This window comes from Parashewanella sp. 2304DJ23-3 (genome assembly GCF_056591695.1).
This window is the reverse complement of sequence record NZ_JBWQOH010000006.1, coordinates 115343-173013: the sequence shown is the minus strand read 5'-3', so window position 1 is coordinate 173013 and position 57671 is coordinate 115343. Positions and strand designations below refer to the sequence as shown.

The window sequence follows — 57671 nt, the reverse complement described above, 5'->3', positions numbered from 1 at the left end:
GGTGCTAAGTTGTCACTGCAAATGCACCATCACCGTGCCGAACATTGGGTTGTTGTGAAGGGGACAGCAAAGGTTACTAAAGATAATGAAGAAATTCTTCTTACCGAAAACCAGTCGACATATATCCCAGTTGGAAGTATTCATGCATTGGAAAATCCAGGCCTAGTAAACCTTGAATTGATTGAAGTTCAATCAGGCTCTTACCTTGGTGAAGATGATATTGTGCGTTATGAAGATAAATACGGCAGAGCCTAACATGACACCATTAACCTGTTTTAAAGCTTATGATATTCGCGGGCAATTAGGCTCAGAGCTTAATGAGAGAGTCGCTTATGACATAGGACGTGCTTATGCCAGAGAAATTAAGCCTAAAACGGTTGTTTTAGGTGGTGATGCACGAGCAACCAGTGAATCATTGAAAATGGCATTAAGTGAAGGGTTAAGAGTTGAGGGTGTTGATACCTTAGATATTGGTTTAGTTGGAACAGAAGAAATTTATTTTGCTACGTCGAACCTCAATGCTGATGGTGGCATTATGGTTACTGCTTCTCACAATCCAATTAATTATAACGGTATGAAAATGGTGAGAGGGAATAGTGTTCCTGTTTCTGGTGACTCAGGTTTATTTTCAATTAAAGCACTCGCAGAGGCTAAACCTTGGATCCATGAATCTTCACAGAATAAAGTAGGTACCCATAAAGCAACGTCAATTCTTACACCTTACGTTGAAAAGTTACTCACTTACATTGAGGTCGAGCATATAAAACCGCTTAAGATAGTGGTTAACTCTGGCAATGGAACTGCAGGACATGTGATTGATGCTTTAGAGTCAGAGTTTGAACAGCTCAGTGTTCCGATTGAGTTCGTTAAGGTTTTCCATCAGCCTAATGCAAGCTTTCCTAACGGTATTCCAAACCCTCTTTTAGCTGAAAACCGAAAAGCCACAAGTGACGCCGTAATTGAGTATGAAGCAGATTTAGGCATTGCTTGGGATGGAGATTTTGATCGTTGTTTTTTGTTTGATGAGAGTGGTCAATTCATTGAAGGTTATTACATCGTAGGTTTATTGGCTGAGATGTTTTTACGTAAAAATAAAGACGAAAAAATTATTCATGATCCAAGGCTTACATGGAATACCGAAGATATTGTTAAAAGAGCCGGTGGTGCGGCAATAAAAACAAAAACAGGCCATGCCTTTATTAAAGAGCGAATGCGATCTGAGAATGCTATTTATGGTGGTGAGATGTCTGCTCACCATTATTTTAGGAGCTTTTACTATTGTGATTCGGGCATGATACCTTGGCTATTGATTGTCGAATTGATATCAATTTCAAATAAACCTTTATCAAAGCTAGTTAACGAGCGCATCTCACTTTATCCGTCTTCAGGTGAAATTAATTTAAACATTCGCTTTCCCCAACAAGCTTTAGAGGCCGTGAAAAAGAAATATCAGGCTAAAGCTTATGAATCTGATTTAATTGATGGTGTTTCATTTTCTTTTATTGAAAATTCTGGTGTGTGGCGTTTTAACCTGCGTTGTTCTAATACAGAACCGGTAGTGAGGCTAAACGTAGAATCGAAAGAAAGCGATGTTTTGATGAGAGAGAAGACGCAAGAAATAATTACATTTTTGCAGGCATTTAGCGCCTAAAGTGAGGCCATCATCCCTGATGGTTGTTGTTCTATAGGCTGTGAAACATATCACTGATTGCATGGCCTAGCTTATGGAAAAAAGTCTTAACATCACCATCCAATTTATGAAGGGCTCGATTTAAAGGGCCATATTTTTGCAATTGGTCTTTAGCTTTATCTTTATCTTTAGGAATAACATCATGGTTAGGTAATTGCGCCACTAATGATTGCATTTTAGTGATCATTGAACTTAGCGACTTATCCATATCTTGAAATTGCTTTATTTGGTCAGGTGTTAATTGAGTATCAGTTTTACTTGTCGCGGCTGGAGCATGTTTTGGAGCAACCGCTGGAGATGCTATTGATGACATGTCTTGTTCCTCTAATTATTTACTCTGTACATGTCTTATTTTAATTAGAGATGAAATCTTAAATATTAAAATTCTTACATTAAAACCTGAATATGGTCGTACCAGTTGCTGGTTAAGCTTTTTCCAGTACGACGAGATAGGGGGCGGCCTCTGAAAAGTATGAAAAGTGTGATTTTAAGGGTTTATCGAAAATCGTAACGGTTTCATCATCATACTTAATCCAAGTATTTCCTTGGCCTCTCTCAAGGGTATAATAGTGGCCAGAATCTATTGATTCACCATCATGAACAATAATGGATTTTATTTTAAATTTACAAACTTCATACTCTCGTTTAGTGGAATTATAAATTGTTACGTCGAAGGTTTCATCAGTTGGTATTAAGCCCTTTGCTTTAGAAGTGAGCTTAGAAAGTGTTAAATATCCCCCAACACTAGAGGATGAAAACAAACCAACTTGAAGGCGAATCTTTTGAATTTCTTGGGGGTTGGGAGAAGCAATAAAATCAACTTTTCTCCTTTTTGGCCCTCCTGCATACTCAGGAACAACAATCGCGGACCTTTTTGCTGATAATTGTTTACCTATTGTTCTCTTCTTATCAAGATGAAGTACGTAACATGAGTCTGGAGGACCTTTATGTGTTGTCATTTCACCTTCGCTTGGATTTAAAGGAGTAAATTCAGAATTTTCACTAATTTCATGGTCTGAATTTCTAACCTGAGCTAAGTCTACTAAAAATTGAGTAAATTCATGCGAGTCCTCTTGTGTGCTATAACGGTTGCAGAATAGCCTTCTTGCTTTTTTTATACCATCCACTTCATTCTTTGTTAGAGTAAAAGTCTCATTGTTGGGTACTTCAAGTGGTTCTGATTCACTCTCTTGATTTTTATTTTTATGGCACTTTTTTGTTTCTACAGCTTGGCTGATTTTTTCAGGAACATCAGGCTTTTTTTCTACTTCTGTTTGTTGGGGATTAATTATAGTGTTTTTTACTTTTTGAGTAGGAGGCTGGATTGAGGTGTTGGCATATTTTTTTAATAATTTATAAAATTGTTTATGAAGCATGTCTATTTGTATAGCACTGCCTCCGTTTTTTACTTTATGGCATTCATCAGAGAGTGCAGCAAAAGCTGAAGCAAGCTTTTGATAATTTTTTGATTTATTTGGAAAAGAAGAGGCTATTCTTTCGCTCAATCCAGGCTCGCATTCAGAGATAACTTGCTTGAGAGCAGCATTCATGAAGCAAGTTTGTCCATAACGAATAAAGCCTGGAAAAGTACCTTGTATATCAGCTTGACTATCTCTTTGATTTACAAAAAGGCTTAGTGCAGTTGACTCACTAGTTCTCCATTTGAATACATTAATTTTATCGATTACGGTTCTGAGCCCACCGACTCTATTAAAGTCTAAAGTTTTATCTGATGTGCGTTTAACCTTGTAGATTCGGTTTTCAGACGCACCTGTATTGGGGTCTAGGAATGTTAAGTGAAAAGTTTGAGAGTCACCAACCTCTAAGTCACTCAGAGGTTCAATAATGTCTTCCACTCCTAGTACAGAAGCTCTATGTGGGTTCCAAGAAATTTGATATTCAGTTGCCATAATATGTACTCACAAGTAGAGCTATATTTTAGCACTTTGGCTTTATTAGCTTAGTTAATTTCCATTAATAATTAAGTATTAATGTAGATTAATAAAAAGAACTAGTCGGACTAAATTTAATTTCTTGTTGATATGAAAAAGGGAAATTGAATATTCCCTTAAAAGAAGCGCCTTATTATTTCGCAGACAACACTTCAAATAAATGCTTATTTTCTTCCGATAAAGTATCAACTGGTGTTAATACTGCACTTTCTAAAGAATGGTTACAACGGCTTGAACAAACAGCAGCAGTACCTTGAATATAGATCTCTAGCACTTGCTTAGCTTTGGCTAGGCTGGCACCGTAACGGCTGATAACTTGCTCAACGGTTACGTGATGTTTTGGATCGTCCTGCCAGCAATCGTAGTCGGTCGCAATGCCGATTGTGCAATAACAGATCTGTGCTTCACGGGCTAGAAATACTTCAGGCACATTGGTCATGCCAACTAAATCAGCATTAACGGCATTTTTTAGGAATAAACTTTCTGCTTTCGTGCCAAGTCTTGGGCCATCAACACAGGCATAGGTTTTGTTTCTGTGTAATGTGATGTCACACGCTGCGGCGGCTTCTGCTATGCCGTCGGCGAGCGATGAGCAGGTTGGTTCTGCGGTAGACACATGAGCCACTATGCCATTGCCAAAGAATGATTTTTCACGATGATTTTTTACAAAATCAAAATATTGATCTGCGATGGCTAAATCACCCGGTTTTACTTCTTGCTGTAAGCTACCAACCGCAGATAAGCCAATAATTTGTTTAACACCCAAACTTTTTAATGCCCAGATGTTGGCTTTATAGTTTACTTCAGAAGGTAAAAGCTGGTGATTGTTACCATGACGGGGTAAAAATAAAATCTCTTTACCATGGTAAACACCGCGTACAATTTCAGCCGACGGTTTACCAAATGGTGTTGTTATATCGTGTTTTTCTACGGTGATTAGGCCATCAATATTATAAATACCTGTGCCACCAATAATTGCTAACATTTCGTCGTCCTTTTAATTCAATCTTGATAAGTCTGAAACCCAGTCTTTGATTTCATCACGCACTCGGCGGTAGTGGCTTAATGCTTCTTCAGGTGTATTAGCATCTCTTGCCAACTTTGGTGGATCATCAAATTGGCGTTTGATTAGCTGCGTTGTTTGAGCAAAAGTAGGGCAATTACTTGCAGCGTGTTCACAAACCGCAACAACATAATCGAATCTTTTGTTTTCAAATTCATTAAGGGTGTTTGATTGGTGGCGGCTAATATCAATCCCCACTTCTTGCATTACCTTTACTGCAGAAGGGTTAAGGCCATGCGATTCAATACCCGCAGAATAGCTTTCGAATTGCTCGCCTAATATTGCATTAGCAAAACCGTGTGCCATTTGGCTGCGACAGGAATTTCCCGTACATAAAAATAAAATCGATTTCATCGGACTCTCCTTGGTATTACTCTAAATTTCACTACAGCTGGCGCCGTGAGCGAAGCAGCTATAACATCTGTGATGTTTCAAATTGATCTTTTGCGGCATGCTTTCAGTTAATGTGTTTCCCATAAAATAGTCGGGGTCATCATCAACCAACGTGCAAGCGTAAACTTGCATTTCAGTACCTTTTTTGATGATCATTTTTGAGTTGGCACACATGTACTTATCACGCTGTTGCTCGGTCTGATAAGCGGTCATACAGTGAGTCGTAATGTGCGGTACAGATGGTAACGAACCTGGCGGTAAAAAATCTGGAAATGCCACAATATGGGTCTCAGAAGGAATGCCGTTTAATGAAAAAAGGTTTCGATATTGTTGATCAACTTCATCCTGATTTTCATTATTCGCAATATGACGCGCCAGTGATACCGAGAATCCATGCTGATGCAGTTTACGCATACCGATAAAGGCTTTGGCAAAGTTTCCAATGCCTCGACCTTGGTCGTGTTCTTTTTCATCCGGAGAATCAATGCTGATCCGAAATGAAACAGGATGTTGATTTTTACTTTGCAGAGCAATAAGCGCATCAAGACGTTTAAGTAATGGCTCAGTACCGTTAGTCAGCACTAAGCACGGCTTAAACTTTGAGGCGTAATCCAAAATGTCGACAATGTCCTTCGCTAAGAAGGGCTCGCCGCCAGTAAATGAAAACTGTTCGACGCCCATTCCCAAGGCTTCATCAATAAATGGAATGACTTCTTCAAGCTTTGGCGTTAACAAACGTTTGTCTGAAGGGCTAGAACCTTCTAAACAAAAACTGCATTCTAAATTACATTTGGTACCAGTATGGAACCAAAGTTCTTTTAACGTATGCGGCTGAATGTAACCACGTTCATCACCTAATGGTGTGTGAGTCCAGCTGTCCAATTGCTCTGCAATACTCATTAGCAGCAACTCGTCTTTTTTTCGGGAGTAGGGCTACAACAACTTGACGCTGTTTGTGTTTTTTCGATTTTAAAATCAAAGTCTTCAGCTGTGTTTTGATTTTGTTGTGTAAAAAAGCCAAGATGTGTAGTGCCTTGTTCTACAAAATCAAAACTCTGACTGAAGCGAGATTGCTTCAACGTTTGCCAAAGGTTACTACTAACAGCTTTTATTTCGTTATTGATGAAAGTAGTCGCTTGATCGAATGACCATTCGTCTTCATGCTCAGCAATCGTGCCTAAATATTTAATGGTATGACCATAGTCTTGAGCATCAGCTTCCAAACCATCAGCTTTGAATAATCGATAAGTGGCAGAAGTAAAGCGAATATCACCTAGCTTTGCAGCCAATTCATCATTGTCTACGGTGATCACTCGGCTGCTGACGAGCCTTGGCTCAGCAAAACCTACGTTCTTAGCGAGATTTTCAAAGTCATTCCAATAAAGCGCTCCACTCAAACACTCACCGTATAAAAGCGGGTCTTCAACTAACTGGCTCGGCACTCGTCTGTCGGCGTAGACATCAGAAAAGTAAATTTCACCGCCGGGCTTTAAGATGCGAAATACTTCTTTAAGCACGGCATTTTTATCAGGACTGAGATTGATCACGCAGTTAGAAATCACTACGTCAATACTATTATCAGGAATATCAAGCTCATCCAACTTTTCTATGTAGCCTTTTAAAAATGAAGTGTTGGGCTTGGCGAAACCAAATTTATGTTGATGATACTCAATATGCTTGTTGGCAACGGCGAGTTGTTCGTCAGTCATATCCACACCGATAACCGAACCATTTTCACCAACCAATTGTGCTAATGCATAACAGTCACGCCCAGCACCGCAACCCAAGTCAAGAATGTGACAACCTTCTAATGACTCTGGCGTTACTAACCCGCAGCCGTAGTAACGAGTGAGCACTTCGTCATGAATATTCGAAAGTACGGTTTTCATCTGAGTTGAAAGACCATCGTCGGTGCAACAGGCGTTGGTTTGTAGATCGTCAGAGCCTTCTAGTACCTTGCCATAATAATCTTTAACGACATCATGGGTTGAATCATTGTTTGTGTCTTTATCGTTTGGAGTACTGCAACATTGAGAGGTGCTAGTCATCTTGAGTCTCTCCTGAAAAATGGAATAAGTCATTAATGAGCTTAATTAAAGCTTGTCTTGCAGGGCGACTATCGCCGTCAAGATCATCTATTGATTTTTTAAGATCCGTTACATAATCAACATCATAACCAGCGACAGCAGTAGCTACGGTTAATTGTTGCTGTTTGCAGGTTTGCTTGAGTTCAGAGCCTAAAGAATAAGTACTCCAAGCAAGATTTTTGATGTTAGGCCAAGGTACGTTATTCGCCATAATGACCACTCCGCCATCATCGGCATGGCTAAGCGCAATATCGTGTTCTTGTAACTCAGTAAGCACTGATTGATAGTGCGCTTGATTCAATATTGGTGCATCGGTGCCAATAAAAATGAGTTGATTATGGCCTAATTTTCTCAGCTCACTGTCAATAAAGTTGAGTCTTTGACCAAGATTACCGCTCATGCCGTTAGGCAATTGAGACATTACTATGGCACTTGGCATTTGTGATTGCATCCATTGCTTGTCTTCATGATGGGCACAAGCAAGAACAACATTGCCTGTCCAAGCTCGCGCATCTTCAATTGCACAAGCTAATAGCGCATGAGCAACTTTTAATGCGTTTTCAGGTGTCGTTGCTTCTGTGAGCCTTTGCTTACCTTGGTGCAGCTTTGGTCTTTTACAAAAAATAACAAGTGTGGGTAATGGTGCTTTCATCAATCTGTATTTTATTTTTTATGATTGTTTTAAATGACCTGCTTAAGGCGCATTTAATTTCCAATCATAGTCAAAATTGATGTCTGAATTTTTATCCGATGCAACCGCTTCTAATTGTGTTTTTAAAGCGGGTTTTGCAAATGTTTGAATGTGCAGCATAAGCTTTGCTTGATTATCACCAAAGTCTTGAGAAAACCAACTGTAGATGCTTGAAAGTTTCAGCTGATTATTTTGAATATCGACAGCTTTAGTTTGATTTATAAAGCGAGTTGCGGCTTTATTAAGCTGAGCGTCGACATTTTTACTGCTGAATGTTTTATTGGGCAGGTCAGGGCAGCCGACACTGGCGCAGTTGATCACATAATGAATACGTGGATCTTGCCAAATTGGCCTTAAGATTTTGTGCTCAATTTGATTTAAGGTAATGGATTGATCAGCGATTCTGAGTAATTCCATATTCCACGGCCCAGTAATACCATCACCTATATCTTTTATTGAAGTAACCGGATAATGATCAAGCACAACATCAATAGTTAACGCATTATAGAGATTTACCCAAAAGCTAAGCTGTTCGTTTTTATTCAGTGTTCGTGGATCAATAGATTCAAGTTGGTGTAGGTAATCTTTGAGGCTTTTTTTATCCGTTTGAGTGACTTGAGCGTAATTAAACGCACGAACACCTTTCGTTTTTATCTCAACTAAATAGCCATCAAGAACAGTTTGCCAAAGAGAATGATCAATTTGTTGTGTATTGTTTTCGTCACTGATTGCCCAATAGCTTAATGCATTAGGCGTAATTGCAGAATAAAGGGAGTAGCCTTTTATCAGCAACGCTGAAAAGGCAATCCCAATAATGATTAACACGAGTTTTAGCTTGCTCATGCTCGACTGGCCATACGTTTGAGTTGACCTTGTGTTAAATACAGCTTTCCAATCATTGATAAAATACCAATACCTGCTTTTACTGAACCTTTGAGTGTGCCGCTGATCTTGGACTCGCCAATACGAACTTTTGAGTCAACCGAATACTCACTGACTTGCATACCATGGATGATGGCTTTGACTTGCATTTCTACTGTCCAGCCAAAGGTTTTATCTTGCATGTCGATAAATTTGAGTGACGGATAACGTATGGCTCGAAAAGGGCCTAAATCAGTGATCTTCTGTCCCCAAAACAGAGTGATCAAATGACTCGATAACCAATTTCCAAACATTTGAGTTTGGGTAAGGGCACCTTTTTCTATTTTGCCCATGGTGCGAGAGCCAATGGCTAAGTCATCACCAGTCACAATACCTTCAAGCATTGGAATGGCTTGCTGCGCAAAACAAGAATCGTCGCCATCAACAAACAGAACAATGTCACATTCTGGTAAGTTATTGATAGCAGTCAAACAAGCGATGCCGTAGCCCGGTGTGTTTTGGCGAACGGTAATAGCACCAGCGGCCTCTGCCGCTGAGCTAGTGTTGTCGGTCGAACCATTGTCACAAACTACGATATCGTCGATGACTTTTTGATTATCAAACTGCAATGCATTCAGCGCCGAAACAACAACACCAATGGCGTTTTCTTCATTTAGCGCAGGGATCACCACTGCGACTTTATGTCCCTTATACATTACGCACCTCAATGACTCCGTGCTTTTTGGCTTTCTCCGCCATTTGCACAGGGCTAGCAGCTAGCGAATCGACTTTAATCACCTTTGATGTTGCACGATTAATTTCAGCAAATGACAGTGTGCCAGTCGGGCAGGTACTTACACACGCTGAACAACGTACACACTGTGGGTCGGTCATCGGCTTGCCTTTGCTGGCAAATGCCATAACATCGATGCCTTGGTGGCAAATGCTCGTACACTGATTACAGCTGATGCATTTTGATTTTTCGCTGACAATGGCGAATTTACTAAAGCGACTGTAAATGTTCATCAAAGCGGCCAGCGGGCAAGCAAAGCGACACCAAGTTCTACCTGAATACTTGAAGTAAAGGCCGAAACCTAAAACACCCGCAAACAGAATGTCGACAATCCACTTATAATTGAAACCGTTGACCAGTTGGTAATCTTTGTTTTCACCCTTGAAGAACAGATTAAACATCTCGTTCATCCAAGAGTCTGGATAAACCCATCCCAGTACACGAATCACTAATAATACAATTGCAACCAGTAAGATGAATTGCCCAAGCATATTCAGCTTATTCCATTTGGCACCGTGAGGCATTTTGTGGCGTTGAGTATCGCCCATAGTTTCAGCCATTGCACCACAAGAACAAATCCAACTGCAATAGGCGCCTTTACCCCATTTGTAAACGATTAATGGAATAATCACTAACGTTTGAACAGCAGCAATAATCAACCATGCGACTTGTGGTGTATCAGTAAATACCGTGTAGACACCTAACGGCCATGCGAAGATAAAGCTGTATGCATGCCAAAACGCACGTGGGTGTCCCCAATCTGGCCAGTTGTGTGCAGCAAGATCTTGGGCTGAGATGTAGCTTGGGAATAGGGTGTCTGCAAAAGCCTTGCCCGTCCCAGCATCAAATACACCGTTGTAACCTAAATAAGGCAAGATGATCTCAGGTAGCAAAAACAGTGGTAATAGTTGAATAACAAACAAAACAATGGTTTGTCTGGTTACATACGGTGTTTTTCGCCTTTGAATTCGTTGCCAACCAAACACAGCAATTAAGATGGTATAAAGCAAAGTGTAGTAAAAAGAACGACTTTTCAACGATACAGCAATGGTACCAATCAACGTACTGCGATCGTTGACTTGAGCTTGCCACCATTCACCCCAACCAGCAATGAGCGTTGGCATTTGATCTGGATAAGAGAAGGTTCCCCAAAATGAATTGAAGAAACCATAACCTTTCCAATCGTACAAGGCTACCATTGCACCTAAGAATAGGATAAATGCAATCCAACCTTGCCATGTACTTTCACCTTGAATCTTAATCTTTGAACGACGGAAAAAATCTAACGGCGCTTCACGACCCGTTGCCAATAGAACGTTGTCGTTTGCTAAGGTTTCAGTCTGACCTTGCTGACTTTTTAGGGTGACGCTTTTTTCGGTAATTTCGCTTAAGTTGGTGTTCAATTTTAGCGAGACTTTATGTTCATCAACCAGTTGATTTAGCTGCTCAACGTTTTCTGTTTTAGCTCGGCTAAATTCGCCCTTACGGTAAGATAGTGTTACATCAGCATTTTCATTTGCTGTTGCGATGGCAGCTTCGAGTGCACTGTCTCCACCACCCACTATTAGCAGCTTTTTATCCGTGTATACAGCAGGATCGATTAAACGATTACTGACTTTATCGAGTCCTTCACCTTTAACGTTAAGTTTGCGATAACCACCAGAGCGACCAATGGCAAGAATCACTCGATGCGCTTTTAACTTTTCCCCATTTTCTAACGAAACCTCAAGGTGCTGAGCCGTTTTTTCTACATGACTGACTTTCGCAATGGTTGTTGCAATATCATGTTGAGTCAGTTGCTCTTTTAATTCTGAAAGCAGATTCTCTTTATGAGTGATCTTGTCTGAAAACTGCAAATCACCTTCAGGCGTTAAATCCGTTGGGTAAGTATAAATTGGTTTATTTTTTGGGAAGTTTTCAATTGTAGAAAGAGGTTGATTGCCTTCCACTAAAGTAAAATTAAGGTTGTGTTTTTTCGCTTCGATAGCAGCAGCATAACCACTGACACCACCTCCTACGATAATCACATCGGCAGTATCCTCCGCTTGTTTACGTTGAATAAACGCACTGTCATTCACAATACTTATTACTGCTTTTGCGCCAGTATCAGCAGAGAACTTGAGTAACGGTACACCTGTTAAATCACCAACAACATAAACACCTTTAATGTTAGTTGTACCGTTATGTTCGACGACAGGGAGCTTCTCAACTTCCCCATCAGGCCAGCGGCCGTGCAGCCAATGAGTATAATTTTTGATTGTTGTTATCATATTGAGTCACACACTTTCTTGTCAGCATTAAATAAGTCAAATAGCTCAGTTCTACTGGTTATGAGCCAGTGAATTAATTTTATGATTGTAAGTAGATATAAAGCGCCTATAAGATTTACAGGCCATTGTGCTGGCATCCATTGCTGGCAACATAAGAAATTACTGATCACTTCATATGTCAGTGGCATCAGTAATGTCCATGCGATGAGATATATATTAGGTCTTAACGCTAGGAGCGGAATTAACGGCATTAAGTACCAAGGAAATACCACTGGAATTAAAAGTAGCGGTAATGAAACGGCAAGCTGTAGGCAGAGGCCAAAACTGGCATTGTTTTTTTCAGATGGTGTAAGCTTTATGCACACTAAGCCAACTAAAAGTGAACAAATAGCTGCGATACTGAGCAAAACTGCGATTAACGTATAACCTGAAAAGAAAGCGCCTAATGTATTGAACATAGGCGATGCAAATCGCCACTTTTCAAAAAATACACTGATACTTCCTACAGGGTGAAAACCTAATAAAACGGTAAGTGCGTAAATGGCAATAACAGTAGCAACTGTATTTATTGCGAGTACGGCACTGATTTTGAATGCTTTCCTTCCAAGCAACCAAAACATGAATGGAAGCAATAGCATCATAGGTAAAATCTTGAGCGACATACCAATGCCAATGACGATTCCACATGCAGCAACATGGTGTTTCAACCATAAATACACAGCGACAATAATGCAGAGCGTCGTGAGCGCATCCAAATGAAGACCAACACCTGTTTCTAAAATCAATAATGGTGATAGCGCAACAAGTGGAAGGTGCTTCAACATATCAATATGCTGTAGCACTTTGGTAGAAAAATAGAGGGTGAGCAAACCACTCAAAAGCAAGATAACACTCCATGCAAGTTGAGCATGTTCAACGCCAGCCGATGATGCTAAAGCAAACAAACTTAATGCGACTGGAGGATACAAGGTAACGTACTTGGCATGTTCCTGTGGTGGTTGCCACTGCATTCGCAATTCGGTTAACTCAGGATCATCATGGCTCACTCTATATGGATCAATACCTTCATATGCAATTCGGCCATCAAATAAATAGCGGTCAACATCATTTGAAGTGTATGGCATAACACCAATCAGAGCGACTCGTGCAATGATTGCTGCCAAGATAAGTAACTTATAATCTTTCAGTTTTGCTGATGATGGTGCTGAAGCCCATGCCGATAGCATAAAAACGCCCATCAAACTAAATTGCAAAATGATTAGCGACCCCATTTCACTTAAATAAGGTGAAGTAGGCGTATTTTTGATAGCAGACAACCAATGGCTACTAAAACTTGCTAATAGCACACCGATTAAGCTCAACAGGTGTATCCATTTTAGAGTGGTTTGTGAAACTTCATTTGCAAAAAAGTTTGTGAGTTTATTCATACTTTTTACCACTATTTAGACAACTGAAAGTGGCTATAAAAGCTATGAAGTGCAGAAAGTACAAAACCTACGGCAAGCAATAATAAAAACGGCAGCATAAACCAATGTCCTTGAGCCATTGCCCAGAGGAATACAATGGAATAAATCACAGCGATCGCAACTTCAAAAAACGCACCTTTTGGCGGAATAGCACGATATTGTTTTTTCTCAGGTTTAGTTTGTACGACTGCTTGAGCAGGTCTATTTTCTAATTCGCCGGTCTTTGGCGTTCGCACAAATTCGCTGCGTTTACCTAATAATCCTTCAATCCCTGCTTTTGAGTTATTAATCGCCAGTTGAATACCCAAAATCATTAAACTTGGTAACTTTACGAAGGCGCGACTTTTTGAACGATTGAGAACGACTTGACCAAAATAGAGATAAGCTAAATGACCACCAGACGACATGGCGAGTAATGGAATATCCAACCACCATACGTTGACGAAATCGTATTGGTCACGCAGATATAAACTCGGGACTAAGAAAATGAGGGTATCAATCAGCATGACAAAGTAAGCGAGATTATTACCGAGGTGGAAAGTAGACTCGACTTTCTTTTTAAAGGGGATGTTTGATCTCCAAACCGTTGGCAACATTTTCATCATCACTTCAACGCCACCTTTGGCCCAGCGGAACTGCTGACTCTTAAAGGCATTCATGTCTGCTGGTAGTTCACCAGGACAGGTCACATCGTTGAGATAAAGCATTTTCCAACCTGCAAGTTGCGCTCGATAACTCAAATCTAAATCTTCAGTTAGGGTGTCAGCGCTCCAATGCCCAGCATCAATTATCGCTTCTGTACGCCAGATACCAGCGGTGCCATTAAAGTTAAATAACTTGTTACTGGCACACCGCACATGTTGTTCTAGCCCGAAGTGAGCGTCTAGCATGATGGCTTGGACTTTTGTCAGTAGGCTGCTTTTGCGATTCAAATGCTCCCAACGGAATTGCACCATGGCAATGTCTTGTTGGGAGAAATGATGAATCGTTTTAAGTAAAGTATCGTTGTGAGGAATGAAGTCAGCATCGAAAATGGCAATAAATTCACCCGTAGCAGTTTCCATTGCATCTTTTAAAGCGCCTGCTTTAAATCCATGGCGATGCACACGCTGAATGTGCTGAATATTGATACCTTGTTGTTGGTGATACGAGACTCTTTCAGCGATTAAATCACTGGTTTCGTCCGTTGAGTCATCAACAATTTGAATTTGTAATTTGTCTTGAGGATATTCAAGTTGCACGATTGAATCAACAATACGCTTAGCAACTAAACGCTCATTATAAAGTGGTATTTGTACCGTTACTTGAGGTAGCTCAGCAAACTTTTTTGGTTCGGCAGGCTTGTAATTACGGTATTTGTACCAGCGAAGAACCATCGACAAGCGATGAAGGCCAAAAAGACATAAGATGCCCAATAAAACAAAATGACTGGCGATAAAAAACCAACTAATTGACGACATTGTTGAACAACCTTTTGTGAAGCTTTAAATCCGAAACGTTCAATTTTTAAGAAATGCAGAGTATTAAATGCTCTGCATTTCTTTGAAATGCGATTTTAGAAAACTTTTGTTAAACCAAGCTCTATACGATCGCCTTCTAGTACGTTTTCACCATATATTTCACGGGTGTAAGTCACTTCTAAACCGTAACCTTTCAAGGCTTTGTTATCGAAGTTCCAACCGGTTGTTAGCTCAAGTTTGCCTACATCGAACTCAAGTGGATTAGATAGGTTGCCGTTTAATGTATTAGGCGCATCAGAGTTTTCTGCGCTTAAAATTCCGTCTAGCTTGGTACGGAAGTATAAGTTTTTAGTGATATTAAAGCCGTATTCGATGAGGTAGCGATATTCATCAGATGGCGCATCAGCTCTTAAACGGTAACCCGCTTCAGCACCGAAGTAGCCATATTTCCCTAATCCTTTACCGATAAGTACTCTGGCTTCATAATCAACTTGGTGATTGCCTAAGCCATCTTCAGCTTTGTAAAAAAGCGGGGCTTTAACCAAGAAAGACGTTGATAAAACGAATGGTTCAGCTTGCCATTGATACTTCAAACCTAACTCAGTATCGCCGAAGCCTGTAGCACTGCTTTCACCTAAAGCACTGTCTAATTGATCATATGATTGATAGATTTGTGAACCATAAAGAGAAAAGCTATTGCCTAAACCGTACTCTCCGTAGAAAGAAACGCTGTCGCTGTCGAAGTTTTGGAAATTAGGATTGTTTCCTCTATAGCTATCCGCTTCATAGGTCGCATAGCCGAGTTTTGCATAACCAGAGCCTTTTTCGCCAACCCACGCACCAGCTGATGCGTTAGTTGCTGCAAGCATAAAAGGGGCAGAGATTAACAGCGCTTTAAGAGATGTGTTTTTTAACTTGAGATTGTTGATCATAACGTTCACTCTTTGATTAATTATCATTGTTAGCTTTTTGTTAAGACCAAACAAGGCAATGATATATTTCAAATAAAATGAAGAGTTATGCAGTTAAAATGACAATATGAAGCAGAAACAGGTACTTAATGTGCTTGTTTTTTGTGCGGGCAATTGATTTTAATATTTTTTACATCGTTTTGTTGCGTGTAGATGTATAAAATTCACTTATATATTGACCGCCTTTAATTTGAGCAATTAAACGAACTTTTTGTTTAGCTTTTTCATCAGATAAAATCTGTCTTAACGGCGTATCTCTTCCCCAATAATAAGCTGACTTTTCCATTGCTAGTGGGTAACTGGTTGCTTGTTCATGTCGATCTACAAGGAATAAAGTTGCTTTATCGAGCGGGAAAGTTGAATTGATAAAAGTGGTACCGTCCTCATCATAAACGTTAATTTTGAATTTGCCTGAAACTAAAATACATTCTTTAGCAAGCACATCACACTGATTTTCAGGTGTGAGTGTAAACACTCGTTTTTCCTCAGCCTGATTTTCTAGATACGAGTCAGAAATAATATAGCCAGCAATGGTCAGAATGGGCGCCACGAATATCGCTAGTTTTGTGTGCTTATTCATCTTATATCCTTATTATTTTTATAAAGAAGGCTCTGAAAAGTCAGAGCCTTCATAGACTAGATATTAATGTGCGTGTGCGGCCCCTGCACCTTTCGGTACACGGAAGTTTTCAACCATTTGCTGAATTTCTTTTGGAGCTTCACCAGTAAACTTACAAACAATAAATGCTACTGCAAAGTTAACTAATGCACCTACTGCACCGAATGCGTTTGGTGATATCCCGAAGAACCAGTTTTCAGGTAAACCGCCAAGGAATGAAGTGCCTGGAATAAACATGATGCCTTTATGCTGGAATACATACAGCATAGTGATACCAATACCTGAACACATCCCTGCTACGGCCGCTTTACCGCTCATTTTCTTAGAGAAGATCCCCATCATCAGCGCAGGGAAGATGCTGGATGCAGCGAGGCCAAAGGCCAAGGCCACGGTTCCGGCGGCAAATCCGGGCGGATTGAGCCCGAGATAACCTGCGACCAGAATCGATAGCGTCATGGTTACCCGTCCTGCAAGTAGTTCGTTTTTCTCTGACATATTCGGGGTGAATACACCTTTCATTAAGTCATGGGAAATCGAGGAGGATATGGCTAAGAGCAACCCTGCTGCAGTTGAAAGAGCGGCAGCTAGACCACCGGCTGCAACAAGCGCAATAACCCAGTTCGGAAGATTGGCGATCGCAGGGTTTGCTAGTACCATGATGTCGCGGTCAACTTTAACCATTTCATTGGTTTTCTTGTCTGCAACATATTGGATTTTTCCATCACCGTTTTTATCTTCGTACTTTAATAACCCAGTGTTTTCCCAATCTTTAAACCATTGTGGACGTTGGTCATACTGTAAGTTTTGACCCGCAGTTGGTTCAATGGTGCTCATTAAGTTTAAACGAGCCATTGCGCCTACCGCTGGAGCGACAGTATAAAGTAGTGCAATAAACACAAGCGCATAACCAGCTGATGAACGAGCTGCTTTTACTGATGGAACAGTAAAGAAGCGCATAATCACATGTGGAAGACCTGCTGTACCAATCATTAATGACATGGTGTAAGCAAACATGTTCAGTGAGCCACCCATGTTGTCCGTGGTGTACTCTTTAAAGCCTAAATCTGTGACGACTTGATCTAACTTATCGAGTAAGTAAACACCACTGCCATCCGCTAGCGTACTACCAAGACCAAGTTGTGGAATTGGGTTACCTGTCAGTTGTAGCGAGATGAAAATGGCAGGGATGGTATAAGCAAAGATTAACACACAATATTGCGCAATCTGAGTATAGGTAATGCCTTTCATGCCACCGAGTACGGCATACACCCATACTACTAACATGCCTATACCAAGCCCTAAATCGTAATCCACTTCTAGGAAGCGGGAGAATGCGACACCAACACCTTTCATTTGACCGATGATGTAAGTGAGTGAAGCGATAATTAGACAGATAACTGCTACGATGCGTGCGCTTTTCGAATAATATCGGTCGCTGATAAATTCAGGTACAGTAAATTTACCGTGTTTACGCATGTACGGTGCAAGTAACATCGCAAGCAGTACATAACCACCAGTCCACCCCATTAAGAATACGGAACCGCCGTAACCTAAAAAGGCAATTAAACCTGCCATAGAGATAAATGACGCAGCACTCATCCAGTCGGCACCAATTGCCATGCCGTTTTGTAATGGGCTAATACCACCACCCGCTACATAAAAGTCACTGGTTGAACTCGCTCGCGCCCACCATGCAATTGCAAAATAAAGCCCGAATGAGCCAAATACGGCAATGTAGGTATAAAGTTTTAATTCATCCATTTACTTTTCCTCTACCTTGTATTTTTTATCGAGCTTATTCATTTTTGAGGTATACCAAAAAATCAATGCGACGAAGACATAAATAGAACCTTGCTGAGCAAACCAGAAACCTAGCTTATAGCCGCCCATACGAATTTCATTTAATGGTTCAACTAACAAGATCCCAAACACAAATGACACGACAAACCATATGGCAAGGCATATCAGGATAAGGCGTAAATTTTCAGTCCAATAACTGTTTTCGCTTTCCACAATACTCTCCTTTTTGTTTTATCAATTCTTTTTGGAGAGAGTATGGCTGAGAGATTTTTTCCCCTAAATTTTAAATATTGCCCGTACTTAATATTTAAAACTTAGAGATCTACACGCCTTAATATTCCCTGCTCAATCGGAATTGCTGTTCTTTTTTCCAAACTGAAAGCTAACAAGACCGCAAAAAGAAAAATATTCAACTTTAGTCTAAGGTCGTATGTTTTCACTTGTACTTCATGAGGTTATTGATTAAAAATAACCCTATAAAGGATGCGAGGTTAAAGAAATGAGTACAGAATTAACGGATATTAAGGACTTTTTGAAAGCCATTGTGCCATTTGAAGGTTTATCGGAAGAGGTAGTCACCTCGCTCGTTAAAAATATTAATATTTGTTATTTGCGTCATGATGAATACTTGCCGCCTGAAGGGATAAATAGTCCGAGTCTGTATATTGTTCGTAAAGGAGCTTTGAATTCTTTTAAAACAAGACAGGGTGGTAAGGAGTTGGTTGATAAATACGGTGAAGGCGATTGGTGTTCACTTTTTGTAGAAAACATCGATAGCAGCTACGTGGTGACGGCTTCCGAAGACAGTTTGATTTACGTCATTGATTTCGAAAAGCTAAAGCGAGTAACTGAAAGCCACTCGTATGTTTACGACTTCATTGCAAGTTCGGCGACTCAGCGTTTAACTCAAAAGGCATCTCAACTTAATGAGCAGGCTATTGTGTCATCATCGTTGATGAATACTGCCATCAGTGATTTTTATAGCAGTCCTGCAGTAACGATTGATGAAAGCGAAACAATTCAATCAGCAGCACAGAAAATGACAGAACAAAATTTCTCTTGTTTGCTGGTGGTAAAAAACAGCAAGCTTGCTGGAATTGTCACTGACAAAGATTTTCGCCGTAGATGTATTGCAGAAGGGTTGCCATTATCGTCACCCGTTTCTGAAATTATGACAGAAGACGTGAAAATGATTGATGTTAATACTTATGCTTATGATGCGTTAATTAGCATGTCGACGGCCGGAGTGCATCATTTACCTGTGAGTCGGAACGGTGTGCTCGATGGAATGGTGACCATTACTGATTTGATGAAACAAGAAGACCTAAATACCGTGAATATGTCTTCAAGGATTCGTAAAGCGCAAACAATTGACGAGCTGGTTGAAATTTCAAAATTATTACCTAAATTGCAGATCAGTATGGTTAAGCTTGGGACTACTGCAGCGAATATTGGTAAAAGTATCAGTGCTATTACTAATTCATTCACCCATAGGCTCATTTTGATGGCAAGAGATGAGCTTGGTGTCGAACCCGTTCCATTTGCTTGGGTAAGTGCTGGCTCACAAGCACGGCAAGAGCAAACAGTTCACTCAGATCAAGATAATGGCATTATTATTGATGATGCAGTGAAGCCAGAGCATGAAGCTTGGTTCAGCGCACTCGCCACTTTTGTTTGTGATGGATTAAACCTGTGTGGTTATGTCTATTGCCCTGGTAACGTTATGGCGACAACGGACAAATGGCGACAAAAACAATCAGTTTGGAACAGCTATTTTGACAACTGGATTGATCAACCTGAGCCTCTTGCACTGATGCATAGCAGTATTTTCTTTGACCTTAATACCGTTTATGGTCCGTCAGATTTACTCGCGCAAGTTCGAGAAACTTTACTCGCTAAAACAAAGGCAAATACTCTGTTTTTAGCACACCTTTCTGCCAATGCCGTCAAGCTTAAACCGCCGCTTGGTTTCTTTAGGAACTTTGTTCTAACAGCTAATGATAAACATAAAAACACATTAGATTTAAAACACAACGGCATTGCACCAATTACTGATCTGGCTCGAATTTATGCTTTGTCTGAAGGGATAAAAGAAGTGAATACTTTAGAGCGACTAAAATTAGCTGCTGGTACAGCGTCTTTAAGTAAGGATGCTGCCGTCAGTTTGATATCAGCTTTTGAGTTTTTAACCATGCTTAAGGTTGAACATCAGGCTAAGCAACTCATTGAAGGAAATGAGGCAAATAATTTTTTAGCTCCAAAAGCGCTATCAAGCTTAGATCGTGAACATTTAAAAGACAGCTTCGCTGTAATCAAGGAAATGCAAAGTGTGAGGCAAACAACTTATGGCTAAAAGGTGGCTGAGTGTCGGAGGTTACTATGCTCTTTGATAAATGGTTTGGTCTAAATGCTAAGCGAGAAAGACAGTTAAAAAAAATGCCTCTTGAGCCGTTACGAGCTTTTTTGAGTATACCTTTTCCTAAATTTAGTACACCAATTGACGAGTTAGAGTTTCTGGCGCTCGATTTTGAAACTACAGGTTTGAATCCAAAGACTGACAAAATTTTATCAATAGGGTATTCGAAAGTAACTCAAGGCATGATTCCATTGGCGAGCAGTCGTCACTGTTTAGTGAATACTCAAATGAAGCTCGAAAGGGGCAATGTTCAGATTCATAGTATTATGGATTCAGAGCAAGCTTCTGGTCACTCTTTAGAGTATGTAGTTGAGCAGCTATTGAACGAACTTGCTGGTAAAGTAATGCTGGTACATTTTGCGCAGATAGAAGTTAATTTCTTGAAAGAGGCATGTTTGAAACTATATGGCATGGCACCAGTTTTTCCAGTTGTTGATACGTTAATGATGGCAAAACGTCGGTTTGATTTAAGTGATACGGCATATGATCCATCTCGTTTGCGTTTGTTTAATCTTAGAGATGAATTCGAACTTCCACCGCACCATGAACATAATGCACTAAACGATGCTGTAGCCACAGCAGAGTTATTTTTAGCCATGCTTAATAAAAATCATCAAGGGTTAAAAACAACGCTGAAAGCTGTCCAGCTCTAGTTTTCACGCTTCACTTAGACTTATGTCTAATGGCGTAGACCTTTAAACCTCTTTATTTTCTTCAACAAGACTTTGGAAGTTAGATTACATATCTATGGAGAAGGAAATGACCCAGTTTGAGCAAAGCGACATCTTTTATCCGAGTTCAGAAGTAACTGAGCAAGCCAACGTACCTGAATACGACAAACTCTATCAATATTCAATTGAAAATCGTGAAGCATTTTGGGCTGAGCAGGCTGAAAGCTTATCTTGGTTCAAGAAGTGGGATTCAGTATTAGATGAGTCTAATGCGCCAATGTATAAGTGGTTTGATGGTGGTGAGATCAATATCGTACATAATGCAGTTGATCGTCATCTTGAAAATGCTAATCGTAATAAAATGGCGATCATCTGGGAAGGTGAAAACGGAGAAAAACGTAACTTCTCTTACAATGGTTTAAACCGTGAAGTGTGCCAATTTGCTAATGTGTTAAAAAGCATGGGTGTTGAAAAGGGCGATGTAGTCACTATCTACATGCCACAAATTCCAGAGCTGGTATTTGCTATGTTAGCTTGTGCCAAAATCGGTGCAGTTCACTCAGTTGTCTATGGTGGTTTCAGTACTGATGCACTCGCATCTCGAATTGATGATGCTCACAGCCGAGTATTGATTACTGCTGACGGCGGCTCACGTCGTGGCAAGAAGATTAATCTAAAAGCGATTGCTAATGATGCGATGAAACGCTCCCCAAGCATTGAAGTTTGTATTTGCGTTAAGAATAATGAGCTTGATGTTGAAATGGAGCCTTCACGAGATTTTTGGCTTCATGATTTAAAAGCACTGCCTATTGCGGGCTCAAAATGTGAAACTGAGCAGACAAATGCTGAAGACCCATTATTCATTCTGTATACATCAGGTACAACAGGCTCGCCAAAAGGTATGGTTCATACTCATGGCGGTTATGCAGTTTATACCTCAACAACCCATAGAATGGCATTCGACATTAAGCCGCAAGATCGCTGGTGGTGTGCGGCGGATCCGGGTTGGATCACAGGTCATAGCTATATTGTATACGGGCCATTGATTAATGGCGCAACCATTATGCTTTACGATGGTGCACCTAACTATCCATATCCAAATCGCTGGTGGCAGATCATTGAAAATTACGGCATCAACATTCTTTATACCTCACCAACTGCAATACGTGGCTTAATGCGATTCGGTGAACGTTGGCCGAAGAAGCACGATTTATCGAGCTTACGTCTACTTGGCAGTGTAGGGGAGCCAATCAATCCGAAAGCATGGAAATGGTATCACCACGTTATTGGTAATGATAAATGCCCAATCATTGATACATGGTGGCAAACAGAAACTGGCGGCTTTATGATTTGCCCGCTACCCATTACACCTTTGAAGCCTGGTTCGGCAACAAAGCCATTTTTTGGTAATGAGATTGCGATTGTGAATGATGAAGGCACAGAGGTTGGTGCTAACGAAGAAGGTAAACTCATTATTAAGAACCCTTGGCCGGGAATGGCTAGAACGGTATTTAAAGATGAGCAGCGCTATAAAGATCTATATTGGTCACAAGTTGATGGAGAATGGCGTTACTTAGCAGGTGACAGCGCTAAGAAAGATGAAGACGGCGACATTTGGGTTATTGGCCGTATTGACGAAGTGCTTAAAGTCAGTGGTTATCGTCTAGGTACAGCTGAAATCGAACATGCATTAGTCAGCCATCCTGCTGTGACGGAAGCAGCAGCAGTTGGTTTACCACATGAGTTGAAAGGTAATGCCATTCATACTTATGTTGTACTCAAAGATGGTGTTGTCGCAGATAAGAACCTTGTTCAAGAGCTAAAAGAACATGTCGGTGCTGAAATGGGTAAAATTGCTACGCCAGAAGATGTGCAATTTGTTGAGGGACTCCCAAAAACTCGTTCTGGAAAAATCATGCGACGTGTTTTAAAAGCCAGAGCTTTGGGACAAGATGAAGGTGATTTAAGTACATTGGAAGAATAAGCTCTAAATTAAGCTCCCAACACTACTCCTGCGATATTTACTCATTGTATCGCAGGGGTAATTCCCACCAATCCCTATCTTTTGATACAATCCAGCGTTCATTTTTCTATCTGGTTTGTTTATGTCTTATATTTGTCCTCTTTGCTCAAATTCACTTCAATTAGAGGGGCGCACTTGGCGTTGTGAAAACAATCATTGCTTTGATAAGGCCAAAGAAGGCTATGTGAATTTATTGCCAGTTCAGAAGAAAAGCTCTAAAGACCCTGGTGATAACAAGTTAATGATGCAAGCAAGAAGGGAGTTTCTTGAAGCTGGGCATTATCAACATTTGAGTGACCGGGTAAATGAACTGCTTATTCAATACTTGAAATTAGAGTCCCCAACATTGCTCGACTTAGGTTGTGGAGAAGGCTACTACACCGGTCGATTATCGAAAGCATGTCCTGACTTGCGTATTAACGGCTTAGATATTTCTAAAACGGCAATTCGATTAGCGTCCAAACGAAATAAATCATTAGAATTTTGTGTTGCTAGTGCTTTTGATTTGCCATTTGCAACCTCAATTTTTGATGCAGTGCTTAGAATTTATGCTCCATCTATGCCTGAAGAGTTGAGTCGGGTAGTCAAAGACAATGGTCTGCTCTTAACTGTATCACCTGGACCAAGACATCATTGGTTTTTAAAAACATTGATCTATCAAAGTCCAGAAGAGCATGATGAATCAGATAGTACCATTGAGGGTTTTGAACGTATTCATACAGAAAGGCTTGAAACGGTAATGTCACTGCCAGTAACCAGAGATATTGAGAACTTTCTAAATATGACGCCTTACGCTTGGAAATTAACCAAAACCCAAAAAAGTGAACTGTCAGATTCTGGGTTAGAGTGTGAGCTCGATTTTAAGATCCAAATTTTTAAGAAAATATAAGTATAGGGTCTCAAGATTAAATCACAGTGGTCAGCAAATGTTCAGGTTTAGTGCTCGGATAAACATCAGAATTTCACTTTGTTGTTCTCTTGGTTACTGATTTTATGAATTATTTATGGTAATTACGAACGCAAGTTGACTTATAGCTAAAATGCTTTATAGTCTACTCAGCTTGAAAGTTGGGCTTCTATTTATGTATTCACTTCGACAAAGTTCGTCCTGTAAACATAATAAGTAATACCGGCATTTTCAGCTCCACCGCCGTTAAGGCTTTAAAATTTAAATTTACAGGATATACAACATGTCTAAGCAAACTGGTACCGTTAAATGGTTCAACTCTGATAAAGGTTTCGGATTTATTGAGCAAGAATCAGGTCCAGATGTATTTGTACACTTCCGTGCTATCCAGTCTGAAGGTTTCAAAACTTTAGATGAAGGCCAAAAAGTGTCTTTCACTGTTACTCAAGGCCAAAAAGGTCCTCAAGCTGAAGAAGTACAAGTAATCGGTTAATCGCCAGTTACCTTCTAGCTAAAAGAATTAAAAAAAAGCTGCTCTTTGAGCGGCTTTTTTGTTTTTTGAATTTTGTGATTAAAGAAGCTTTTTAAATGGTAAAAGTATCTTTAATACTTTTACCATTAGATAGGTTATATTTTTAAAACTTACTTGTTACAAAAATAGTCTGCAGCTCTCTTAACTAACTCAATGCCTGTTTTATCTGTTGGCGGCAATTCAGCATCTGACTCATTAATAGGTGTAACTCTGTCACCCCATTTCATAAGTAAAGCCGCTGAAGTTAATCCTGCACCAAATGCACAAGATAAGATGTTTTGTCCAGGTTGAATTAACCCTTTCTCTAATGCATCACAGTAAGCAATTGGAATTGTAGCCGCTGAAGTATTGCCGTAATTCTCGATATTAACAAAAGCTTTTTCCTTTGGAATGCGCATTTTAGCTACTAAGGTATCGATGATACGTTCATTAGCTTGATGAGGAATAACGAGGCTAACATCGTCTTTTTCCAATTCACATTTTTCAAGCACTTTTGCACTTAAGTTTTTCATTCCATTAATAGCGCGCTTGAAAATCTCTTGACCATCAAATTGCAAATAAAAATCTAAAGATGCAGCGTCAAAACGATCCATTGACGTACCGAAGCCAGTTTTTAGAATTTCACGCGCATCTGGGTCATTATTAAGCTCATACCCTAAAATCCCTTCAGCTTTATCTGTGGCTTCAACAACCATAGCACCGGCACCATCACCGAAAAGCACTGCAGTATCACGACGTGACCAGTCTAGATAGAAGGTCAAACGCTCTGCACCGATTACTAGGACACGTTTACATTGGCCACTTTGTATTTGAGCATTAGCTAAACCAAGACCATAGAGAAAGCCACTACATGCAGCATTGATATCGAAAGCGGCACAAGTTGCACCAATATTAGCTTGAACTGTCGCTGCAATATTTGGAATTAGAGTATCTGGACTTGCAGTTGCAAGGATAATCATATCCACATCTGAACCTTCTATGCCTGCAGCGGCTAAGGCTTTTTTAGCTGCAACCGATGCAAGCTCAGAAGTATTTACATGGCTTACATGTCGTTGTTTAATTCCCGTTCGGCTGTAAATCCACTCATCAGATGTTTCAATGAATGTTGCTAAATCATGATTTGATAATGTCGCAGGAGGTACGCATTTTCCCCAACCTGTGATCACTGCATTTTGCATAATATTTTCTCTACTTTATAACTCTTAATCAAAGAGATATTACTTAACTTGCTGCGCAACCAGTTGTTTGATCGTTTCGGCAGCATTCAAAATATGATGTTTTAATAGTTCGGCAGCTTTATCTGTATTACCTGTTTTGCAATAGTTGAGCAACTCTCTGTGCTCGTGTTCTGCCTTGGGTATACCGCCGCCGAGGAGAAGTTGTAAACGTATATAACGGTCACAATTTGTATTTAAGCCTTGTACAACTTCTAGAGTATGTGGTCTATTAGCGGCCTGATAGAGGCAAGTATGAAATTGAGTGTTCAATTCACTCCAGCTCGCAACTGCGTTTTCTTTTTTGAACGCAGATTCTAACAGCTCTAATACTTGCTCTGCTTCAAGAAAGTCATCGGTTGTTAAATTTGGAATTGCTTTTATGAGTAGATCCGTTTCAATCATTGATCTTAACTCAAAAAGTTCTGCCACTTGCTCTACTGACAATTTTGTTGCCGTTGCACCTTTATGCGCTTCAAACTTAACTAAACCCTCTGCTTCGAGTTGAAGTAAAGCTTCTCTAACAGGGATACGGCTTACATTGAGTGATTCAGCTAATGCACTTTGCCTTAATGGGTCACCAGCGGCGATTTCGCCTGAAAGGATTTTTTCTCTTAAGACTTCTACTACAACTTGCGTTCGAGTTTTATGGACGATAGGTGTTGTTTGACTCATGTTTACCGTCTGAAAATAAATTATTTGAATTATTGTGACTCAAGATACCGCTAACGGCGGCATAAATAAAGGGAAATACGATATTTCCCTTTATTTATGTGAAGGATTTATTTCACGATAAGATGTTGATATGAATCTTTTACATCAGCAGGTATAACGTTTAAAGGAGTATTCTGAAAACAGATTGGTCGTTGAAATCTATCCATAGCTCTAATACCGACAGAGGTTGTTTTCACATCTGTGCTCGCAGGATACGGACCACCGTGATTCATCGAATAGCAAACTTCAACACCGGTAGGCATTTGGTTGAAGATGATTCTCCCCACTTTGTAGCTAATCGACTCAACAAGTTCCGGATTTAAAGTGATTTCAGATTCAGTCCCATGAATACTTGCTGTGAGCTGACCTTCAAGAATATCTGCAATTTCTATCGCTTGTTCGTCGGTTTGATATTCTACAATCACAACGCAAGGACCAAAGACTTCTTGTCTTAGGTTCTCACTCTGGACAAAACTCTTAGCATCAACAGAAAAAGCCAGTGGCTGCGTGTGATGGAGCTTTGTTGGTTTTTGTCCTTTACCTATTAACGTTACTGAGTTGTTCTCAATCAATGCTTGAGTCTGGCGTTGATAAGCTTTAGCAATACCAAAAGTCAGCATTGAGCTAGAATCTTGTTGCTTTAACTCTTCTGTTAAAGTCGCTTTGTACCTCTCTAGGCTAGGGCCAGACTTCGCAATCACTACTCCAGGGCTGGTACAGAATTGTCCGTGCCCCATCATCATCGATTGAACTTGTGTAATAGAAAGCGTTTCTGCAGACGAGCCGAGTAACTCTGGCAAGATAAATTGTGGATTAACAGAACCTAACTCGCCAAAAAAAGGAATGGGTTGAGGTCTTGCTGCACAGGTATCCGCAAGTATGCGACCGACATTGAGTGAACCAGTAAATCCTACGGCTTTGATTTTCCGGTTCCGGACCAACGCTGTAGCAACCTCTGGTTTGCTACTTTGTAATAATGAAAACACACCTGCTGGCATGTTAGTTTTTGAGATAGCATTTTGGACTGCACGTGCAACAAGTTCACTGGTTGCCGGGTGAGCAGGGTGTCCTTTTACAATCACTGTGCAACCAGCTGCAAGAGCAGAAGCCGTATCACCGCCAGCCGTAGAAAAAGCGAGAGGGAAATTAGATGCTCCAAAGACTGCAACTGGGCCAATTGGCAGGGAACTTAGTCTACTTTCTGGCTTTGGAACAGGGCTTCTTTCTGGCTGAGCTTTATCTACATACCTTAAATCGATAGGATTACGTAAGTGCGATGCGAACAAACGTAATTGAGTGCAGGTCCTTCCAGTTTCACCTTGTAAACGGGCTTCTGGTAAGCCTGTCTCTATATTGGCGGCAAAAATTATTTTCTCACTGAGACTCTGGATTTCGTCCGCAATAGCTTCTAAAAATAGAGCTCTCTCAGAGGCTGACTTCTTTCGATAAACTTTAAATGCGTCAGTAGCAAGTTTCGTTGCACTCTCGACGTCATCAATCGTTGCTTCAGCGAATTGCCAGTCTGTCTTTTCGTTTTTGACAGGGTTCATACTGAAGAAGCCGTCAGCGGAACCTTGCCAAGACTGGTTTATAAAATGTAGGCCTGAAATTTCTAAATTGTTTGAACTTGTCATAATCATTCCTTGTTCTTTTATAGGACTTGAAAGCCATATGCATATGGGTCTTCATCGTCTACTTGAATTGCGTTTTGGCCTGTTACTCTTGCCCAGCCTTGAATGCTTGGTTTAATGGCTGGAAATGGTCCAACAGAGGTTTTTGACTCGATTTTACCTACAAATTGGCTGCCAATAATACTTTCATGAGTATAGGTATCACCTACAGATAAAATGCCTCTTGCATGAAGTTGTGCCAATCTAGCACTTGTGCCAGTACCGCACGGGGAGCGGTCGATGGCTTTGTCTCCATAGAATACTGCGTTAGCGCCATCTGAACCTTCTGAGATGGTATTTCCTGTCCACAATACATGTGATACACCGCAAACCGTAGGATCTTCAGGGTGTATGCACTCAATGGCCTGAGCCACCTCCCTCACCAGTGGGCTCCAACGAAGTATGTCAGCGGCAGTCCACTCTCTCAGTCCAGGAAAATGCTCTTGTGGTTCGACAATGCAGTAGAAATTCCCGCCATAGGAAATATCGACTTTTAGTGTTCCTAGTCCTGGAATATCTAATTCAATATCTTTGTGAGCTAGATAAGCTGAGACATTATAAATTTTTACCCAGTCTACTTTTGCTCCGGTTTGTTGATAGTCAACTTGAATTTGACCTGCTGGGACGTCAATGATGAGTTTGCCTGGGGTCTTTGGTATGAGTAAGCCTGACTCTATTCCCGCAGTAATGGTACCAATTGTGCCGTGGCCACACATTGGTAAGCAACCACTGGTTTCTATAAATAAGATTGAAGCATCGGCATTTTCGGAGCAAGGAGGATAGAGAAAAGAGCCTGACATCATGTCGTGGCCACGTGGTTCAAACATTAACGCCGTTCGAATCCAATCATGGTTTTTTAAGAAGTCTTGCCGCTTTTGGCTCATATTATGGCCAACCAAATGTGGGTGTCCACTTGTCACTAATCGAACAGGGTTCCCACAAGTGTGAGCGTCAATGCAAAAAAAAGTACCTTTAAGCATAGTTACTCCAAAAAAATACTCCTCCTCTAGAGGAAAAAATGAGGAGGAGTTAAAACAGAATTTTTTTCTTTTAGAAATATTTGGATAAGTCAATACGAGTGTTTATGGCGTGATTGATTACCGCCTCAACATAAGCTCTGTCTTCCCCAACTAGCTCCATCCTAGGTAGACGAACTTTTTCATTACCACGACCAACAATTTGTTCAGCAAATTTAATGCACTGAACAAGAGTTGGAATAGTATCTAAACGGAGAAGTGGCATGAACCAACGATAAATTTCACGTGCTTCCTCAATGCGTCCCTCGCGTGCGAGTCTCATAAGAGCGACAGACTCTCTTGGAAAAACATTAGTTAAACCTGAAATCCAGCCAGTAGCACCAAGTAAAATACTTTCTAAAGCAATGTCATCAACACCACAGAAAAGAACAAACCTATCACCAAAGCGACTTTGTAATTCTGTTAAGCGACGAGTATCGGTTGTTGATTCTTTAATCGCTACAATGTTTGGCTCTTCAGCAAGAATAGCGGTCATTTCTAAGTTTACGTCAACGCTATAGCCAACAGGGTTGTTATAAATCATGATTGGAAGACTAGGGTTAGCACGGGCAACAGTTTGATAATGTGTGACAACTTCTCTATCTGTACCATGATAAACCATAGCAGGGAGAAGCATTAATCCATCAACACCTAAAGCATTGACATCTTTTGCAAATGTTGTAGCAAGTTCGGCTGTATATTCAGTACATCCAGAGATGACAATAATTCGACCATTAACGGTTTCTACAGTGTGCTTGATGAATTCACGTTTTTCTTCGGCTGAAAGAGAAGCATTTTCTCCTATCGTACCAAGAGCAATTATCCCATCAACTCCGTCATTAATTAAATCTTCTAGCATACGAGCATTAGATTCAAAGTTTATGCTGCCGTCTTCGTTAAATTGTGTAGAAATCGCTGGGAATACACCTTGCCAATTTACATTCATCTTTCAAACCTCATTTCCGGCAAATAGGTTTAGTCACTCAAGCCGGTGATTATTATTTGTATTGTGTAGTTTGGGTATATTGTATACAATCTTTAGTAAAAGAAAAGTTAAAATTTAAAATAGACTGCTTTATAGGAAGACAACTTGACCTAAAGGTAGGTTTTTAAAGCACTAAAACTATAGAAGTTGGTCGGAGTATAAGATGAGACCGTTAAAATTTAAACAAGAATATTTACAAAAACACAACAAAATTTCGACTATTGATGCTCACACTGAAGGAGAACCCCTAAGAATTGTTACTGAAGGCTATCCAGAACTGAAAGGGAAAACTATCCTGGAGAAGCGTCAATTTGCCAAGGAACATTTAGACCATCTGAGAAAGCTGATTATTTTTGAACCTCGTGGTCATGCCGATATGTACGCTGCATTGGTCACTGAACCCGTAAGTGTTGATGCTGATTTCGGAGTGCTATTTCTTCATAATGAAGGTTATAGCAGTATGTGCGGGCATGCCATTCTTGCTTTAGTTAAAGTTGCATGTGAGTTAGGTGCCATCGAACTCGATACTCAACCAAGAGTAGTGAAAATAGATGCCCCAGCAGGCTTAGTTGTTGCGACAGCTCTAAGAGATTCAGATGGAAAAATTCAAGTTAGCTTTGAGAATGTTGCATCATGGGCCGAAACTACTGATAAAAAAGTCCATATCGAAGGTATTGGCGAAATAACCTACGACATAGGCTTTGGCGGTGCATATTATGCTTTCGTTGATGCAGATAAGTACAACATTTCTTGCCAACCAGATAACGTTCCCCAATTAATTGAACTCGGTCGAAAAATCAAATATGCCGTCGCAAAACACTATCAGATACAACATCCTATAGAAGAGGATTTATCATTTTTGTACGGCACAATTTTTACGTCTACTCAAGTCAGTAATACCAATTATCACTCTAAGCATGTCTGTATTTTCGCTGATGGCGAAGTAGACCGTTCACCTACAGGTACGGGTGTATCGGCACGAATTGCGCTTCTTCAGGCTAAAAATGAAGTAGATATAGGGCAATCAATAACCATTGAAAGTATTGTTGGTGGTCGTATGCATGTTGAAGCGAACAAACCTCTAGATTTTTACGGTAAATCTTCAGTTATTCCGACTGTATCTGGGCGTTCTTACATCACTGGACAACACGATTTCTTAATCGATGAAGAGGACGTATTTCAAGAAGGTTTCATCCTAAGATAAAATAATTAAAATAAGGATATTCGCATGACTCCAGAGCTAAAAAGTCAACAACGAGTCTGTGTTATTGGTGCTGGTATCATTGGTGTTACAGCAGCTTACCAATTGCAAAAACACGGCTTTGAAGTAACACTGGTCGATAAAGAGGGCGTTGCTACAGGAGCTTCATATGGAAATGCAGGTCACTTTGCTACTGAACAAGTATTTCCTTTAGCTGACTTTAAGTTGTTGCTTCAATTGCCGAAAATGCTATTGGATCCTTTGGGGCCAATCAGAATTAAACCTAATTATATTATTTCAGCCCTTCCTTGGTTTTATCGCTTTATTCTTAATATGTTCCCTAATAAAAAGCACCATAATACCCAAGCTATTAAGGCGCTTAACGCACTTGCTATTTCTGAGTTAAAACATATCGCATCAGAAGTAGGCTGCTCGCAACTTCTCAAGTTAGATGGAAATTTGGTTGTTTTTGAAAATACACCTTTATCAATTGTGGTTAGAGAATGGAGAGCTTATTCAGAAGCCGGTGTAGCGGTCAGATTAATCTCAGGGGAAGAAGCGAGAAAACTTGAACCAGAACTGTCGAAAAAAATAGAGCACGCTTTATTTTTTACAGAAACAGGACATACATCTGATCCAGAAGCATTATGTTTAGCCATCTTTGAAAAGTTTAAAATGTTAGGCGGGCGATTTCTTAAAACCCAAATTGAAGATGTTACTGAATCTAAAATTCAGATCTCAGGGTTAGATAACCCAGCAGCTTCTATAAAGCTTGAATTTGAGAAAACACTGATTACAGCAGGCGCTTGGTCAAAACCTATTTGCCAACAAATAGGACACAACACACCGCTGGATACTGAACGTGGCTATCACTTAATGTTACAAACACACGTAGGCTTGACGAGACCTGTGACCTCATACGAGCGTAAATTTATTATAACGCCAATGGTCAATGGAACTCGACTTGCAGGTATGGTTGAATTTGGTGGATTAAATAACCCCGCTACAGCGGGTGGAGCAAACCGTTTTAAAATACACGGGCAAGCGATTATTCCAAGATTAAAACATGAGGGGCACTTTGAAGGTGCTGAAGAGTGGATGGGATTTCGCCCTTCATTTCCAGACAGTTTGCCTGTCATTAGCGATACAAAAAATGAAAGTGTCTTTGCGTCTTTCGGGCATCAACATCTAGGACTAACTTGGTCAGCAATTTCAGCAAAACTGATTACACAAAAAATGATGGGGAAAGAACCAGATATTGAACTTTCCCCTTATAGCATTGATCGGTTCTAATAACCTATGACAGCACCATCAGATTTACGTAAATCTGATGCGCCAAATAATCCTTTGTCTGTTATTTCAATAGATTGAGTGCTACCCATGGCACTTTTTATTTTTACTTTGTAGCCCATTTTTTTAAGTGATTTGATGGTGTCGAAGTTCAAGCTTTTCTCTACTCTAAGTTCATCAGGGAACCATTGATGGTGCACTCGAGGCGCATTTGTTGCCTCAGCAATATTAAGCTTAAAATCGATGACATTTAGAATGACTTGTAATGTAGTGGTAATGATCCTTGAGCCGCCAGGTGTTCCTGTTACTAAAACAGGCTGACCATCTTTAAATACAATGGTCGGGCTCATCGAACTTAATGGTCGCTTGCCAGGTTGCACTGAGTTCGCTTCCCCACCGATGAGTCCATAACCATTAGGTACTCCAGGTTTGGCAGAAAAGTCATCCATTTCGTTGTTAAGAATTACACCTGTACCTTTAGCAACAAGGCCAGAGCCATAACTGAAGTTCAGTGTATAAGTATTTGAAACTGCATTTCCCCATTTATCGACTACTGAAAAGTGTGTTGTTTGATCGCTTTCATAAGGCGCAAACGAAGCAGGTAAAATTTCGGACGATGGTGTCGCAATATTGAAAGGTATTTTTTTTGCGATGGCTTTTGCGTATTTCTTATCTGTTAAATGCTTAACTGGAATGTCGTAAAAATCAGGGTCGCCAAGGTGTTTGCTTCTATCGGCATAGGCATATTTCATCGCTTCAGCCATAAAATGAATGGTTTGTGCCGTATTATGACCATAAACATCAAGTGGGAAATTCTCCAGAATATTTAAGATTTCTATAATGTGGACACCACCAGATGAAGGTGGTGGCATAGATACAACTTTGTAACCACGATAAGTACCAGATACTGGCTTTCTTTCAATGGCTTTGTAATTGGCAAAATCAGCTTGTGTCATCACCCCGCCAGCTTGTTGTATGGCTTTAGTAATTTTTCTTGCAGTTTCACCTTTGTAGAAACCATCTGTACCTTTCTCCGCTATAAGGGAGAGGGTATGAGCAAGTTCTGGTTGTTTAATCACTTCACCAATTTTGTAACTCGAACCATCAGGTTTGAAGAATATTTCAGCTGTGCTTGGCCATTTCATTAAACGATGTTTTAAACCGTTCAACGATACTGCAAGATCTGGAGTGACTTTAATTCCGTCTTTGGCCAGCTTAATTGCAGGACTTATCACTTGCTTTAGACTCATTGTGCCGTATTTATTTAAAGCTTGGTTTAATCCCATAACAGTACCAGGAACACCAACAGCTAAGCCGTGAAAACGACTTAGGTTTGAAACTGCATCACCTTTTTCATTTAAGAACATATCCTTATGAGCTTTGCTTGGGGCCATTTCTCTGTAGTCTAAGGCAATGGTTTTATCTTTATCGGCGAGATAAACCATCATAAAACCACCACCACCAACATTGCCGGCACGAGGAAGAGTAACGGCTAAGGCATAGCCTACAGCGACAGCAGCATCGACAGCATTGCCGCCTTGCTTAAGGATATCGACGCCAATTTGGCTGGCTAATGCTTCTTGGCTTGCCACCATTCCATGCTTGGCCCAAATCGGCTGTGCGGTTGCCATACGGCTGTGAATTGCAGAAGAGTTTGCGTATGTGGTAGCTGGTATGGTTACCAAAGTAGCAGAAGCTGCAAGTAACATTGCTTTTGCCAAATGGATGATGCGCATCGTTATTCCTTGAAATTATTAAACCGATGCAATGTGCCATAATTAGTGATAAATATAAATAGATAATTAACTACAAACAGAAACGGAGACCTTAGGTCTCCGTTGTATATAACGCTAACTTCAAACTATCAATCTAAAACCATCCAAATACTCAGTAAGAAAATGATTGAACCCGACGAACGGTAAAGCCAACGTACATTTCCTGACTTTGATAATACTTTTTTCAAACCACTTCCGCCCGATGCATAAATCATTAACATGGTGAATTCACTGGTCAAAATGATCGCTAAGATTAATGACATTTGTGGTGCAAGTGATTCACCCGAACTTATAAATGGCGGAATAAGCGATACCATAAAAATCCATAATTTAGGGTTTGAAAGTGCAGTAAATAACCCTTGTAATAATAAACTTAAACCTTTTACGTCTGAAGCTTCAACTTCTTGAAGTTCAAATTTTGAATTTGCTTTTTGCCACATTTTGACCGCGACATAGCAAAGATACATAGCGCCAAATATTCTGATGGAGTTGAATAACTCTTGGTGGCTGTGAATATACTCAGCTGCGCCTAAAATGATGGTCGAAACAACGATGGTAACACCTGTCAGTTCTCCGACCATCATCCACATCGTCTTTCGGACTCCGACAGTCATACCAAGGCTCATCGCTAATGTCATGCAAAGACCTGGAATTGTTGAGGTAACAAATAGAGCTGGTGCTAACTTTGTAAAAATATCGAATGTCATCATTATTACATACTCCATAAGAACGGCGTATTTTGAAGTCTAGGTAACTAGGAATTAAATGCAATGGGTATAAATAATGCGCTAATGGTATGAGGTGTTAATCACACTTTGAAAAGTATATTCTTGATTGATTTTATTAGTTTTATTAAGAAGGTTTACAGTTAATTAAATATAATTTATTGAGGATGAAATTGGTCTGTTTATAATGCTGAGTTCTATAGTGTGTCATTGACTTGTATTTGTAGGGCAACATGAAAATTGTCCATATTCAAACGAGAACATCGACATACACTGCCAATGACTTGGTTAGCTACATCGGTGTCATAATTGAAAGTAACACTTATTGCACTACCAAGTTCAAATGGGAAGGGGCATTCGAACGATACGCCGTGTCTTGAAATATCGACACACGATGCTGTTTGACTTCTGGGGAGACCATGAGGATCAGACCACTCTAATCTCACTTTGAAATAATCTAATTCAATTCGGGAAGAGCGTCGTTTTTCTAATGAATTATGCACAATAACCATCCGTGGTTTTCAGTATCCTTTGATTCTAATACATATTCTACAAATTGGTAAGCGACAATCTCTTAACCAGGTCTTCCATCTGCACGGATTTGACAAAGCATTGGTCCATAACAAATTACAAATGCAGTAAAAGCAAGCAACCAAAGAAGAACAGTGAACCCTAATAGCTGCGGATAAAAGTTAGGGAATATATTTGCACAGACTCGACAAATAGTTGCAAGAATCATTAGTGCAAAAGCTAAAATAACAAGTTTAGGTGGTTCCAGTTTTCGTCCAGTATGTCCTAAGGAAACACGGGCCATCATCGCTAAAATCATACCGCCCATCCCCCCCACCGTTATGGCATGAAGCCCTGCTGACCGTGGTAAGTCGGTGGCAAGAAGTAAGAGTCCAACTGGGATGAATATATAACTAAAGTGTAAAGACCAAAGTAGGGGGGTTTTAAAAGTATGTTGCCACCCCCAACGATTCCATCGAATCAATAAGACGATACCAGAAATGAAAGCAAATACTTTTGTTATTACCAGTAATTGAAAAATAAAACTGATAACAAGCAAACCTAAAGAAATAAATGTCAACTTCTCTAAGGTATCAATACTTGGTAGGCGTTCCCATCCACTTGCTCTATCGGTAAAAAAAGGTATAACACGGCCGCCGATTAGAGCCACAACTGCTGTGATGATTATCACGGCGGCATAGAGTGATGAAGAAACAAAGTCCGGTTGATGCGTGATCAAGCCATAGTAAGAGCAGACGTTTGCAATTGTTAATGTGAGTAAAATCGGCACAAAGCCAAAGTTTCTCCATTGTTTTAGTGGTACTACTGCTTTTGCCATTACAAATGCAGATAGAGGCAAAAAAAGTAGATCGATAATTGCAGCAAACTCTAATGAACTCCAATCTTGATTTAACAGTAAAACCCGAGCTAATAACCATAGGCTAAACAGCCCTATCAACGGTAATCCTTTTAACCCAGGCCTTCCTGTCCAGTTCTGAACTGCAGTTAATAAAAAACCAACAACTATGGCGGAAACAAAGCCGAAAATCATTTCATGACCATGCCACCACAATGTATTCCCTTGGGGGGTAAAAACTACCTCTCCTTTCAACGATAAAATCCAAAATGCGAGTGATATTATGCTGAAAAAACTACCAAATAAAAAAAACGGTCGAAATCCTAGTCTGAATAATGGGATTTTAGGCTGCATGTTTTCGGGTTCATCAATATTAAGCATACGTATATAATACCTGACTAAATTTATCAGGTATTATATATTTGTATTTCTTAAAAAAATCTAATCTAGATCATGTTTTTGTCGATTTGTTTATTTTTAAAAAATAAAGTTCTTTATAAACAGCTTCCATATGCATATCTCTGATGTTCAGGGATTTAATCTCTTGGAAGGTTTTTTCGAAGTATTCTAAGTTACTGCCAAGTTCTCCTTTAGCTTGAAAAATTCGCTTCGCTATTTCGCTTTGTTCTAAATGAGGGCAGTAACGACTTGATTGATGATTAATCACAAATGTAATGCAAGCGAACGTTCGGTGACTCTTTTTGCATTCCAAGCTTGAGATAACAGGAATGTATCCGCCTAAGGCAAATTCTCTGGCCCATAGCTTTTTTGTCTCGTTCTCAATATCTTGTTTATCTATTTGTAGTGCTATTCCATCACAAACTCCACCTCTATCAAGAGCCATCATTACACCGGGATTAGATTTCGAGCCTCTAAAAAGCAACATTTCTAAACAAAAACGTCTTTCATAACCGTTCAAACGTGCACTAAATTGTTTCTTTATTTTTAATAGCGGATTCCACATTAATGAGCCGTATGCAAAGATCAAAATATCTGAGGATGTTGGTAATTGTTTAAGAGTTTTGTGCCTGCTTTCTTCTATATTATCCCAAGATTTAATTTTTAGCCCAGCTTGCTCTGCTGTAGACCTCATATCATCGAGGTATTTCTTGATTGTTTCATAGCTTTCGAATTTTTTCGTCAAAATAGATATTCCATCGGTACTTTAAGCGTAAGCTAGCAGTTCACTGTTGAAATATAGCTGAATATAGAAGGAATAGACTTAATAACTAAGCCTTTAGGAAAATAACTGAATAATCTAATTATAAATATTGTAATAATTTGATAACATTTGCATCTGTAGGATACGATATACCATAAAGACGATGGACGTCCTTATTCATGGAGGATAAGGGAAAACAAAATGGAATGTGAAAATGGACTCTTTTGAATATTATAAACAAGCTAAAGAAAGGAATCGCCTTTGGTTTGTACTCTTGTTTTTTTTCTGCACGATATCTGGAACTTTAGGATACGGTTTAGGTAGCCATTTATCTAAAGATGAACACTATGCTCAACTTAGTGAAGTTCGACAAGATCGAAGAGATATTATTACTTCATCAGTCTATGGCGATATCATTACTGCAAAACTTCATCATGATGATAAACATAAAACTGCGCTTGAATTTGTTGAATTTAACTTGGCTTCGAATGTCGAGTCATTTACACAGCATGGCTCTAAACTGAACAGACTAAACCATGAAGAAACAGAAGCGCTGGAAGCTGTGCATCGTTATTGGAAAAACGTCTGCTATAAACGTTGTTTAGACAGAATAGAATATATTCTAGAAAAAGTAGATAAACAGAAAGTAGAACAGCAGGTTGCTTCAAAGTCTGAAGTTAAAAGCGAAAAAGAGATATAGCAGTTATTGTTCAGCTGCTATATCACGTAAAAATGATTAGCCTAGACCGTTAGCAGCTGATTTCATTTGAATGAGTTCGATTTTATAGCCATCAGGATCTTCAACAAAAGCAATCTCAGTATTTCCACCTAAAACGGGTCCTGGTTGGCGTGTTACTTTTCCACCTGCAGCTTCAATATCTTTACATTGTTGATAAATATCTTCAGCGCCGATGGCTAAGTGACCAAAACCTGTACCTAAATCGTAACTCTCTGTACCCCAGTTATAGGTCAACTCAATGACAGCTTGCCCAGTTGATTCGTCACCATAACCAACAAAAGCTAGGGTATATTTATATTCTTCATTTTCAGACTTTCTGAGTAATTTCATTCCAAGTACATTGGTATAAAATTCAATGCTTCTATCGAGATTACCGACACGAATCATCGTGTGTAAAAGCTGTGACATAGTTTGCGTTCCTATATTAAGCAAGTGATTGAAAGGCTTTACTATTCTTCTGGATAAACTTTATCTTTAAACTCACACAAATCTTCGATAGTACAACTGCCACATCGAGGTTTGCGAGCAATACAGGTATAACGCCCATGTAGAATAAACCAATGATGAACGTCGACTTTGAATTCTGCTGGTACCACTTTAAGCATTTTTTGCTCTACTTGATCAACATTCTTTCCAGGCGCAAAGCGGGAGCGATTAGCTAATCTAAAAATGTGCGTGTCAACAGCAATGGTTGGCCAGCCAAAAGCTGTGTTGAGTACGACGTTTGCTGTTTTACGACCAACACCTGGTAATGCCTCTAGTGCATCCCTATCTTCTGGGACTTCACCGTCGTGCTTATCAAGGAGTATTTTGCAAGCTTTGATTACATTGATTGCTTTATTGTTATAAAGGCCAATAGTCTTGATGTATTCTTTCAGTCCATCTACGCCGAGGTCATAAATCGTTTGCGCTGTATTTGCGATAGGAAATAATTTATCGGTTGCTTTATTCACTGAAACATCAGTAGCTTGAGCTGACAGAGTGACGGCAACCAATAATTCAAAAGGACTTGAAAAATTAAGCTCTGTTTCTGGCTTAGGGTTATTTTCTCTCAGACGCTCGAGGATTTGACGTCGTTTTTGGTTATTCATTATCGTCGTTAGCCTACTTTAGTTATTCGGGCACGCGCAACTTCCTCAATTTGAGGTGCAGGCTTTCGTTCTTCGAGCTTCTTATCAATTATATTTTTTGCTGCTATGAGTAGCCCCATACCAATGAAGGCGCCAGGGGGTAACATTGCTAACAAAAACGAAGTATCGAAATGAAATATTTGGATCGTTAAGCTTTTCGCCCAATCGCCAAGTAGTTGGTCTGCACCAGCAAACAGTGTGCCTTGGCTAAGAATTTCACGGATACTACCTAAAACAGCAAGTACCAAAGTAAAACCTAATCCCATCATAAAGCCATCAAACGCTGATTTTGACACATTATTACGTGAAGCAAAGGCTTCTGCACGACCAATAATGACGCAGTTAGTCACAATCAAAGGCAAGAAAATACCCAGTGACAAATATAAACCATAAGCATAAGCATTGATGAGTAACTGGACTGCAGTTACTAATGCAGCAATGATCATGACAAAAACAGGAATGCGGACTTCTTTTGGTACAAACTCTCGCACAAGTGAGACTAAAATATTAGAACAAACGAGTACCACCATAGTGGCAATCCCTAAACCAAGAGCATTCGTTACGGTAGACGTCACGGCAAGGAGAGGGCAAAGACCGAGTAATTGAACAAGCCCCGGATTGTTCTTCCACAAGCCTTGTATGGCAATATCTTTAAAATTACTCATGGTGGTCCTCACATTTTTGTGACTGACGAACAATCATATCAAAATTACTATGGATGTAATTTAATGCCTTATGAACGGCCTTTACATAGGCTCTTGGTGTAATGGTGGCACCGGTAAACTGATCAAACTCGCCACCATCTTTTTTTACTTTCCATTGTTTAGTAGAAGTATTCTCTAAAGACTTTCCATTAAAACTTTTAACCCAATCAGATTTAGGCAGTTCAATTTTGTCGCCGAGACCTGGAGTTTCATTTTGTTCTAGCGTTCTCACCCCAAGCACTTTTCCAGATTTATCTGCTGCGACAATCAGCTTGATATTACCGTTGTAGCCATCTGGGGCTATAGCTTCAATGGCAATGGCTGTAGCTTGTTCTTTTTTGAATGCAACAAATGCGGAAACCGCATCTTCTGTCCCTAAAGCTTTGGGTTCAACAATGGCTCGGCAGCTTGTCACCAAATTATTATCGTGAATTTGCATAGGTATGATTTGCTCAAGCACTTTTAACCTTTGCAATTGTTTTTGTTCCGCAATTTTGCCTTCAGTGACTTTATTGACAACAGAGACCGCTGCTGTGCACAACATGGCAAAAACAGCTAGGATCAGACCATTCTTTAATATTGGATTATTCATAGTGGCGTCCTAATTAGTTCTTCTGTGACCATAACTGCGTGGCCTGATGTAATAGTCAATTAAAGGCGCTGCTAAGTTGGCAAGCAACACGGCAAAAGCAAAAGCATCAGGGTAGCCACCAAAACTACGAATGACATATACACATAAACCAATAACAAAGCCAAATAACAGTCTTCCACGCTCGCTGGTCGCTGCTGTTACAGGGTCTGTAGCAATAAAGAATGCCGCTAGCATCGTTGCACCTGAGAACACTTGGTTAATCGGTGAGATATGAGTGTCGGGCTCTAACAGGAAACCAAAACTGCTACAAACGAATAAGGTGACAATAATACTTACTGGGATATGCCATCTAATGATCTTGAGTTTCAACAGTGCAAGTCCACCGAGCAGGTAACCCATATTAATCCAAAACCAGCCAACACCATGATGTCCATCGAAAGCAGGTTGATTGAGAATTTCTGTAGAAGTCAACTTGAGTGACAGGCCTGTTTTATAGCTGTCCAATGGAGTTGCCATTGATATACCATCAATAGTTTGCTTCCAATGTTCAGCAGCAAAATGACTTACTCCAAAAATTGCTTGTAAGCTATCTGCAATCGATGGTGGATACGCAGCAATTTCAGCAGGAGCTGGCCAGCTTGTCATCTGAACTGGAAATGAAACCAACAACAATACATATGCCGCCATAGCAGGATTAAAAATGTTATTGCCTAAACCACCATAGAGCTGTTTTACAATAACAATCGAAAACACTGTACCAATGACTATCAGCCACCATGGTGCCATCGCAGGTATTGCTATGGCCAATAAAACCGCAGTAACAACAGCACTGTAGTCAGTCAATGCATAACGAATGCTTTTGTTGCGCATCTTCATCATCAACGCTTCTGAACTAACAGCTATCGCAACAGCTAATAAAATTTGAATCAATGTACCCCAGCCGAAAAAGTACAATTGAGCTGCGATACCAGGCAATAAGCATAATAGCAATCGTTGCATAACCTTATGAGTCTGCAGGTTGCTATTAATATGTGGTGATGAGGCTATTTTAAATGCCATGGTGATTTATTGCTCCTCTCTTGCAAGCTTTTTCGCTTTGGCTTTTGCTACCGCAGCAGCAATTCTTGCTTTCTTTTGCTCTTCAGCAGATAACTCTATTTCTGGTTTTTTCTCAATAACGACTGAACCTTCAACTTCAGTATCTTTGTTATCTTTTTGTGCTTTTTTAGCTTTAGCCTTTGCGACGGCGGCAGCAATTCTTGCCTTCTTTTGGTCTTCAGGAGAATTTTGTTTTGCTACCTTCACGTCAGACACTTCTTGACTTGATTTAGGGTCTGATTCAGCGGTTATATTTGTTTCCTTTTGTGCTTTCTTGGCTTTAGTTTTAGCCACGGCAGCAGCAATTCGAGCTTTTTTCTGTTCTTCAGCTGATAACTCTTTCGAAGTGTGAGAGTTATCACTCTCTTGTAACTCTTGTTCTTGAGCCGCTTTTTTAGCTTTTGCTTTTGCGACGGCTGCAGCGATTTTGGCTTTTTTATCGAGTACAGGTTGCTGGTTTATTGAGTCAGAAGCAGGTTCTGTCGTTTCACCGGACTCAGCTTGTTGCTTTGCAAGCTTTTTCGCCTTTGCTCTAGCTACGGCAGCAGCAATTTGTGCTTTTTTATCGTCAGCAGGTGTTTCTATAGGTTCAGACTCAGTATTTTCGGATTGCTGAGCTTGCTTTTTGGCTTTAGCTCGAGCAATTGCCGCAGCAACTTGTGATTGTTTGTCTGATGTTGTTTCTGATGATTCGGCCTCAGAAGATTTTTTAGCTTTAACTCTAGCAAGTGCAGCCGCAACTGCGCCTTTATCACCTGATGACATATTGCTTTTACGGCGTTCAGCGGCTTTTTTAGCTTTTTCTTCGCGTTCACGTTTTTCTTTCTCTAAACGTTCAAGGCGAGCATCAAAACGTTTTTTCGCTTGTTCTGCTGCAATTTTCTCTTGCTCTTCTTTGCGAATAGCTGACTTAGCTACGCGATAATATTCAACGAGTGGAATATCTGAAGGGCAAACATAGTTACAACAGCCACACTCGATACAATCCTTTAAGTTATAACTGGCCGCTTTGTCATATTCTTCTGCTTTTGAATGCCAAAAAAGCTGTTGAGGTAATAAACCTGCAGGGCAGGCAACAGCACACTCACCGCAACGAATACAAGCGCGTTCATTTGACCCTGTAGTAAACTCGCTGCTCGATGGCGCAATGATACAGTTCGAACCTTTTAAAATTGGTGCACTCAGATCAACTTGCATGTGTCCCATCATCGGGCCACCAACGATGAGTTTTAAATTATTTTGCTCTCTCACACCAGCCGAGTTCAATAAGTGCTCTATAGGCGTGCCAATTGGCACCCAATAGTTACCTGGCTTTGTTACATTCTCACCTGTGATGGTTACCACACGTTCGATGAGTGGTTTACGTTGTTCAATAGCTTCGCCAATCGCCATGGCGGTACCGACGTTATGAACTACAATACCTAATTGCGCTGGAATACCACCAGAGGGTACTTCCTTTCCGGTGAGGATTTGGATGAGTTGCTTTTCTCCTCCAGAAGGATACTTAGTTGGAACGACAGTGACTCTGGCTTTACTGGCTAAAGCGCCATATTTTGCTAAAGCGATATTCATTGCTTTAGCTGCTTCAGGTTTATTGTCTTCAATCGCAATAATAAACCTAAGAGGGTCGAGCAATGCGTCGATATAGGTCATACCTTTAATAATATCTTCAGCATGTTCACGCATTAGTCTGTCGTCGGAGGTAATGTATGGCTCACATTCAATACCATTGATAATCACTAATTCAATATCACTGATTGGGTTAAGCTTAATGTGGCTTGGAAAAGCAGCTCCTCCCATGCCGGCAATACCTGATTCACGAATGCGAGTTAGCATTTGCTCATTAGAAAGCTCTTCAGATGGCGTATTTATTGATTCAAGCCATTCATCTTTACCATCTGCACCCAATATTACACTCAATACAGGAAATGCCGATGGGTGATTACTTGCTCTTGATTCAATGGCTTTAATTGTCCCTGAAGTCGGTGCATGAGCGGGTAAATGACCATTACCTTCTGTTAGAGGTTCACCCTTTAATACACGATCACCAACGGCAAATTTAAGGATGCAATTTTGTCCGACTGTTGGCACTGGGATAATGAATTCATCAGCAAGTGGAAGCCTATCAATATTAGATTTATTGGACAGGTGCTTATTTTCAAGAGGGTGGATACCCCCTGAATACGGCCAAAGTGCTCCTTGGTCAATTTGTTCCAATAAACTTAACACTGACGTTCCTCTTCCAACAACTTAACGGGTATAGCATTTAACTTCCAATCCCAGTTCGTCAAATTTTGTTCAACCGGGATCATATCAATGCAATCTACAGGGCAGGGCTCAACGCACAAATCACAGCCCGTGCAATCTTTAGATATTACGGTATGCATTAATTTACCAGCACCAACTATGGCATCGACGGGGCAAGCCTGAATGCATTTAGTGCAACCTATACATTCTTCTTCTCGTATGTAGGCAACTTTTTTAACTTGAGCATCTTCAGTGACATTTAAAGGCTCAGGCTCAACGCCCATAATGTCAGCCAATTTTTCCATTGTTGCTGTGCCACCGGGAGGGCATTTATTAATTTTTTCGCCGTTAGATATTGCCTCAGCGTATGGGCGACAACCAGGGTAACCACATTGACCGCATTGGGTTTGGGGTAAAGTTGACTCCAATTGTTCGACAATCGGGTTGCCTTCAACTTTGAATTTTTCTGAGGCATAACCAAGAAGGAAACCGAAGATTAAAGCGATAACAGTAAGTACGATTACAGCGGTAAAAATATCAAAAATCATTATTTAACAAGCCCCGTGAACCCCATAAAGGCTAATGACATTAAACCAGCAGTGATCATTGCAATGGCGCCACCTCTAAAAGGTGTAGGTATATCTGCAGCAGCTAAACGCTCTCTCATAGCAGAAAATAAAACCAGCACGACCGAGAAACCTACAGCAGCACCAAAACCATAAATGGCTGATTCTAGAAAATCGTGTTTTTCATTGATATTCAATAGCGCAACACCGAGTACTGCACAGTTTGTGGTGATCAACGGTAGGTAAATACCCAACGCACGATAAAGCGAAGCACTGGTTTTTTGAACAACCATTTCAGTAAATTGAACCACCACAGCTATTACAAGGATAAAGCTGATGGTGCGTAAATACGTTAGATCGAAAGGAACCAGAATATAAACGTTAACAAGATAGCTGAGCACAGAAGCAAGCGTTAAAACAAAGGTAGTAGCCATCGACATGCCAATAGCGGATTCAAGTTTACTTGAAACCCCCATAAACGGGCAAAGGCCGAGGAACTTTACGAGAACAAAATTATTTACCAGTACCGTGCTTATTAACAACAGCAGATATTCAGTCATTGCAAATCATAAAAAATGAATAATGAGTGCTATTATCGACTTTTATTATGATTTAAACAATATCCTGACCTAAATCAGTCAAGTATCTTGCTGCATTAGTGTTCAAAATTGTTCGATGAGATCATTATGCAGCTTTTGTTAGCTTGGGAGACGCTATATAAAAGCCTTGCAAACCATCCACTAACAGCTGCTCAAGCTCAATTTTTTCTGATTGGCTTTCGATGTTTGTAGCAATAACCGATACACTAATTCGTTTAGCAAGATCGACCATCATTTTCACAAAAAACTTATTATCGTCATTGGTTTCAATTTGCTTGGTAAAGCTACCATCAAGTTTAATAAAGTCAGGACGAACTTCTTTAAAGAAACGAAATGCAGATAACCCCATCCCAAAGTGTTCTATTGAAACTTTTAATCCCAAACTGTGGGCTAGTCTTACAAAATTGGCTGAGGCCGTGGTGTTTGCTTGAATGCCTGTTTCATTAACTTCCAAAACTAACTTAGTAGCTAGCTTTTGATGCTGTTTAAAAAAGTCTTTCATCCAAGCTTGAAAGCTCGGGTGGAGAGCTGAAGATGTACTGATATTAACGCCAAAATTCCCTGTTAATTGTGGGGTTTCTCTGAGCATTTTGACGACATGGGTAAGAATTAACTTATCTAAAACCATGATTAAATCGTATCGTTCCGCCATCGCAATTACAGCTGCAGTGGGTAATAGTTTCCCTTCACTATTTTTAAAGCGAGTTAACAGTTCTTGGTAAAAGTTTTTTGAAGCTCTGCACGATTGAATCGGTTGTTGATAAAACACTAACGATTTACGCTTAATCAAATTCTCAATGGTGATCTTCCAGCGATTGTCTCCAACTTGCTCGATATTGTCGGCTTTTTCTATCGCATGGTAGCAGTTCGGCCCCATAGTCTGAGCAATGCTCAATGCGGCATCTGCTAATGATAATAAGGCAATAGGTTTAGTGTCTGGTTTATAAGGAACTAAAGAAAAATGTGCAATCGATGAGGTTTTAAGAGATTGTTGATAGACTTCAAATTCATCTTTAATTTTTTTAAGTAATGATTCTGTTTCTGAAAACTTAACATGTGGGATGATCGCAGCAAATTCAGCACTGGAAATTCTAAACAGATTGGAGGCAGTATATTTGTCAACGTTTTTTTTCAGAGTATGGGAGATTTGTTTTAAGTAACTATCGCCAGCAAGCCGGCCTTTTGATTGATTTATTTGAGACAGTTCGCTGGCTTTCAGTAAAAGTAACACGCCACTATTATCGTGTGATTTAAGAGAATTTAAAGCTTCTGTAAATTTAAGTGTATTACTCAGCCCTGTTAAAGAGTCTGAATAAGCGTCTTTATCTAGCTTTCTATTTTCTTCGATCAACACTTGAAGTTTTAGAGCTATCTTTTTTCGACTTTCACGCAATGCATTTTCAACTGGGCTAAAGTTCTTTGGGAGTCCGAAAGAATTATTTAAAGTGCTCGGTCGTTGTTCTGTGTATGTAGATATGATTTCGACGAGCTTGTTGATTAACTGCTTATTAATACTCATACAAGTATAGGCCACGAAAGCAATGACTATGTAGGCAAAGAAAGAATAGAGTCCAATACTGAAAAGCTTATTAAGAAGCTCTTGTTTGGATTGTTGTAAGTTAAATTTTACTTGTAAGCGGCCAGTAGAAAGCTGACTTGTGGTACCTGGGTTTTTGGAAATAAGAGAGCTTAAGAAATGGTCATTGCTTGGAAGGATACTTCCACGTGTGAAATTGTTATCTCTATTTTCTTTATCAATAAATTGAAAAAATCTAAGTGGAATTTGTTTTTGGATTAGACGATACAGCTCTTCACCATTACCAGCCCAAGAGTCATATTCACTGATAACCTTATTATATTCAGCTGTTTGATGTGCAGAGATAGCGTTGAACTCTCTGTTGGCGTCGACATATACCCAGCCCCACAGCGCACTTAAGCACAATAACAAAAAAAACTGGTAAACTTTCGATGTAAACATAACCAATCCGATCCTTCAGATTTACAAGATAAGCTTCAAGTCGCTTGAATAGATTTCCATATTATTCAAAATCTCTGACTACAAATGCAGTTGAAGGGTATTGTAACGATTTTTTTAATAAAGAAAAACTAAATGATAAAGAATTAAGAAGAAAATTGGCTCCCCAGACTGGACTCGAACCAGTGACATACGGATTAACAGTCCGCCGTTCTACCAACTGAACTACAGGGGAATAGATAAGATTATAAATTTAGTGGCTCCCCAGACTGGACTCGAACCAGTGACATACGGATTAACAGTCCGCCGTTCTACCAACTGAACTACAGGGGAATACTAAATTTTATTTCGATTGGCTCCCCAGACTGGACTCGAACCAGTGACATACGGATTAACAGTCCGCCGTTCTACCAACTGAACTACAGGGGAATCGAAATATGATGCTTAGAAAGTTTGGCTCCCCAGACTGGACTCGAACCAGTGACATACGGATTAACAGTCCGCCGTTCTACCAACTGAACTACAGGGGAATCGCTTTCTTTCACATCTTGTTCTTAACGTTATATAAATTGGCTCCCCAGACTGGACTCGAACCAGTGACATACGGATTAACAGTCCGCCGTTCTACCAACTGAACTACAGGGGAGTGGCATCAACATCTCGTTGAGAACGGAGCGCATATTAAAACGGACTTTAGGGTGAGTCAACTGAGGTTTTAAAAAAAAGTGTAATTAAGCTGTTAAGTGGTCATCTAATCAGCACAATGATTAAGAAATAAAAAAGGTGGTCAATTTCTATGCCACCTTTTTTCTTAAATCATTTATCTTTTGTATTAGAAGTTTGCACTTCTTGGTGCTCGAGGAAATGGAATTACATCACGGATGTTCGAAACACCAGTCACATAAGAAACTAAACGCTCAAAGCCTAACCCAAAACCAGAATGTGGAACGGTACCGTAACGACGTAAATCGCGATACCACCAATAATCTTCCTTATCTAGCTCCATCTCTTCAAGGCGAGCATCCAGCACATCAAGGCGCTCTTCACGTTGAGCTCCACCAATAATCTCGCCAATTCCTGGTGCTAATACATCCATAGCAGCAACTGTCTTACCGTCCTCATTCATGCGCATATAGAATGCTTTAATGTCTTTCGGGTAGTTTTTCACTACAACAGGCGCATTAAAGTGTTCTTCAGCCAAGTATCTCTCATGTTCAGAGTGAAGATCGATACCCCATTCGACTGCAAACTCAAACTTCTTGTTGCAATTTTTTAGGATTTCTACAGCTTCGGTATAGTCGACTTGAATAAAGTCTGATTCAACAAATGACTCTAAACGTTCAATCACCGTTTTTTCAACACGTTGCGCAAAAAATTCTAAATCATCACGACGTTCAGCCAATACTGCTTTAAATGCGTATTTCAGCATATCTTCTGCAAGAGTTGCGATATCATCCAGATCAGCAAAAGCTACTTCTGGTTCTACCATCCAAAACTCAGCTAAGTGACGGCTTGTGTTAGAGTTTTCAGCTCGGAAGGTTGGGCCAAAAGTGTAAACTTTTGAGAGAGCACAAGCATATGTTTCAGCATTTAACTGACCTGACACGGTTAAAAAAGATTCTTTCCCGAAGAAATCTTTATCGTAATCCACTTCACCTTTGTCAGTGAGAGGGATGTTTTGCATATCTAATGTTGAAACACGGAACATTTCACCCGCACCTTCACAGTCAGAGGCTGTGATAAGTGGCGTAGAGGCCCATAAGAAGCCTTGCTCATGGTAAAAACGGTGTATAGCTTGCGATAAACAGTTACGAACACGCATAACTGCACCAATGATATTGGTACGAGGGCGTAAGTGAGCTAATTCACGAAGGTGCTCAATTGAATGACGCTTTGCTGCCATTGGGTATGAGTCAGGATCGTCAACCAAACCAACCACTTCAACTTCAGTGACTTGAAGTTCAAATTTTTGGCCTTTACCTGGTGATTCAACAACTTCACCTGTCATGATAACTGAACAGCCAGCTGTTAAGCGAAGTACTTCATCTTGATAATTATTAAGAGAATTAGGAACAACGCCTTGGATCGGGTCGAAGCAAGAGCCATCATAGACAGCTAAGAAAGAGATTCCAGCTTTGGAATCGCGACGAGTTCTTACCCAGCCTCTTACTGAGACAGTTGAACCCACAGAATGCTCCCCTTTAAAAACAGAGGCGATGCTTGCAATAATCATTGTTGCTTGATTCTCCAATAAAGCAATACATAAAAAATAGACCGCTTATATTACCTCTTATAGTTTCAGAAACAAGGAATAATCATCGCCATATAGCTGAATAAAGAGCAGGTTTGAACTGCAATCTACTCGCTATTTTGATAATTTGGTTATTATGTTCATTTTATGGGATTTATATGTCGCATAATGAAATAGAAGTAACCAGAGGTGTTTCGTTAAGATGGATTGATTATCTGAACGAAGTTCATGCCGTCGATCTCAAGGAATTAGCTCGACAAGTAGCAACAAATGGAGAATGGACAAACGTAACGTTTTGCTATTATTCTTCAAAGTCTGATGATGTCATTTATGTTGATTATCAAGTTAAATGGGTCAAAACCACAGAAGGTGAGAAAATAGTAGTTAGTCACCAAAGCGTTGGTAACAGTATAAAGGCATTTTTTGGTTTCAAAGAAAACTTACCTAGCTTGATAGAGAAAAATGTAAATAATCGCATATCTCAAAACCACCAACTTTCCTGTGAAGTTCGAGAGTCTTCATCCGTAACACTGTTCTCATCTTTTAAAATAACCTTTTCACAAATAAACCATATTTATCAAGTTGAACCTGTACTTCCAGAAGGAGCAGTGCCTGTGTTTATCTTTGATCTAGATAACACTATGATTGGTTTGAAACTTAATTCGAAGGGGTTGCTAGAATACTACGATATCCTTGGTCAACGTAACATGACTATGATTTTAGAAAAGCTAAAATTGAATTACCCAAATGTAAAAATTTTAGTACTTACAAATTCTGATTACGAACAAGCTTTGGAAACCATTACTAAAGGTCTAAGAGTTAAGGAGTCCGATTTTTTCTATGTGGATAGTAGAACTAATTCATGCTATCAAAAAATCATGGGAGATAAATGTAAAAATCGCAATTTATTAACAGACAAATTTAGGCGCTTAGAAGGTATTTTTCAACATTTTCAGGAACTCAAAAAATGTAATTATTTGGTATTTTCGGACGATCAAAGAAGTCATATTTGTGAGGCCGCAGAATTTGCTCATTTCTCAAAAAAGAGTTGCCATTTATACGAAATGATGAGTACTAAAGAAAATGCAGAAGGGATAACCAGAGCTCAGCTCTCAGTTAATATGAGGGTATAAGCATTGACAAATAGAGAGTTTAACCGTTTATTTTAGAAATAAGTACATTGATGATAGAGGCCGTAATTCCCCAAATATACTCACCTTGGCAGTGAAACACTAATACTTCATATTCAACCCCCTTTTGTGATGTTTCAATTTCAGAACGATTCCCAACGTTAAAAAAGTCAGTGATCGGAATATTAAAACAACGACTTACTTCATTATCATCAAGTGTTAAATTCGATAAATCATTGACAAAGGCGATGATGGGGTAAACTCTAAACCCTGTATAAGTATGCTGAGTTGGAAGAGCACCAAGGATTTCGATGTGCTCTGAACCTAAGCCTATTTCTTCTTCAGTTTCTCGCAATGCTGTTCTAATAATGCTGTAATCTTCGTCAATCACTTTTCCACCGGGGAAACAAACTTGTCCAGGGTGGTGCTTTAAGTGAAAAGGGCGTTGAGTTAGAAGAAGATGAATTTCACCATTAATTTCGTGAGCAGGAATCAGAACCGCAGATTCTCGGTACTTTTTATGTTTAGCAACGCTGTCAGGAATGCAAAAACGGTCTGCATTTTTAGGCTGCGGACTGAGTAATAATCGATTTTTGAATTCCTGTTTGTTCATAAATAATTCAGGTTTCCAGAATTGGAAGGATTCTGCTGACTTTATCATAGGTTTCTTGGTACTCAGCATCGACATTTGAATCCGCGACGATACCTCCGCCAGCCCAACAATAGATTTTGTTGTTCTCTGTAACTAACGTTCTGATAGTAATGCTTGTATCCATCTTGCCATCTTGGCTGATATACCCAATTGAACCACAATAAATACTTCGCCTGCTAGGCTCAAGTTCTTCAATGATTTCCATTGCACGAATTTTGGGTGCACCAGTAATTGAACCTCCTGGAAAGGTCGCATTTAATAAATCAGTTGCGCTCAAATCATCTTTTAAGACTGCAGTAACAGTGCTAACAAGATGATGTACTGCGGGAAAACTCTCAATATCGAATAAACTGGGTACCTTTACGGTGCCAGCTTTTGCAACTCTACCAAGGTCATTACGTAACAAATCAGTAATCATGAGGTTTTCAGCTCTATCTTTTACCGAGTTTTGCAGTTGAACCGCTGCACGTTGATCCTCTACAGAGTCAGAGCTTCTTGGTAATGTACCTTTGATGGGTTTTGTTTCAACCTTTCCATTATCAAGTTGCAAAAATCGTTCTGGTGAAATCGACAAAATGGTGTGCTGAGGTAAGCGTATATATGCAGAAAAAGGGGCTTGGTTTTGGTGACGTAGTTTTAAATACGCCTGCCATTCATTGCCTGAATAATTTGCTGAAAATCGTTGAGTTAGATTGATTTGATAGCAATCACCACTTAATAAATACGAATGAACTTTATCAAACTTATTGGTATATTCTGCTTTTGTTATTTGTGCATGCCATTTACCAGATAATTGAAATTCTTGTTGCTTATTCGTCGAACTACTAAGAATTTGAGAGAGCATTGCTTGTTTAGCATCAATGTACGATTCGTCATCTGAGTAACAGACCAGATTCCAAGTTTGATTATGGTAATCAAAAATTAATGCCCAATCGTAAAAGCCAATATTCATTTCACTGAGCGATAAATCGTTTTCAGCAAGTTCAGGTAGTGTTTCTACTCTTCGACCTAAATCGTAATTAAAACTGCCCAATGCACCGCCTGAAAACGGCAGTGAACATTCAAATTTTTCAGAGAAAATCGCTTGTTGAAATTTCTTTAGCACATCAAACGGATTTCTGGTTGTTGTTTCATTCTGGATGTCGCAACAAGCCTGTGGATTGAGTACTTCAAAATACGATTGTTGATTTTTGGTAATTAACGTTGCAATAGGATCAAAGCTTATGACGTCGTACCTAGCATCGGGATGATTGGCATTAGCAGAGTCCAACAATATCGCCCATGGTTGATCGGCAAAGTGTGAAAAAACGGCTTCTGTGGTTAAAGTGATGTCAATTTGTCGGACAGAAAGGCATTTTGACTTCCGTGTAACCATTAATTAGACCCTGTGATATAGCTCAAACATTCGGAAAATAGTATCATAAAAAACATCATCACAAATGATCCTATAATAAAAATGCCAATATCTGCATTGGTAGAAAACATAAATGCACTGGAGCGCGTTTAATATGACATCAAACACTCAAGATTCTGGTCAAACAGTAATCAAGCAAGCTGACTTTATCGAAAGCGTCGCAGATGCCCTGCAATATATTTCTTATTACCACCCGAAAGATTTTGTTGATGCAATGTCTGAAGCCTATGAGCGTGAAGAAAGCGCAGCGGCTAAAGATGCTATCGCTCAAATTCTTATTAACTCTCGCATGTCTGCAGAAGGTAAACGTCCTTTGTGCCAAGACACGGGTATCGTGACAAGCTTTGTAAAGATTGGCATGAATGTTCGTTTTGATAAAACGGATATGACAGTTCAGCAAATGGTGGATGAGGGCGTACGCCGTGCATACACCAACCCTGATAACCCATTACGTGCTTCTATTGTAGCTGACCCAGCAGGTGCTCGTAAAAATACTCGAGATAACACACCGTCTGTAGTTCACGTTGAAATGGTGCCAGGTGATCACATTGACGTTGCGGTTGCAGCAAAAGGTGGTGGCTCTGAAAACAAATCTAAGATGGCAATGTTGAATCCATCTGATGATGTTGCAGCTTGGGTTGAGAAGACTTTACCAACAATGGGAGCTGGCTGGTGTCCCCCAGGAATGCTTGGTATAGGCATTGGTGGAACAGCTGAAAAAGCAGCGGTAATGGCGAAAGAAGCGTTAATGGAAAGTGTTGATATCCATGATCTAATGAAGCGTGGTGCTCAAAATACTGAAGAAGAGTTGCGTTTAGATATTTTCAAACGTTCAAATGACTTAGGTATTGGTGCTCAAGGTCTTGGCGGTTTAACGACTGTTCTAGACGTAAAAATCAAAACTGCACCGACTCACGCAGCATCTAAGCCTGTTGTGATGATCCCTAACTGCGCTGCAACCCGTCACGTTCATTTTCATCTTGATGGAACAGGCCCTGCTGAGTTAGCAACACCAACACTGGAAGATTGGCCTGAAATTACACGTGAGTCAGGTTCTGATGTAAAACGCGTAAATCTTGATTCGATCTCTCAAGAAGAAATTGAAACTTGGAAAAGTGGTGATACCTTACTGTTAAACGGAAAGATGCTTACCGGTCGTGATGCGGCACACAAGCGAATTCAAGGTTTAATTGAATCGGGTGAGGGGTTGCCTGAAGGCGTGGACTTTAACGGAAAATTTATTTATTACGTTGGCCCCGTTGATCCAGTACGTGATGAAGTCGTAGGTCCAGCCGGTCCAACTACAGCAACTCGTATGGATAAATTCACTGACCTAATGCTCGAGAAAACAGGCATTATGGGCATGATTGGTAAGTCTGAACGTGGTCCAGCTACAGTTGATTCAATTAAGAAACATAAAGCTGTTTACCTTATGGCAGTGGGTGGCGCAGCATATTTAGTGTCCAAAGCAATTAAAAAATCTCGTGTGGTTGCATTTGAAGACTTAGGTATGGAAGCCATTTACGAGTTTGATGTTAAAGACATGCCAGTCACTGTAGCAGTTGATTCAAATGGTGTTAATGCACATGAAACTGGCCCAGCAGAATGGAAAATTAAGATTGCTAATGCGAGTTAAGTAAGCAATTTTTAACAAAACGCTCAAGTATTCTTGCTTGAGCGTTTTTGTTTCGATATTGTTCTAAACAACTTTATATACATCTATTCAACTTTTAATAAGCACAAAACATGAAAAAACTAACAATAACAAGCGCTGCGATTGCCTTAGCTTTAGGTGTAAGTTCACCTGTGTTCGCTGAAAAGAACAATAATTCGCATCCTTTCAACGTAAGTGATCTTACACATCTTAATAAGTTGCACAGTGCAGCGGTTTCTCCGGACGGGAGTCAAGCAATTTATGCCGTTAAGCACCGCTTCCAAGACGGTACTACGTCATCAAACTTATATTCATTAAACCTAAATGATACTGAAGCTAAACCATTTCAGTTAACCCACGATAAAGGCACTGAGCACTCAGTTCAGTTTGCTGCTGATGGTAAATCGATTTATTTTCTTGCGGCTCGCAACGGCTCTACTCAGCTTTACAACCTACCTCTAACGGGTGGTGAGGCGAAACAAGTTTCTGATTTAACTCTTGGTATCGATGATTACAAGTTATCTAATGACACTGACCAAGTGGCTATGAGCATTCGTGTATTTCCTGAGTGTGAAACACTGAAGTGCTCAAAAGATAAATTTGATAAAGAAGCGAATAGAAAGACAACGGGCCGTACTTATACTCAGTTAATGGTTCGTCACTGGGATACTTGGGAAGATCACGCTCGGAACCATATCTTTGTTGCATCTATCGATGGTAACAAGTTAGGTAAAATCACAGATGTTACTCAAGGCTTAGATACTGAAACACCACCTAAGCCGTTTTCAGGTATGGAAGAAGCCATTTTCACTCCCGATGGTAAGTCAATCGTTTATAGCGCTAAAGCACCAAGTAAAGATCAAGCTTGGACAACGAACTACGATTTGTGGCAAGTGTCAGTATCGGGTGGCGAAGCTAAAAACCTAACGTCTGAGAATAAAGCATGGGATTCACACCCAGTATTCTCATCAGATGGCCGTTATATGGCGTATTTTGCGATGAGTCGTGCGGGAGCTGAAGCGGACCGTTTTCGTATTATGTTGCGTGATACAGTAACAGGGCAAACTAAAGAAGTTGCGCCGTTATGGGACCGCAGCCCAAGCTCAATTATGTTTGGCGATGATAATCAAACACTTTACGTAACAGCGCAAGATGTTGGTCAAGTTACATTATTCGAAGTGAATACTCAGTTTGGTGATGTACGTCCTATCTATAACAAAGGCTACAATAGTTTTGTTGCGGTAGAAAATGGCAAAGCAATCTTCTCTCACAAGAGCCTTGATGAGCCAGGTGATTTATACAGCATTAATCTAAATGGAGAAGGTTTAAAGCAGCTCACTCATGTTAACGAAGAAAAGCTACAAAACATCAAGTTTGGTGAATACGAGCAATTTAGCTTTAAAGGTTGGAATAACGAAGACGTTTATGGTTATTGGATTAAGCCTGCTAATTATGAAGAAGGTAAAAAGTATCCTGTAGCTTTCTTAGTTCACGGTGGTCCACAGGGCTCATTTGGTAACGGTTTTAGTGGTCGTTGGAATGCGCAACTTTGGGCTGGTGCTGGCTATGGCGTTGTGATGGTCGATTTCCATGGTTCTACAGGTTACGGTCAAAAATTTACAGATTCAATCACTAAAGATTGGGGCGGTAAGCCACTTGAAGATCTTCAAAAGGGTCTTGCAGCCGTAGGTCAGCAACAAGAATGGTTAGATACTAAAAACGCTTGTGCACTGGGTGGCTCATACGGTGGCTACATGATGAACTGGATTGAAGGTAAGTGGAGTGATGGCTTTAAATGTCTTGTAAACCACGCTGGTTTATTTGATATGCGCTCAATGTACTATGTAACAGAAGAACTTTGGTTCCCAGAGCACGAGTTTGGTGGTCAATACAAAGATAATAAAGCGTTATACGAGAAGTTTAATCCAGTCAATTACGTAGAAAATTGGAAAACGCCAATGCTCGTGATTCATGGTGAAAAAGACTTCCGTGTTCCTTATGGTCAAGGCTTAGCTGCGTTCAGTTTCTTGCAACGCAATAACATCCCATCTGAGCTATTAATTTTCCCAGATGAAAATCATTGGATTCTAAACCAAGATAACTTAGAGCAGTGGTATGGCAGTGTTCTAGGCTGGATGGATCGCTGGACTAAGAAGTAAATTTAAACTGAGTAAAGAGTAAAGAGGCCAAATGGCCTCTTTTCTCATTCTGTGGATTGGAGGTTTCTCTGTGGCGAATTTAAGTTACAATATGCCATCTATTTAAATGGAAGTTTTTATGATGAATAAGTTATTTTTATCCATAGTATGTTCAATACTTATTACTTTAGTTGGTTGCTCGACATCACCTACAGGTCGCTCACAGTTAAAGCTCTATTCAAATTCACAAATTTCACAACAGGGCGCACTTGCTTTTACTCAAATAAAAGAAGAACAAAAAGTATCTACAAGTCGAAAATATAATCGTTATGTGCAATGCGTTTCAACTGCGATTACCAAACATGTACCTAAAAATGTATTTAACGGAAAGTGGGAGGTCGTGGTTTTTGACAGTAAACAAGTTAACGCCTTTGCTTTACCAGGTGGAAAAATAGGCGTTTACACTGGGTTGTTAAATGTTGCTAAAAACCAAGACCAATTAGCAGCTGTAATTGGTCATGAAGTAGGGCACGTAATTGCAGAGCATGGTAACGAACGTATGTCGAACAGTGCTCTTGTCGGTGTGGGTTTACAAGTTGCTGATACAGCTTTAAAAAGTCAGGATGTTAAACAAAGTAAAGTTATCATGTCGGCGTTGGGTGTTGGTTCTCAAGTTGCGGTTACTTTACCGTTCAGTCGCATTCAAGAAACAGAGGCAGATCAAATTGGTTTAGAGCTAATGGCAAAAGCTGGATTTAATCCTAAGCAATCAGTCGAGCTATGGAAAAATATGCAAAAAGCCAGTAACGGAGATAAACCTTTTGAGTTACTCTCTACTCATCCGGCACCACAAACTCGAATTTCAGACTTAAATAAACATATGGCAGGTGCAATTGCGGTTAAAGCAAAAGCTTCAGATAAACCATCTTGCCGTATTTAATCTAGATAAATGGCTACAATGAACAATTAATCATTGTAGCCAAAGTCGTTATTTTGAAG

Annotated in this window: 53 protein-coding genes and 5 tRNA genes (2 of these 58 running past the window's edge); 14 read left to right on the top strand and 44 right to left on the bottom strand. The window is 40.0% G+C overall.

Annotated elements, in window-relative coordinates; translation table 11 throughout:
• On the top strand, positions 1-255 hold the final stretch of the coding sequence (locus AC1EU2_RS13070; RefSeq protein ID WP_480298717.1) for a mannose-1-phosphate guanylyltransferase/mannose-6-phosphate isomerase. It extends 1149 nt beyond the left edge of the window; 255 of the gene's 1404 nt are visible here — the last part of the coding sequence; its start codon lies beyond the left edge, outside the window; its stop codon occupies positions 253-255.
• Position 256: 1 nt separating this feature from the next.
• Positions 257-1651, top strand: a complete 1395-nt coding sequence (locus tag AC1EU2_RS13065) for a phosphohexomutase domain-containing protein (RefSeq protein WP_480298716.1) — start codon at positions 257-259, stop codon at positions 1649-1651.
• A gap of 31 nt (positions 1652-1682) precedes the next feature.
• Here the strand turns inward: AC1EU2_RS13065 and AC1EU2_RS13060 are convergent, their stop codons facing one another.
• The 16 genes from AC1EU2_RS13060 to AC1EU2_RS12985 form a co-directional block, all read right to left on the bottom strand.
• Positions 1683-2003, bottom strand: coding sequence for a hypothetical protein (locus AC1EU2_RS13060; RefSeq protein WP_480298715.1), 321 nt, complete (start codon positions 2001-2003; stop codon positions 1683-1685).
• A 112-nt stretch (positions 2004-2115) separates the two neighbouring features.
• On the bottom strand, positions 2116-3600 hold the full coding sequence (locus tag AC1EU2_RS13055) for a ubiquitin carboxyl-terminal hydrolase (protein WP_480298714.1): 1485 nt from the start codon (positions 3598-3600) through the stop codon (positions 2116-2118).
• A gap of 175 nt (positions 3601-3775) precedes the next feature.
• Positions 3776-4627 (bottom strand): S-methyl-5'-thioadenosine phosphorylase, encoded by an 852-nt coding sequence (gene mtnP / locus AC1EU2_RS13050; protein ID WP_480298713.1) that lies wholly within the window; start codon positions 4625-4627, stop codon positions 3776-3778.
• 12 nt (positions 4628-4639) lie between these two features.
• Entirely contained in the window at positions 4640-5059 is a 420-nt protein-coding gene (locus tag AC1EU2_RS13045) for an arsenate reductase ArsC (protein WP_480298712.1), read from the bottom strand.
• A gap of 21 nt (positions 5060-5080) precedes the next feature.
• Positions 5081-5998, bottom strand: a complete 918-nt coding sequence (locus tag AC1EU2_RS13040; protein ID WP_480298711.1) for a radical SAM protein — start codon at positions 5996-5998, stop codon at positions 5081-5083.
• Positions 5998-7146, bottom strand: coding sequence for a methyltransferase domain-containing protein (locus tag AC1EU2_RS13035; RefSeq protein WP_480298710.1), 1149 nt, complete (start codon positions 7144-7146; stop codon positions 5998-6000). The genes AC1EU2_RS13040 and AC1EU2_RS13035 overlap by 1 nt, the downstream gene beginning before the upstream one ends.
• Positions 7139-7837 carry a TIGR04282 family arsenosugar biosynthesis glycosyltransferase gene (locus tag AC1EU2_RS13030; protein WP_480298709.1) on the bottom strand — a complete coding sequence of 233 codons (699 nt, stop codon included), beginning with the start codon at positions 7835-7837 and terminating at the stop codon, positions 7139-7141. The genes AC1EU2_RS13035 and AC1EU2_RS13030 overlap by 8 nt, the downstream gene beginning before the upstream one ends.
• A gap of 42 nt (positions 7838-7879) precedes the next feature.
• On the bottom strand, positions 7880-8719 hold the full coding sequence (locus tag AC1EU2_RS13025) for a DUF547 domain-containing protein (RefSeq protein WP_480298708.1): 840 nt from the start codon (positions 8717-8719) through the stop codon (positions 7880-7882).
• Positions 8716-9453 carry a glycosyltransferase family 2 protein gene (locus AC1EU2_RS13020; RefSeq protein WP_480298707.1) on the bottom strand — a complete coding sequence of 246 codons (738 nt, stop codon included), beginning with the start codon at positions 9451-9453 and terminating at the stop codon, positions 8716-8718. The genes AC1EU2_RS13025 and AC1EU2_RS13020 overlap by 4 nt, the downstream gene beginning before the upstream one ends.
• The gene (locus AC1EU2_RS13015; RefSeq protein ID WP_480298706.1) at positions 9446-11800 is read right to left on the bottom strand and encodes an NAD(P)-binding domain-containing protein; all 2355 of its coding nucleotides are present in this window, start codon (positions 11798-11800) and stop codon (positions 9446-9448) included. Before AC1EU2_RS13015 ends, AC1EU2_RS13020 begins: the two co-directional genes overlap by 8 nt.
• On the bottom strand, positions 11797-13227 hold the full coding sequence (locus tag AC1EU2_RS13010) for an MptA/MptB family glycosyltransferase (protein WP_480298705.1): 1431 nt from the start codon (positions 13225-13227) through the stop codon (positions 11797-11799). The genes AC1EU2_RS13015 and AC1EU2_RS13010 overlap by 4 nt, the downstream gene beginning before the upstream one ends.
• Before the next feature lie 11 nt (positions 13228-13238).
• On the bottom strand, positions 13239-14726 hold the full coding sequence (locus AC1EU2_RS13005) for a glycosyltransferase (RefSeq protein WP_480298704.1): 1488 nt from the start codon (positions 14724-14726) through the stop codon (positions 13239-13241).
• Positions 14727-14821: 95 nt separating this feature from the next.
• Complete coding sequence (locus AC1EU2_RS13000) at positions 14822-15658, bottom strand: hypothetical protein (protein ID WP_480298703.1); 837 nt, start codon at positions 15656-15658, stop codon at positions 14822-14824.
• 169 nt (positions 15659-15827) lie between these two features.
• Positions 15828-16277 (bottom strand): hypothetical protein, encoded by a 450-nt coding sequence (locus AC1EU2_RS12995; protein ID WP_480298702.1) that lies wholly within the window; start codon positions 16275-16277, stop codon positions 15828-15830.
• A gap of 63 nt (positions 16278-16340) precedes the next feature.
• The gene (locus tag AC1EU2_RS12990; RefSeq protein ID WP_480298701.1) at positions 16341-18077 is read right to left on the bottom strand and encodes a sodium:solute symporter family protein; all 1737 of its coding nucleotides are present in this window, start codon (positions 18075-18077) and stop codon (positions 16341-16343) included.
• Positions 18078-18329 (bottom strand): DUF4212 domain-containing protein, encoded by a 252-nt coding sequence (locus AC1EU2_RS12985; protein ID WP_129944903.1) that lies wholly within the window; start codon positions 18327-18329, stop codon positions 18078-18080.
• Between the two features lie 286 nt (positions 18330-18615).
• Between AC1EU2_RS12985 and AC1EU2_RS12980 the strand changes: the two genes are divergently transcribed.
• From AC1EU2_RS12980 to cspE, 5 genes are all read left to right on the top strand, one after another.
• Positions 18616-20469 carry a putative nucleotidyltransferase substrate binding domain-containing protein gene (locus AC1EU2_RS12980; protein ID WP_480298700.1) on the top strand — a complete coding sequence of 618 codons (1854 nt, stop codon included), beginning with the start codon at positions 18616-18618 and terminating at the stop codon, positions 20467-20469.
• A gap of 26 nt (positions 20470-20495) precedes the next feature.
• Entirely contained in the window at positions 20496-21185 is a 690-nt protein-coding gene (locus AC1EU2_RS12975; RefSeq protein ID WP_480298699.1) for an exonuclease domain-containing protein, read from the top strand.
• Positions 21186-21291: 106 nt separating this feature from the next.
• Complete coding sequence (acs, locus tag AC1EU2_RS12970; RefSeq protein WP_480298698.1) at positions 21292-23187, top strand: acetate--CoA ligase; 1896 nt, start codon at positions 21292-21294, stop codon at positions 23185-23187.
• Between the two features lie 121 nt (positions 23188-23308).
• Positions 23309-24115, top strand: coding sequence for a 23S rRNA (guanine(745)-N(1))-methyltransferase (gene rlmA, locus AC1EU2_RS12965; protein WP_480298697.1), 807 nt, complete (start codon positions 23309-23311; stop codon positions 24113-24115).
• Between the two features lie 301 nt (positions 24116-24416).
• Positions 24417-24626, top strand: coding sequence for a transcription antiterminator/RNA stability regulator CspE (gene cspE / locus AC1EU2_RS12960; protein ID WP_129944898.1), 210 nt, complete (start codon positions 24417-24419; stop codon positions 24624-24626).
• 149 nt (positions 24627-24775) lie between these two features.
• On the opposite strand, the gene AC1EU2_RS12955 is transcribed toward cspE, so the two are convergent.
• The 5 genes from AC1EU2_RS12955 to AC1EU2_RS12935 form a co-directional block, all read right to left on the bottom strand.
• The gene (locus AC1EU2_RS12955; RefSeq protein ID WP_480298696.1) at positions 24776-25843 is read right to left on the bottom strand and encodes a beta-ketoacyl-ACP synthase 3; all 1068 of its coding nucleotides are present in this window, start codon (positions 25841-25843) and stop codon (positions 24776-24778) included.
• Positions 25844-25882: 39 nt separating this feature from the next.
• Entirely contained in the window at positions 25883-26554 is a 672-nt protein-coding gene (locus tag AC1EU2_RS12950) for a GntR family transcriptional regulator (protein ID WP_480298695.1), read from the bottom strand.
• 107 nt (positions 26555-26661) lie between these two features.
• Positions 26662-28227, bottom strand: a complete 1566-nt coding sequence (locus tag AC1EU2_RS12945; RefSeq protein WP_480298694.1) for an aldehyde dehydrogenase (NADP(+)) — start codon at positions 28225-28227, stop codon at positions 26662-26664.
• Between the two features lie 17 nt (positions 28228-28244).
• Entirely contained in the window at positions 28245-29243 is a 999-nt protein-coding gene (locus tag AC1EU2_RS12940) for a 4-hydroxyproline epimerase (protein WP_480298693.1), read from the bottom strand.
• Positions 29244-29313: 70 nt separating this feature from the next.
• Positions 29314-30225, bottom strand: a complete 912-nt coding sequence (locus tag AC1EU2_RS12935; protein ID WP_480298692.1) for a dihydrodipicolinate synthase family protein — start codon at positions 30223-30225, stop codon at positions 29314-29316.
• Between the two features lie 202 nt (positions 30226-30427).
• On the opposite strand from AC1EU2_RS12935, the gene AC1EU2_RS12930 reads away from it, so the two are divergent.
• Both AC1EU2_RS12930 and AC1EU2_RS12925 read left to right on the top strand, forming a co-directional pair.
• Positions 30428-31468, top strand: a complete 1041-nt coding sequence (locus AC1EU2_RS12930) for a proline racemase family protein (RefSeq protein ID WP_480298691.1) — start codon at positions 30428-30430, stop codon at positions 31466-31468.
• Between the two features lie 24 nt (positions 31469-31492).
• Positions 31493-32758, top strand: coding sequence for an NAD(P)/FAD-dependent oxidoreductase (locus AC1EU2_RS12925; protein ID WP_480298690.1), 1266 nt, complete (start codon positions 31493-31495; stop codon positions 32756-32758).
• Here AC1EU2_RS12925 and ggt read toward each other — a convergent pair.
• The 5 genes from ggt to AC1EU2_RS12900 all read right to left on the bottom strand — a co-directional run bounded on the left by ggt (position 32755) and on the right by AC1EU2_RS12900 (position 37765).
• Positions 32755-34491 carry a gamma-glutamyltransferase gene (gene ggt / locus AC1EU2_RS12920; RefSeq protein WP_480298689.1) on the bottom strand — a complete coding sequence of 579 codons (1737 nt, stop codon included), beginning with the start codon at positions 34489-34491 and terminating at the stop codon, positions 32755-32757. The two genes, AC1EU2_RS12925 and ggt, sit on opposite strands and share 4 nt — an antisense overlap.
• Positions 34492-34619: 128 nt before the next feature.
• Positions 34620-35240, bottom strand: a complete 621-nt coding sequence (locus AC1EU2_RS12915) for a LysE family translocator (protein ID WP_480298688.1) — start codon at positions 35238-35240, stop codon at positions 34620-34622.
• Between the two features lie 212 nt (positions 35241-35452).
• Positions 35453-35758, bottom strand: coding sequence for a PilZ domain-containing protein (locus AC1EU2_RS12910; protein WP_480298687.1), 306 nt, complete (start codon positions 35756-35758; stop codon positions 35453-35455).
• Positions 35759-35829: 71 nt separating this feature from the next.
• Positions 35830-37002, bottom strand: a complete 1173-nt coding sequence (locus AC1EU2_RS12905) for an NnrS family protein (RefSeq protein ID WP_480298686.1) — start codon at positions 37000-37002, stop codon at positions 35830-35832.
• A 70-nt stretch (positions 37003-37072) separates the two neighbouring features.
• Entirely contained in the window at positions 37073-37765 is a 693-nt protein-coding gene (locus AC1EU2_RS12900) for a gamma-glutamylcyclotransferase (RefSeq protein WP_480298685.1), read from the bottom strand.
• A gap of 232 nt (positions 37766-37997) precedes the next feature.
• Between AC1EU2_RS12900 and AC1EU2_RS12895 the strand changes: the two genes are divergently transcribed.
• Positions 37998-38483 carry a hypothetical protein gene (locus AC1EU2_RS12895; protein WP_480298684.1) on the top strand — a complete coding sequence of 162 codons (486 nt, stop codon included), beginning with the start codon at positions 37998-38000 and terminating at the stop codon, positions 38481-38483.
• Between the two features lie 36 nt (positions 38484-38519).
• On the opposite strand, the gene gloA is transcribed toward AC1EU2_RS12895, so the two are convergent.
• The 15 genes from gloA to asnS all read right to left on the bottom strand — a co-directional run bounded on the left by gloA (position 38520) and on the right by asnS (position 49666).
• Positions 38520-38930, bottom strand: coding sequence for a lactoylglutathione lyase (gene gloA, locus AC1EU2_RS12890; RefSeq protein WP_480298683.1), 411 nt, complete (start codon positions 38928-38930; stop codon positions 38520-38522).
• A 41-nt stretch (positions 38931-38971) separates the two neighbouring features.
• Positions 38972-39613, bottom strand: coding sequence for an endonuclease III (gene nth, locus AC1EU2_RS12885; protein ID WP_480298682.1), 642 nt, complete (start codon positions 39611-39613; stop codon positions 38972-38974).
• Between the two features lie 8 nt (positions 39614-39621).
• Positions 39622-40317, bottom strand: coding sequence for an electron transport complex subunit E (locus AC1EU2_RS12880; RefSeq protein ID WP_480298681.1), 696 nt, complete (start codon positions 40315-40317; stop codon positions 39622-39624).
• Positions 40310-40948, bottom strand: a complete 639-nt coding sequence (rsxG, locus tag AC1EU2_RS12875; RefSeq protein WP_480298680.1) for an electron transport complex subunit RsxG — start codon at positions 40946-40948, stop codon at positions 40310-40312. Before rsxG ends, AC1EU2_RS12880 begins: the two co-directional genes overlap by 8 nt.
• A 9-nt stretch (positions 40949-40957) precedes the next feature.
• Entirely contained in the window at positions 40958-42007 is a 1050-nt protein-coding gene (gene rsxD / locus AC1EU2_RS12870; protein WP_480298679.1) for an electron transport complex subunit RsxD, read from the bottom strand.
• A 6-nt stretch (positions 42008-42013) separates the two neighbouring features.
• The gene (gene rsxC / locus AC1EU2_RS12865) at positions 42014-44275 is read right to left on the bottom strand and encodes an electron transport complex subunit RsxC (RefSeq protein ID WP_480298678.1); all 2262 of its coding nucleotides are present in this window, start codon (positions 44273-44275) and stop codon (positions 42014-42016) included.
• Positions 44269-44841, bottom strand: a complete 573-nt coding sequence (gene rsxB, locus AC1EU2_RS12860; protein ID WP_480298677.1) for an electron transport complex subunit RsxB — start codon at positions 44839-44841, stop codon at positions 44269-44271. Before rsxB ends, rsxC begins: the two co-directional genes overlap by 7 nt.
• Positions 44841-45419: an electron transport complex subunit RsxA gene (gene rsxA, locus AC1EU2_RS12855; RefSeq protein ID WP_480298676.1), complete on the bottom strand. Its 579-nt coding sequence runs from the start codon at positions 45417-45419 to the stop codon at positions 44841-44843. The genes rsxB and rsxA overlap by 1 nt, the downstream gene beginning before the upstream one ends.
• Before the next feature lie 124 nt (positions 45420-45543).
• Positions 45544-47436, bottom strand: coding sequence for an EAL domain-containing protein (locus tag AC1EU2_RS12850; protein WP_480298675.1), 1893 nt, complete (start codon positions 47434-47436; stop codon positions 45544-45546).
• 156 nt (positions 47437-47592) lie between these two features.
• Positions 47593-47668: transfer RNA gene (locus AC1EU2_RS12845), tRNA-Asn, on the bottom strand.
• Between the two features lie 22 nt (positions 47669-47690).
• Positions 47691-47766: transfer RNA gene (locus AC1EU2_RS12840), tRNA-Asn, on the bottom strand.
• A 20-nt stretch (positions 47767-47786) separates the two neighbouring features.
• A tRNA-Asn gene (locus AC1EU2_RS12835) sits at positions 47787-47862 on the bottom strand.
• A gap of 25 nt (positions 47863-47887) precedes the next feature.
• Positions 47888-47963, bottom strand: a tRNA-Asn gene (locus tag AC1EU2_RS12830).
• Between the two features lie 40 nt (positions 47964-48003).
• Positions 48004-48079: transfer RNA gene (locus AC1EU2_RS12825), tRNA-Asn, on the bottom strand.
• 186 nt (positions 48080-48265) lie between these two features.
• The gene (gene asnS / locus AC1EU2_RS12820; RefSeq protein WP_480298674.1) at positions 48266-49666 is read right to left on the bottom strand and encodes an asparagine--tRNA ligase; all 1401 of its coding nucleotides are present in this window, start codon (positions 49664-49666) and stop codon (positions 48266-48268) included.
• Positions 49667-49842: 176 nt separating this feature from the next.
• On the opposite strand from asnS, the gene AC1EU2_RS12815 reads away from it, so the two are divergent.
• Positions 49843-50817 (top strand): hypothetical protein, encoded by a 975-nt coding sequence (locus AC1EU2_RS12815; RefSeq protein WP_480298673.1) that lies wholly within the window; start codon positions 49843-49845, stop codon positions 50815-50817.
• Between the two features lie 19 nt (positions 50818-50836).
• Here the strand turns inward: AC1EU2_RS12815 and AC1EU2_RS12810 are convergent, their stop codons facing one another.
• Positions 50837-51427, bottom strand: coding sequence for a CoA pyrophosphatase (locus AC1EU2_RS12810; RefSeq protein WP_480298672.1), 591 nt, complete (start codon positions 51425-51427; stop codon positions 50837-50839).
• A gap of 7 nt (positions 51428-51434) precedes the next feature.
• A complete protein-coding gene (pabB, locus tag AC1EU2_RS12805) occupies positions 51435-52841 on the bottom strand; it encodes an aminodeoxychorismate synthase component I (protein WP_480298671.1) in 1407 nt (468 codons plus the stop codon).
• A 133-nt stretch (positions 52842-52974) separates the two neighbouring features.
• On the opposite strand from pabB, the gene AC1EU2_RS12800 reads away from it, so the two are divergent.
• The 3 genes from AC1EU2_RS12800 (at position 52975) to AC1EU2_RS12790 (ending at position 57612) form a co-directional block, all read left to right on the top strand.
• Positions 52975-54516 carry a fumarate hydratase gene (locus AC1EU2_RS12800; protein ID WP_480298670.1) on the top strand — a complete coding sequence of 514 codons (1542 nt, stop codon included), beginning with the start codon at positions 52975-52977 and terminating at the stop codon, positions 54514-54516.
• A gap of 110 nt (positions 54517-54626) precedes the next feature.
• The gene (locus tag AC1EU2_RS12795) at positions 54627-56693 is read left to right on the top strand and encodes a S9 family peptidase (RefSeq protein ID WP_480298669.1); all 2067 of its coding nucleotides are present in this window, start codon (positions 54627-54629) and stop codon (positions 56691-56693) included.
• Positions 56694-56811: 118 nt separating this feature from the next.
• On the top strand, positions 56812-57612 hold the full coding sequence (locus tag AC1EU2_RS12790; protein ID WP_480298668.1) for a M48 family metallopeptidase: 801 nt from the start codon (positions 56812-56814) through the stop codon (positions 57610-57612).
• 48 nt (positions 57613-57660) lie between these two features.
• Here AC1EU2_RS12790 and AC1EU2_RS12785 read toward each other — a convergent pair whose 3' ends face one another.
• Positions 57661-57671, bottom strand: the end of a protein-coding gene (locus AC1EU2_RS12785; protein WP_480298667.1) for a class I SAM-dependent methyltransferase. 841 nt of this gene lie beyond the right edge of the window; 11 of the gene's 852 nt are visible here — the last part of the coding sequence; its start codon lies off the right edge, out of view; it ends in the stop codon at positions 57661-57663.

What these genes read in the sequence shown, in the direction of transcription:
- gloA (WP_480298683.1), bottom strand. Translation starts at nt 38,930, where the DNA reads ATGTCACAGCTTTTACACACGATGATTCGTGTCGGTAATCTCGATAGA.
- AC1EU2_RS12940 (WP_480298693.1), bottom strand. Translation starts at nt 29,243, where the DNA reads ATGCTTAAAGGTACTTTTTTTTGCATTGACGCTCACACTTGTGGGAAC.
- AC1EU2_RS13025 (WP_480298708.1), bottom strand. Translation starts at nt 8,719, where the DNA reads ATGAGCAAGCTAAAACTCGTGTTAATCATTATTGGGATTGCCTTTTCA.
- AC1EU2_RS12930 (WP_480298691.1), top strand. Translation starts at nt 30,428, where the DNA reads ATGAGACCGTTAAAATTTAAACAAGAATATTTACAAAAACACAACAAA.
- AC1EU2_RS12990 (WP_480298701.1), bottom strand. Translation starts at nt 18,077, where the DNA reads ATGGATGAATTAAAACTTTATACCTACATTGCCGTATTTGGCTCATTC.
- AC1EU2_RS13035 (WP_480298710.1), bottom strand. Translation starts at nt 7,146, where the DNA reads ATGACTAGCACCTCTCAATGTTGCAGTACTCCAAACGATAAAGACACA.
- rsxD (WP_480298679.1), bottom strand. Translation starts at nt 42,007, where the DNA reads ATGGCATTTAAAATAGCCTCATCACCACATATTAATAGCAACCTGCAG.
- AC1EU2_RS12810 (WP_480298672.1), bottom strand. Translation starts at nt 51,427, where the DNA reads ATGAACAAACAGGAATTCAAAAATCGATTATTACTCAGTCCGCAGCCT.
- AC1EU2_RS12795 (WP_480298669.1), top strand. Translation starts at nt 54,627, where the DNA reads ATGAAAAAACTAACAATAACAAGCGCTGCGATTGCCTTAGCTTTAGGT.
- rsxB (WP_480298677.1), bottom strand. Translation starts at nt 44,841, where the DNA reads ATGATTTTTGATATTTTTACCGCTGTAATCGTACTTACTGTTATCGCT.
- AC1EU2_RS12850 (WP_480298675.1), bottom strand. Translation starts at nt 47,436, where the DNA reads ATGTTTACATCGAAAGTTTACCAGTTTTTTTTGTTATTGTGCTTAAGT.
- AC1EU2_RS12975 (WP_480298699.1), top strand. Translation starts at nt 20,496, where the DNA reads ATGCTCTTTGATAAATGGTTTGGTCTAAATGCTAAGCGAGAAAGACAG.
- AC1EU2_RS13030 (WP_480298709.1), bottom strand. Translation starts at nt 7,837, where the DNA reads ATGAAAGCACCATTACCCACACTTGTTATTTTTTGTAAAAGACCAAAG.
- AC1EU2_RS12790 (WP_480298668.1), top strand. Translation starts at nt 56,812, where the DNA reads ATGATGAATAAGTTATTTTTATCCATAGTATGTTCAATACTTATTACT.
- AC1EU2_RS13060 (WP_480298715.1), bottom strand. Translation starts at nt 2,003, where the DNA reads ATGTCATCAATAGCATCTCCAGCGGTTGCTCCAAAACATGCTCCAGCC.
- AC1EU2_RS13045 (WP_480298712.1), bottom strand. Translation starts at nt 5,059, where the DNA reads ATGAAATCGATTTTATTTTTATGTACGGGAAATTCCTGTCGCAGCCAA.
- AC1EU2_RS13055 (WP_480298714.1), bottom strand. Translation starts at nt 3,600, where the DNA reads ATGGCAACTGAATATCAAATTTCTTGGAACCCACATAGAGCTTCTGTA.
- AC1EU2_RS13010 (WP_480298705.1), bottom strand. Translation starts at nt 13,227, where the DNA reads ATGAATAAACTCACAAACTTTTTTGCAAATGAAGTTTCACAAACCACT.
- AC1EU2_RS13000 (WP_480298703.1), bottom strand. Translation starts at nt 15,658, where the DNA reads ATGATCAACAATCTCAAGTTAAAAAACACATCTCTTAAAGCGCTGTTA.
- AC1EU2_RS13005 (WP_480298704.1), bottom strand. Translation starts at nt 14,726, where the DNA reads ATGTCGTCAATTAGTTGGTTTTTTATCGCCAGTCATTTTGTTTTATTG.
- AC1EU2_RS12935 (WP_480298692.1), bottom strand. Translation starts at nt 30,225, where the DNA reads ATGAATGTAAATTGGCAAGGTGTATTCCCAGCGATTTCTACACAATTT.
- AC1EU2_RS12955 (WP_480298696.1), bottom strand. Translation starts at nt 25,843, where the DNA reads ATGCAAAATGCAGTGATCACAGGTTGGGGAAAATGCGTACCTCCTGCG.
- AC1EU2_RS13040 (WP_480298711.1), bottom strand. Translation starts at nt 5,998, where the DNA reads ATGAGTATTGCAGAGCAATTGGACAGCTGGACTCACACACCATTAGGT.
- cspE (WP_129944898.1), top strand. Translation starts at nt 24,417, where the DNA reads ATGTCTAAGCAAACTGGTACCGTTAAATGGTTCAACTCTGATAAAGGT.
- ggt (WP_480298689.1), bottom strand. Translation starts at nt 34,491, where the DNA reads ATGCGCATCATCCATTTGGCAAAAGCAATGTTACTTGCAGCTTCTGCT.
- AC1EU2_RS12800 (WP_480298670.1), top strand. Translation starts at nt 52,975, where the DNA reads ATGACATCAAACACTCAAGATTCTGGTCAAACAGTAATCAAGCAAGCT.
- acs (WP_480298698.1), top strand. Translation starts at nt 21,292, where the DNA reads ATGACCCAGTTTGAGCAAAGCGACATCTTTTATCCGAGTTCAGAAGTA.
- AC1EU2_RS12980 (WP_480298700.1), top strand. Translation starts at nt 18,616, where the DNA reads ATGAGTACAGAATTAACGGATATTAAGGACTTTTTGAAAGCCATTGTG.
- AC1EU2_RS12945 (WP_480298694.1), bottom strand. Translation starts at nt 28,227, where the DNA reads ATGACAAGTTCAAACAATTTAGAAATTTCAGGCCTACATTTTATAAAC.
- rsxG (WP_480298680.1), bottom strand. Translation starts at nt 40,948, where the DNA reads ATGAATAATCCAATATTAAAGAATGGTCTGATCCTAGCTGTTTTTGCC.
- rsxA (WP_480298676.1), bottom strand. Translation starts at nt 45,419, where the DNA reads ATGACTGAATATCTGCTGTTGTTAATAAGCACGGTACTGGTAAATAAT.
- asnS (WP_480298674.1), bottom strand. Translation starts at nt 49,666, where the DNA reads ATGATTATTGCAAGCATCGCCTCTGTTTTTAAAGGGGAGCATTCTGTG.
- AC1EU2_RS12905 (WP_480298686.1), bottom strand. Translation starts at nt 37,002, where the DNA reads ATGCTTAATATTGATGAACCCGAAAACATGCAGCCTAAAATCCCATTA.
- mtnP (WP_480298713.1), bottom strand. Translation starts at nt 4,627, where the DNA reads ATGTTAGCAATTATTGGTGGCACAGGTATTTATAATATTGATGGCCTA.
- AC1EU2_RS13065 (WP_480298716.1), top strand. Translation starts at nt 257, where the DNA reads ATGACACCATTAACCTGTTTTAAAGCTTATGATATTCGCGGGCAATTA.
- AC1EU2_RS13015 (WP_480298706.1), bottom strand. Translation starts at nt 11,800, where the DNA reads ATGATAACAACAATCAAAAATTATACTCATTGGCTGCACGGCCGCTGG.
- AC1EU2_RS12895 (WP_480298684.1), top strand. Translation starts at nt 37,998, where the DNA reads ATGGACTCTTTTGAATATTATAAACAAGCTAAAGAAAGGAATCGCCTT.
- AC1EU2_RS12995 (WP_480298702.1), bottom strand. Translation starts at nt 16,277, where the DNA reads ATGAATAAGCACACAAAACTAGCGATATTCGTGGCGCCCATTCTGACC.
- pabB (WP_480298671.1), bottom strand. Translation starts at nt 52,841, where the DNA reads ATGGTTACACGGAAGTCAAAATGCCTTTCTGTCCGACAAATTGACATC.
- AC1EU2_RS12915 (WP_480298688.1), bottom strand. Translation starts at nt 35,240, where the DNA reads ATGATGACATTCGATATTTTTACAAAGTTAGCACCAGCTCTATTTGTT.
- rlmA (WP_480298697.1), top strand. Translation starts at nt 23,309, where the DNA reads ATGTCTTATATTTGTCCTCTTTGCTCAAATTCACTTCAATTAGAGGGG.
- AC1EU2_RS12815 (WP_480298673.1), top strand. Translation starts at nt 49,843, where the DNA reads ATGTCGCATAATGAAATAGAAGTAACCAGAGGTGTTTCGTTAAGATGG.
- AC1EU2_RS12950 (WP_480298695.1), bottom strand. Translation starts at nt 26,554, where the DNA reads ATGAGTCAAACAACACCTATCGTCCATAAAACTCGAACGCAAGTTGTA.
- nth (WP_480298682.1), bottom strand. Translation starts at nt 39,613, where the DNA reads ATGAATAACCAAAAACGACGTCAAATCCTCGAGCGTCTGAGAGAAAAT.
- AC1EU2_RS12880 (WP_480298681.1), bottom strand. Translation starts at nt 40,317, where the DNA reads ATGAGTAATTTTAAAGATATTGCCATACAAGGCTTGTGGAAGAACAAT.
- AC1EU2_RS12925 (WP_480298690.1), top strand. Translation starts at nt 31,493, where the DNA reads ATGACTCCAGAGCTAAAAAGTCAACAACGAGTCTGTGTTATTGGTGCT.
- AC1EU2_RS13020 (WP_480298707.1), bottom strand. Translation starts at nt 9,453, where the DNA reads ATGTATAAGGGACATAAAGTCGCAGTGGTGATCCCTGCGCTAAATGAA.